At 72.1% G+C, this 54,969-nt stretch carries 55 protein-coding genes and 1 tRNA gene (1 of these 56 running past the window's edge); 29 read left to right on the forward strand and 27 right to left on the reverse strand.

Annotated features, from left to right (window positions below):
* The 3 genes in view from ACWDXC_RS39605 to ACWDXC_RS39615 are tightly spaced (at most 47 nt apart) and all read right to left on the reverse strand, a layout consistent with a single transcriptional unit that may run on beyond the window.
* Window positions 1-392 carry the start of an aliphatic sulfonate ABC transporter substrate-binding protein gene (locus ACWDXC_RS39605; protein ID WP_449991184.1) on the reverse strand. Its footprint begins 601 nt before the window's first position, so only the first 392 of its 993 coding nucleotides appear in the window; its start codon is at window positions 390-392; the stop codon falls past the left edge of the window.
* Window positions 393-439: 47 nt separating this feature from the next.
* Window positions 440-1,924, reverse strand: a complete 1,485-nt coding sequence (locus ACWDXC_RS39610; RefSeq protein WP_449991186.1) for a sulfatase-like hydrolase/transferase — start codon at window positions 1,922-1,924, stop codon at window positions 440-442.
* Window positions 1,921-3,090, reverse strand: coding sequence for an ROK family transcriptional regulator (locus tag ACWDXC_RS39615; RefSeq protein WP_449991189.1), 1,170 nt, complete (start codon window positions 3,088-3,090; stop codon window positions 1,921-1,923). The genes ACWDXC_RS39610 and ACWDXC_RS39615 overlap by 4 nt, the downstream gene beginning before the upstream one ends.
* A gap of 168 nt (window positions 3,091-3,258) precedes the next feature.
* Here ACWDXC_RS39615 and ACWDXC_RS39620 point away from each other — a divergent pair, with 168 nt between their 5' ends.
* The 4 genes from ACWDXC_RS39620 (at window position 3,259) to ACWDXC_RS39635 (ending at window position 8,221) form a co-directional block, all read left to right on the forward strand.
* Window positions 3,259-5,637: a family 20 glycosylhydrolase gene (locus ACWDXC_RS39620; RefSeq protein ID WP_449991192.1), complete on the forward strand. Its 2,379-nt coding sequence runs from the start codon at window positions 3,259-3,261 to the stop codon at window positions 5,635-5,637.
* 98 nt (window positions 5,638-5,735) lie between these two features.
* Window positions 5,736-7,196 carry an aldehyde dehydrogenase family protein gene (locus tag ACWDXC_RS39625; protein ID WP_219514487.1) on the forward strand — a complete coding sequence of 487 codons (1,461 nt, stop codon included), beginning with the start codon at window positions 5,736-5,738 and terminating at the stop codon, window positions 7,194-7,196.
* Complete coding sequence (locus ACWDXC_RS39630; RefSeq protein WP_219514479.1) at window positions 7,186-7,383, forward strand: hypothetical protein; 198 nt, start codon at window positions 7,186-7,188, stop codon at window positions 7,381-7,383. The genes ACWDXC_RS39625 and ACWDXC_RS39630 overlap by 11 nt, the downstream gene beginning before the upstream one ends.
* Window positions 7,376-8,221, forward strand: coding sequence for an aldehyde dehydrogenase family protein (locus ACWDXC_RS39635; RefSeq protein WP_449991195.1), 846 nt, complete (start codon window positions 7,376-7,378; stop codon window positions 8,219-8,221). The genes ACWDXC_RS39630 and ACWDXC_RS39635 overlap by 8 nt, the downstream gene beginning before the upstream one ends.
* 36 nt (window positions 8,222-8,257) lie before the next feature.
* Here ACWDXC_RS39635 and ACWDXC_RS39640 read toward each other — a convergent pair whose 3' ends face one another.
* From ACWDXC_RS39640 to ACWDXC_RS39650, 3 genes are read right to left on the reverse strand one after another with little or no spacing between them, the layout of a single operon-like run.
* On the reverse strand, window positions 8,258-9,712 hold the full coding sequence (locus tag ACWDXC_RS39640) for an amidase (RefSeq protein WP_375072493.1): 1,455 nt from the start codon (window positions 9,710-9,712) through the stop codon (window positions 8,258-8,260).
* 20 nt (window positions 9,713-9,732) lie between these two features.
* A complete protein-coding gene (locus tag ACWDXC_RS39645) occupies window positions 9,733-9,900 on the reverse strand; it encodes a hypothetical protein (protein WP_197093811.1) in 168 nt (55 codons plus the stop codon).
* A complete protein-coding gene (locus ACWDXC_RS39650) occupies window positions 9,893-10,744 on the reverse strand; it encodes an SPFH domain-containing protein (protein WP_219511755.1) in 852 nt (283 codons plus the stop codon). The genes ACWDXC_RS39645 and ACWDXC_RS39650 overlap by 8 nt, the downstream gene beginning before the upstream one ends.
* A 56-nt stretch (window positions 10,745-10,800) precedes the next feature.
* Here ACWDXC_RS39650 and ACWDXC_RS39655 point away from each other — a divergent pair, with 56 nt between their 5' ends.
* Window positions 10,801-11,949: a threonine synthase gene (locus ACWDXC_RS39655; protein ID WP_449991199.1), complete on the forward strand. Its 1,149-nt coding sequence runs from the start codon at window positions 10,801-10,803 to the stop codon at window positions 11,947-11,949.
* On the opposite strand, the gene ACWDXC_RS39660 is transcribed toward ACWDXC_RS39655, so the two are convergent.
* The 3 genes from ACWDXC_RS39660 to ACWDXC_RS39670 are packed head-to-tail and all read right to left on the reverse strand — an operon-like array spanning window position 11,926 to window position 15,723.
* A complete protein-coding gene (locus ACWDXC_RS39660) occupies window positions 11,926-12,573 on the reverse strand; it encodes a hypothetical protein (protein WP_449991201.1) in 648 nt (215 codons plus the stop codon). The genes ACWDXC_RS39655 and ACWDXC_RS39660 overlap by 24 nt on opposite strands.
* Entirely contained in the window at window positions 12,570-15,407 is a 2,838-nt protein-coding gene (locus ACWDXC_RS39665; RefSeq protein WP_449991204.1) for an ATP-dependent helicase C-terminal domain-containing protein, read from the reverse strand. Before ACWDXC_RS39665 ends, ACWDXC_RS39660 begins: the two co-directional genes overlap by 4 nt.
* Window positions 15,400-15,723: an ArsR/SmtB family transcription factor gene (locus ACWDXC_RS39670; RefSeq protein WP_449991207.1), complete on the reverse strand. Its 324-nt coding sequence runs from the start codon at window positions 15,721-15,723 to the stop codon at window positions 15,400-15,402. The genes ACWDXC_RS39665 and ACWDXC_RS39670 overlap by 8 nt, the downstream gene beginning before the upstream one ends.
* A 63-nt stretch (window positions 15,724-15,786) precedes the next feature.
* On the opposite strand from ACWDXC_RS39670, the gene ACWDXC_RS39675 reads away from it, so the two are divergent.
* The 4 genes from ACWDXC_RS39675 (at window position 15,787) to ACWDXC_RS39690 (ending at window position 18,949) form a co-directional block, all read left to right on the forward strand.
* Entirely contained in the window at window positions 15,787-16,935 is a 1,149-nt protein-coding gene (locus ACWDXC_RS39675; RefSeq protein WP_449991210.1) for an MFS transporter, read from the forward strand.
* A 17-nt stretch (window positions 16,936-16,952) separates the two neighbouring features.
* Window positions 16,953-17,360: a hypothetical protein gene (locus tag ACWDXC_RS39680; protein WP_449991213.1), complete on the forward strand. Its 408-nt coding sequence runs from the start codon at window positions 16,953-16,955 to the stop codon at window positions 17,358-17,360.
* A gap of 223 nt (window positions 17,361-17,583) precedes the next feature.
* A complete protein-coding gene (locus tag ACWDXC_RS39685; protein ID WP_449991215.1) occupies window positions 17,584-18,207 on the forward strand; it encodes an RNA polymerase sigma factor in 624 nt (207 codons plus the stop codon).
* On the forward strand, window positions 18,191-18,949 hold the full coding sequence (locus ACWDXC_RS39690) for a hypothetical protein (protein ID WP_449991217.1): 759 nt from the start codon (window positions 18,191-18,193) through the stop codon (window positions 18,947-18,949). The genes ACWDXC_RS39685 and ACWDXC_RS39690 overlap by 17 nt, the downstream gene beginning before the upstream one ends.
* Here ACWDXC_RS39690 and ACWDXC_RS39695 read toward each other — a convergent pair.
* On the reverse strand, window positions 18,918-19,748 hold the full coding sequence (locus ACWDXC_RS39695; protein WP_449991220.1) for an undecaprenyl-diphosphate phosphatase: 831 nt from the start codon (window positions 19,746-19,748) through the stop codon (window positions 18,918-18,920). The genes ACWDXC_RS39690 and ACWDXC_RS39695 overlap by 32 nt on opposite strands.
* Window positions 19,749-19,929: 181 nt before the next feature.
* Here ACWDXC_RS39695 and ACWDXC_RS39700 point away from each other — a divergent pair, with 181 nt between their 5' ends.
* Both ACWDXC_RS39700 and ACWDXC_RS39705 read left to right on the forward strand, forming a co-directional pair.
* Window positions 19,930-20,418 (forward strand): SigE family RNA polymerase sigma factor, encoded by a 489-nt coding sequence (locus ACWDXC_RS39700; protein WP_449991223.1) that lies wholly within the window; start codon window positions 19,930-19,932, stop codon window positions 20,416-20,418.
* Window positions 20,415-21,158, forward strand: coding sequence for a hypothetical protein (locus tag ACWDXC_RS39705; RefSeq protein ID WP_449991225.1), 744 nt, complete (start codon window positions 20,415-20,417; stop codon window positions 21,156-21,158). The genes ACWDXC_RS39700 and ACWDXC_RS39705 overlap by 4 nt, the downstream gene beginning before the upstream one ends.
* Here the strand turns inward: ACWDXC_RS39705 and ACWDXC_RS39710 are convergent.
* Window positions 21,143-21,949: an NAD(P)H-binding protein gene (locus ACWDXC_RS39710; protein WP_219511779.1), complete on the reverse strand. Its 807-nt coding sequence runs from the start codon at window positions 21,947-21,949 to the stop codon at window positions 21,143-21,145. The genes ACWDXC_RS39705 and ACWDXC_RS39710 overlap by 16 nt on opposite strands.
* Before the next feature lie 74 nt (window positions 21,950-22,023).
* Between ACWDXC_RS39710 and ACWDXC_RS39715 the strand changes: the two genes are divergently transcribed.
* From ACWDXC_RS39715 to lipB, 4 genes are all read left to right on the forward strand, one after another.
* Window positions 22,024-22,944, forward strand: a complete 921-nt coding sequence (locus ACWDXC_RS39715; protein WP_449991228.1) for an AraC family transcriptional regulator — start codon at window positions 22,024-22,026, stop codon at window positions 22,942-22,944.
* A complete protein-coding gene (locus ACWDXC_RS39720; protein WP_308126084.1) occupies window positions 22,941-23,447 on the forward strand; it encodes an HAD domain-containing protein in 507 nt (168 codons plus the stop codon). Before ACWDXC_RS39715 ends, ACWDXC_RS39720 begins: the two co-directional genes overlap by 4 nt.
* Window positions 23,448-23,509: 62 nt before the next feature.
* Window positions 23,510-23,692 (forward strand): PspC domain-containing protein, encoded by a 183-nt coding sequence (locus ACWDXC_RS39725; protein ID WP_049565582.1) that lies wholly within the window; start codon window positions 23,510-23,512, stop codon window positions 23,690-23,692.
* A gap of 19 nt (window positions 23,693-23,711) precedes the next feature.
* The gene (gene lipB, locus ACWDXC_RS39730; protein ID WP_219511782.1) at window positions 23,712-24,344 is read left to right on the forward strand and encodes a lipoyl(octanoyl) transferase LipB; all 633 of its coding nucleotides are present in this window, start codon (window positions 23,712-23,714) and stop codon (window positions 24,342-24,344) included.
* A 16-nt stretch (window positions 24,345-24,360) separates the two neighbouring features.
* Here lipB and ACWDXC_RS39735 read toward each other — a convergent pair whose 3' ends face one another.
* The 3 genes from ACWDXC_RS39735 to ACWDXC_RS39745 all read right to left on the reverse strand — a co-directional run bounded on the left by ACWDXC_RS39735 (window position 24,361) and on the right by ACWDXC_RS39745 (window position 26,887).
* Window positions 24,361-25,890 (reverse strand): amino acid permease, encoded by a 1,530-nt coding sequence (locus tag ACWDXC_RS39735; RefSeq protein ID WP_364167540.1) that lies wholly within the window; start codon window positions 25,888-25,890, stop codon window positions 24,361-24,363.
* A 97-nt stretch (window positions 25,891-25,987) separates the two neighbouring features.
* On the reverse strand, window positions 25,988-26,524 hold the full coding sequence (locus ACWDXC_RS39740; protein WP_449991234.1) for a type 1 glutamine amidotransferase domain-containing protein: 537 nt from the start codon (window positions 26,522-26,524) through the stop codon (window positions 25,988-25,990).
* A gap of 9 nt (window positions 26,525-26,533) precedes the next feature.
* Window positions 26,534-26,887 (reverse strand): ribosomal maturation YjgA family protein, encoded by a 354-nt coding sequence (locus ACWDXC_RS39745; RefSeq protein ID WP_364167534.1) that lies wholly within the window; start codon window positions 26,885-26,887, stop codon window positions 26,534-26,536.
* Between the two features lie 28 nt (window positions 26,888-26,915).
* Between ACWDXC_RS39745 and ACWDXC_RS39750 the strand changes: the two genes are divergently transcribed.
* From ACWDXC_RS39750 to ACWDXC_RS39775, 6 genes are all read left to right on the forward strand, one after another.
* The gene (locus ACWDXC_RS39750; protein ID WP_449991236.1) at window positions 26,916-28,544 is read left to right on the forward strand and encodes an ABC-F family ATP-binding cassette domain-containing protein; all 1,629 of its coding nucleotides are present in this window, start codon (window positions 26,916-26,918) and stop codon (window positions 28,542-28,544) included.
* 120 nt (window positions 28,545-28,664) lie between these two features.
* Complete coding sequence (locus tag ACWDXC_RS39755) at window positions 28,665-30,470, forward strand: ABC transporter substrate-binding protein (protein WP_219511791.1); 1,806 nt, start codon at window positions 28,665-28,667, stop codon at window positions 30,468-30,470.
* The gene (locus tag ACWDXC_RS39760) at window positions 30,467-31,513 is read left to right on the forward strand and encodes an ABC transporter permease (protein ID WP_364167525.1); all 1,047 of its coding nucleotides are present in this window, start codon (window positions 30,467-30,469) and stop codon (window positions 31,511-31,513) included. The genes ACWDXC_RS39755 and ACWDXC_RS39760 overlap by 4 nt, the downstream gene beginning before the upstream one ends.
* Entirely contained in the window at window positions 31,510-32,391 is an 882-nt protein-coding gene (locus ACWDXC_RS39765) for an ABC transporter permease (protein ID WP_364167523.1), read from the forward strand. Before ACWDXC_RS39760 ends, ACWDXC_RS39765 begins: the two co-directional genes overlap by 4 nt.
* The gene (locus ACWDXC_RS39770; protein ID WP_449991241.1) at window positions 32,388-33,362 is read left to right on the forward strand and encodes an ABC transporter ATP-binding protein; all 975 of its coding nucleotides are present in this window, start codon (window positions 32,388-32,390) and stop codon (window positions 33,360-33,362) included. Before ACWDXC_RS39765 ends, ACWDXC_RS39770 begins: the two co-directional genes overlap by 4 nt.
* The gene (locus tag ACWDXC_RS39775) at window positions 33,359-34,363 is read left to right on the forward strand and encodes an ABC transporter ATP-binding protein (protein WP_364167518.1); all 1,005 of its coding nucleotides are present in this window, start codon (window positions 33,359-33,361) and stop codon (window positions 34,361-34,363) included. Before ACWDXC_RS39770 ends, ACWDXC_RS39775 begins: the two co-directional genes overlap by 4 nt.
* Here the strand turns inward: ACWDXC_RS39775 and ACWDXC_RS39780 are convergent.
* The 3 genes from ACWDXC_RS39780 to ACWDXC_RS39790 form a co-directional block, all read right to left on the reverse strand.
* Window positions 34,342-35,178, reverse strand: a complete 837-nt coding sequence (locus tag ACWDXC_RS39780) for an NAD(P)H-binding protein (protein ID WP_375072488.1) — start codon at window positions 35,176-35,178, stop codon at window positions 34,342-34,344. The genes ACWDXC_RS39775 and ACWDXC_RS39780 overlap by 22 nt on opposite strands.
* 72 nt (window positions 35,179-35,250) lie before the next feature.
* Entirely contained in the window at window positions 35,251-35,880 is a 630-nt protein-coding gene (locus ACWDXC_RS39785; protein ID WP_449991246.1) for a maleylpyruvate isomerase N-terminal domain-containing protein, read from the reverse strand.
* A gap of 27 nt (window positions 35,881-35,907) precedes the next feature.
* Window positions 35,908-36,660, reverse strand: a complete 753-nt coding sequence (locus ACWDXC_RS39790) for a nucleotidyltransferase domain-containing protein (RefSeq protein ID WP_449991248.1) — start codon at window positions 36,658-36,660, stop codon at window positions 35,908-35,910.
* Window positions 36,661-36,753: 93 nt separating this feature from the next.
* Here ACWDXC_RS39790 and ACWDXC_RS39795 point away from each other — a divergent pair, with 93 nt between their 5' ends.
* The gene (locus ACWDXC_RS39795; RefSeq protein WP_449991250.1) at window positions 36,754-37,509 is read left to right on the forward strand and encodes an SDR family oxidoreductase; all 756 of its coding nucleotides are present in this window, start codon (window positions 36,754-36,756) and stop codon (window positions 37,507-37,509) included.
* Between the two features lie 14 nt (window positions 37,510-37,523).
* On the opposite strand, the gene ACWDXC_RS39800 is transcribed toward ACWDXC_RS39795, so the two are convergent.
* Window positions 37,524-38,945 carry an MFS transporter gene (locus tag ACWDXC_RS39800; protein WP_449991253.1) on the reverse strand — a complete coding sequence of 474 codons (1,422 nt, stop codon included), beginning with the start codon at window positions 38,943-38,945 and terminating at the stop codon, window positions 37,524-37,526.
* A 100-nt stretch (window positions 38,946-39,045) separates the two neighbouring features.
* On the opposite strand from ACWDXC_RS39800, the gene ACWDXC_RS39805 reads away from it, so the two are divergent.
* On the forward strand, window positions 39,046-39,540 hold the full coding sequence (locus ACWDXC_RS39805) for a winged helix-turn-helix transcriptional regulator (protein ID WP_449991255.1): 495 nt from the start codon (window positions 39,046-39,048) through the stop codon (window positions 39,538-39,540).
* A 10-nt stretch (window positions 39,541-39,550) separates the two neighbouring features.
* Here the strand turns inward: ACWDXC_RS39805 and ACWDXC_RS39810 are convergent, their stop codons facing one another.
* Window positions 39,551-40,489, reverse strand: a complete 939-nt coding sequence (locus ACWDXC_RS39810) for a ribose-phosphate diphosphokinase (protein WP_219511812.1) — start codon at window positions 40,487-40,489, stop codon at window positions 39,551-39,553.
* An 18-nt stretch (window positions 40,490-40,507) separates the two neighbouring features.
* A complete protein-coding gene (locus tag ACWDXC_RS39815) occupies window positions 40,508-41,134 on the reverse strand; it encodes an HAD family hydrolase (protein ID WP_449991259.1) in 627 nt (208 codons plus the stop codon).
* Window positions 41,135-41,230: 96 nt separating this feature from the next.
* Between ACWDXC_RS39815 and ACWDXC_RS39820 the strand changes: the two genes are divergently transcribed.
* Entirely contained in the window at window positions 41,231-43,030 is a 1,800-nt protein-coding gene (locus ACWDXC_RS39820) for an alkyl/aryl-sulfatase (RefSeq protein ID WP_449991261.1), read from the forward strand.
* On the opposite strand, the gene ACWDXC_RS39825 is transcribed toward ACWDXC_RS39820, so the two are convergent.
* Both ACWDXC_RS39825 and ACWDXC_RS39830 read right to left on the reverse strand, forming a co-directional pair.
* The gene (locus tag ACWDXC_RS39825) at window positions 42,969-43,451 is read right to left on the reverse strand and encodes a hypothetical protein (RefSeq protein WP_449991264.1); all 483 of its coding nucleotides are present in this window, start codon (window positions 43,449-43,451) and stop codon (window positions 42,969-42,971) included. The genes ACWDXC_RS39820 and ACWDXC_RS39825 overlap by 62 nt on opposite strands.
* Before the next feature lie 24 nt (window positions 43,452-43,475).
* On the reverse strand, window positions 43,476-44,882 hold the full coding sequence (locus ACWDXC_RS39830) for a purine-cytosine permease family protein (protein WP_449991266.1): 1,407 nt from the start codon (window positions 44,880-44,882) through the stop codon (window positions 43,476-43,478).
* Between the two features lie 51 nt (window positions 44,883-44,933).
* Here ACWDXC_RS39830 and ACWDXC_RS39835 point away from each other — a divergent pair, with 51 nt between their 5' ends.
* Entirely contained in the window at window positions 44,934-46,319 is a 1,386-nt protein-coding gene (locus ACWDXC_RS39835) for an MFS transporter (protein WP_449991268.1), read from the forward strand.
* A gap of 13 nt (window positions 46,320-46,332) precedes the next feature.
* Here ACWDXC_RS39835 and ACWDXC_RS39840 read toward each other — a convergent pair whose 3' ends face one another.
* Window positions 46,333-47,301 (reverse strand): NAD-dependent epimerase/dehydratase family protein, encoded by a 969-nt coding sequence (locus ACWDXC_RS39840; RefSeq protein ID WP_449991270.1) that lies wholly within the window; start codon window positions 47,299-47,301, stop codon window positions 46,333-46,335.
* A 179-nt stretch (window positions 47,302-47,480) separates the two neighbouring features.
* Between ACWDXC_RS39840 and ACWDXC_RS39845 the strand changes: the two genes are divergently transcribed.
* On the forward strand, window positions 47,481-48,848 hold the full coding sequence (locus ACWDXC_RS39845) for a sensor histidine kinase (protein WP_449991273.1): 1,368 nt from the start codon (window positions 47,481-47,483) through the stop codon (window positions 48,846-48,848).
* Here ACWDXC_RS39845 and ACWDXC_RS39850 read toward each other — a convergent pair.
* Window positions 48,832-50,613, reverse strand: a complete 1,782-nt coding sequence (locus ACWDXC_RS39850) for a bifunctional metallophosphatase/5'-nucleotidase (protein WP_449991276.1) — start codon at window positions 50,611-50,613, stop codon at window positions 48,832-48,834. The two genes, ACWDXC_RS39845 and ACWDXC_RS39850, sit on opposite strands and share 17 nt — an antisense overlap.
* Before the next feature lie 108 nt (window positions 50,614-50,721).
* Here ACWDXC_RS39850 and mshD point away from each other — a divergent pair, with 108 nt between their 5' ends.
* Window positions 50,722-51,696 (forward strand): mycothiol synthase, encoded by a 975-nt coding sequence (gene mshD, locus ACWDXC_RS39855; protein ID WP_449991279.1) that lies wholly within the window; start codon window positions 50,722-50,724, stop codon window positions 51,694-51,696.
* Here the strand turns inward: mshD and ACWDXC_RS39860 are convergent.
* The 3 genes from ACWDXC_RS39860 to dcd form a co-directional block, all read right to left on the reverse strand.
* Entirely contained in the window at window positions 51,629-52,633 is a 1,005-nt protein-coding gene (locus tag ACWDXC_RS39860; RefSeq protein WP_219516887.1) for an inorganic phosphate transporter, read from the reverse strand. The genes mshD and ACWDXC_RS39860 overlap by 68 nt on opposite strands.
* Window positions 52,634-52,637: 4 nt before the next feature.
* Window positions 52,638-53,255 (reverse strand): DUF47 domain-containing protein, encoded by a 618-nt coding sequence (locus ACWDXC_RS39865; protein WP_219516885.1) that lies wholly within the window; start codon window positions 53,253-53,255, stop codon window positions 52,638-52,640.
* Window positions 53,256-53,414: 159 nt separating this feature from the next.
* Window positions 53,415-53,990, reverse strand: coding sequence for a dCTP deaminase (dcd, locus tag ACWDXC_RS39870; protein ID WP_219516870.1), 576 nt, complete (start codon window positions 53,988-53,990; stop codon window positions 53,415-53,417).
* A gap of 112 nt (window positions 53,991-54,102) precedes the next feature.
* On the opposite strand from dcd, the gene ACWDXC_RS39875 reads away from it, so the two are divergent.
* Window positions 54,103-54,173: transfer RNA gene (locus tag ACWDXC_RS39875), tRNA-Gly, on the forward strand.
* A 358-nt stretch (window positions 54,174-54,531) separates the two neighbouring features.
* Window positions 54,532-54,873: a DUF5713 family protein gene (locus ACWDXC_RS39880; RefSeq protein WP_449991283.1), complete on the forward strand. Its 342-nt coding sequence runs from the start codon at window positions 54,532-54,534 to the stop codon at window positions 54,871-54,873.
* Window positions 54,874-54,969: the final 96 nt, after the last annotated feature.

Here is a 54,969-nt window from a genome sequence, read left to right on the forward strand (position 1 = left end):
TTCAGCCCGGCGACCGAGGTGACGCCGGAGTCCGCGTGGGTGATCAGCCGGTCGGCCTGGCCCAGCATGTTCGGCGCGATGATCTTGGCTTTGCCGCTGGCCGGGAGCCAGGTGGCGCCCGAGCCGATGTAGCCGAAGTCGATGTCGCCCGAGCCGAGCGCCTGGATCTGCAGCGGCCCGTTGGTGAACACCTTCAGCTCGGGCTCCAGGCCGTGCTTGGCCCACAGCCCCTGCTTGTCGGCGGCGGCGAGCACGGCGGCGCCCGCGAAGTCGGCGATGTAGCCGAATCTGACGGTCTGCGCGCCGTCCTCGGAGGAGGAGCCGCACGCGGCCACGGGAAGGACGAGGGCGAGCGCTGCCGTGAAGGCCGCCAGCCTGCGAGGAAGCCTCATCGGAGGTCCTTTCTCAGGAATGGGTTACGGGGGGTGGACGGCGGCACTCAGGCCACCTCGTCGGCGACGCCGTCGACGTCGGGGGCGCGGCCCCCGCCGATGTCGGCCATGTAGCTCATCCAGCTGGAGGCGGGGTCGCCGCGGCGCAGCAGTTCGCGGTAGAGCCGCACGGTCAGGTCACGCCGGACCGCCGCGTAGGCGGGCGCGGTGTAGACGTTGCGCAACTCGTGCGGATCGCTGTCCAGGTCGTACAGCTCGTGCACGCTCTCCGGGTTGAACACCAGCTTGTGGCGGCGGTCCCGGATCATGCGCTGGGAGTAGGGGAAGTGGTGGCCGTGGAACTCGGCGACCACCTGCGGCCGGGGATCGGGCTCGCCCTCGACGAGCGGGAGCAGGCTGCTGCCGTCGCAGGGCTCCTGCGGCGGCAGCCCGGCCAGGGCGAGGATCGTCGGGTTGAGGTCGATCAGCGTGGCGAACTCGTCCACCACCCGCGCCCCGGCGCCCGGCACCCGGACGATGCCGGGGACGCGGTAGATGTCCTCGTACATCGCCGGGCCCTTGTCGTTGAGCCGGTGCGCGCCGGTGAACTCGCCGTGGTCGGCGGTGAACATCACCGCGGTGTCGTCCCAGAGCCCGTGCTCGCGCAGCGCGGCGGTCAGGCGCCCGATCTGGTCGTCGATCATCGTGACGTAGCCCCAGTAGACCGCGATCAGCTTGCGCCAGGCGTCGGCGTCGAAGTGGTCGGCCGACCAGTATTCGGAGTAGCGGCGTTGCACGTCGGGCTTGCCGTCGAAGGTCTCGGCCATCGACTCAGGCAGCGGCACCAGCGCGGGGTCGTACAGGTCGTAGTACTCGTCCGGGATCAGGTACGGCAGGTGCGGGCCGAACCAGTGGCAGGAGAGCACGAACGGCCTGCCGTCGCGGTGGAAGTCGCGCGCGTAGCCCGCCAGCAGCTCCAGCGTCCGGTCGGTGAGGTACGCCTCGATCGTCGCCTCGGGCGGCTGCCGCAGGCGGCCGGCGATGAGGTGGCCGCGGCCGGAGCCGTTCTCGGCGCGGCCGAAGACCGCCTGCTCCACGGCGAACGGCGGGTGGCCGCGCTTCTTGAGCCACCGCTCGTAGGAGGGGTGGTGGAACGGGTTGAGCGCGCCCGGCAGGTGCTCGCCGTCCATGCCGTAGAACTCCGGGCCTCGCTCGCGGCCGATGTGCCACTTGCCGACGTGCCCCAGGTTGTAGCCGGCGGCCCGCAGCGGCGCGGCCATGACGGGGTGCTCGTCGGCCACCTCGTCGCGGGCGCCGCCGTTGCGCTCCGGGTTGACCAGCAGGCCGTGCCGGAACGGGTGCAGCCCGGTGAACAGCGACGCCCGCGCGGGGGTGCAGATCGCGGTGGGGGTGTAGAAGCGGTCGAACCGGGTGCCTTCCGCGGCCAGGCCGTCCAGCGCCGGGGTGCGGACCAGCGGGTTGCCGTAGCAGCCGAGGGTGTCCACCCGGTGCTGGTCGGTCATCAGGAACAGGACGTTGCGTGGGGTGGTCACTCGTTCTCCGTTCGGAAGGGGGTGGGCGGCTCGTCGTGGAGGAGGAGGGCGATGGCGCCCATCGCGGACGCCCTGGCGCCCAGGTCGGCGGGGACGACCTCGACGGTGCTCGGGGTGCGGGGCAGGGCCAGGCGGGAGATCGACTCGCGGATCGGGCCGAGCACGAGGCTGCCCAGCGCGGCGAGCTCGCCGCCGACGACGACCCGCTCGGGGTCGAGCTGGACCACCGCGTCGGCCAGCACCCGTCCGAGGTCGGCGGCGGCGGCGGAGATCACCTCGCACACGGCGGGCACCCGGTCGCGGGCGGCGGCCACCAGCGCGTCGAGGCCGTCGAGCCGGACGCCGCCGGCGGCGCAGGCGTCGAGCAGCGCCTGCGCGCCGATGCGCGGCTCCAGACAGCCCCGCGAGCCGCAGTGGCAGGGCGGTCCGGCGGGGTCGAGCGAGATGTGGCCGAGCTCGCCGGCGGCGCCGGTCGCGCCCCGCACGAGCCGGCCGCCGACGAGGAAGCCGCCGCCCACCCCGACCGACCAGCGCGCGTACACGATGTCGCGGGCCGGCCTGGCCGCGCCCCACGTGCTCTCGGCCAGCGCGGCCAGTCTGGCGTTGTTGTCGACGGCGACGCGCACGCCGAACTCGCGCGACAGCCGGTCCTTGACGGGCGCGTAGCGGGCGGGCGGCAGCGCGGGGTCGCCGGCGCCGCCGATCAGGCCGACGCCGATGGCCTCCAGGGCGTCCAGGCGCACGCCGCGCTCGCCGCTGACCTGCTTGACCAGCCGCACCGCCGCCTCGGCCTGCTCCAGCACGTCGGCGCCCTCGGGGACGTCGGCCATGCCGGTGGCGACGATCTGGTGCGACAGATTGGCGACGGCCAGGTGGATGCGCCTTCTGGCCAGGTCGAGGCCGATGAGCTGGCCCGCTCCGGGGTTGAGCGTGACGAGCGTGGCGGGCCGGCCGCGCCCGCGCCGGGCCGTCGCGGGGGCCTCGGTCTCGACGACCGAGGCCCGCTCGATCATCTCCGAAATGATCGTGAACAGCGTGGTGCGGGACAGGCCGGTGATCCGGATCAGGTCGGTACGGCTCAGCGCACCCGACGAGCGCAGCGCGTCGAGGACGGCGTCCTCGTGGGCACGGCGGAGCCGTTGCAGCGCGTCGGTCGGCTTGGGCATGCGGCCATGATGGGGTCCCGACCGCATTAAGTGCAAATCTTCGGACTAAATATGTGCCCATATGCCCGGACCAAGGGTGCCGGTATGGGGGAGATCGCTTATTAATGTTGAGAGTCTTGACGTAATTGGGTGAGGCGGCTCACACTCTGGGCTACCGAAAGGAGCCTCATGCCCCCCACCCGTCCCCGCCGTCGCCTCGCGGCGGCGCTGACAGCCGCGCTCGCGGCCACGCTGCTCGCGGCCCCCGCCCAAGCCGCCACCCAGGCCGCCCCAGCCAACCTGGCCCTCGCGGGCGCCGCCTCCGCCTCCAGCGTCGAGCTCGACCGCGCCGACTTCGCCGCCGCGCACGTCAACGACGGCGACACCGCCACCCGCTGGTCGTCGAAGTACCAGGACGACAACTGGGTCCAGGTCAAGCTCGCCCAGCCGGCCACCGTCGACCACGTCAAGCTGACCTGGCCCAACGCCTGCGCCCGCGACTTCGTGCTGCAGACCTCCGCGGACGGCGCGTCGTGGACCGACGTGGCCTCGGTGCGGCGCGACACCTGCCCGCGGACTGACGTGATCGAGGTGCGCTCCGCCGAGCCGGTCGCGTACGTGCGCATGCAGGGACGCCAGCGCTGGTCGAGCTACGGGTACTCGATCTCCGAGTTCGAGATCTGGGACGCGCCGCCGGCTCCGCCCGCGCCCACGCTCGGCCTGCTGCCCAAGCCGGTGTCCGTCGAGGAGACCGGCGGCGAGCCGTTCGCGCTGCACCGGAACACCCGCGTGCTCGCCTCCGGCGCCGCCGCCCAGGCCCCCGCCGAGTATCTGGCCCGCGCGCTGCGCCCGGCCACCGGTTACCGGCTGCCCGTCGTCCGCAACGGCCGGGGCCCCGCGCCCATCCTCGTCGAGGTCGGCGACGGCAAGGGCCCGCAGGGCCACGAGGCCGAGGGCTACACGCTCACCGTCACGCCCCGGCAGGTCACGCTGCGCGCCTCGACGGCCGCCGGCGCGCTCAACGGCGTCCAGACCCTGCGCCAGCTCCTGCCGCAGTGGATCGAATCGGACACCCCCGTCGCCGCCGCCTGGACGATCCCCGCGGTGACGATCACCGACCACCCGCGCTTCGCGCACCGCGGCATGATGCTCGACGTCGCCCGCAGCTTCTACCCGGTCAGCGAGGTCAAGACCTATATCGACGCCGCCGCCCAGTTCAAGGTCAACCGGCTGCACCTGCACCTGACCGACGACCAGGGCTGGCGCATCGCCGTGGACCAGCCGGCGGACAACCCGTCCGGCATCGACTACGGCCTGCTCACCGAGGTCAGCGGCGCCACCGCGATGACCGACCGGGGCACCGAGCCGGGCATCACCGGCTTCTACACCAAGGCCGACTACACCGAGATCATCCGCTACGCGGCCGAGAACGGCATGACGGTCATCCCCGAGATCGACATGCCCGGTCACACGAACGCCGCCCTGCACTCCATCCCGCAGCTCAACACCCCGGGCGCGCGGCCCCAGCTCCAGCCCGGCCAGACCACCGTCCCGCACAACGGCACGGGCGCGGTCGGCTACTCCTCCTTCGACGCGGACAGCCCGGTCACGTACGAGTTCGTCAAGCACGTGCTCACCGAGATCGCCGCGCTGACCCCCGGCCCCTACCTGCACATCGGCGGCGACGAGGCGCACGTCACCAGCCACGCCGACTACACCAGGATGGTCGACGCGTTCACCAAGGAGGTCGCGGCGCTCGGCAAGACCGTCGCCGGCTGGAACGAGTACGCCGGCACCGCGCTGCCGCAGGACAACGCCGTCGTCCAGTTCTGGAACGGCAACCGCCAGGCCGTGGCGAACGCCGTCAACGGCCGGGGCGCCAAGGTCGTCCTGTCACCGGCGCCGCACACGTACGTGCCGCAGAAGCAGGACCTTCGCCAGCCGCAGGGCGGCACCTGGGCGTGCGGCGGCGCGTGCGGCCTGGACCGGCACTACAACTGGGACCCGGGCGCCTACATCCCCGGCATCCAGGAGAGCAGCGTGCTGGGCGTGGAGACGGCGCTGTGGGGCGAGTTCATCCGCCGCGTCGGCCAGGCGCAGTACTACAGCTTCCCCCGGCTGATCGCCACGGCCGAGGCCGGCTGGACGCCGCAGGCGCAGCGCGACTACACCGACTTCCGCACCCGCCTGTTTAAGGCCGGCGGCAGGCTCACCGTCCAGGGGACGAACTTCTTCCCCACGGCCGACGTGGCCTGGCGGACGGAGGCGCTGGCCGAGCCGGTGACCGTCGCCGCCGGGCAGCCGTCCGGCGCGACCTGGACCGTCACCGCCCCCGGCCGCGCCGCCGCCGACCTGAAGGCGGGCGTCGTGTGGAGCGACGGGCGGCAGGAGGACGTCACGCTGACGACCACCCGCGAGGCCAGCATCCCCGACATGCGGATCAACGCCGCGTTCACCGCGACCTCGGCCCGCGCCTTCGACGAGCCGGGGACCTACACGGGCACGCTCTCGGTCCGCGTGCCAGGTGAGGCGCCGGTCGAGGCACGGGTGACGGTGACCGTCCGCTGAGCACCTCCGAGGGGCCCCGCGCCGGGCCCCTCGGAGCAGTGCATATGACCGTCTACGCTGGCAGTTGTGATGCTCCGATACTTCACTCTGGATCGATGATGGCAACGCCGAAACGGACGGTGCCCGAGAGGCCGGTGTTCGACTACGCCCCGGCGCCCGAGTCGCGCGACATCGTCGATCTCAAGTCCTCCTACGGGCTGTTCATCGACGGCGAGTTCGTGGACGGTTCAGGGCCGTCCTTCAAGACGGTCAACCCGGCCACGGAGGAGAAGCTGGCGGAGGTCGCCACGGCCTCCGCCGACGACGTCGACCGCGCGGTGCGGGCCGCGCGCAAGGCGTTCGACGGCTGGAGCGCGCTGCCCGGCTCCGAGCGCGCCAAATACCTGTTCCGCATCGCCCGCATCGTCCAGGAGCGCGCCAGAGAGCTGGCCGTGCTGGAATCCCTCGACAACGGCAAGCCGATCCGCGAGTCACGCGACGTGGACCTGCCGCTGGTGGCGGCGCACTTCTTCTACTACGCGGGCTGGGCCGACAAGCTCGGCTACGCCGGGTTCGGCCCCGACCCCCGGCCGCTGGGCGTGGCCGGGCAGGTCATCCCGTGGAACTTCCCGCTGCTCATGCTCGCCTGGAAGATCGCGCCCGCGCTGGCGTGCGGCAACACGGTCGTGCTCAAGCCGGCCGAGACGACGCCGCTGACCGCGCTGCTGTTCGCGGAGATCTGCCGGCAGGCCGAGCTGCCGCCCGGCGTCGTCAACATCGTCACCGGCGCGGGCGAGACCGGCTCCGCCGTCGTCTCCCACCCCGACGTGGCCAAGGTCGCCTTCACCGGCTCCACCGAGGTCGGCCGGCTCATCGCCAGGTCCGTCGCCGGCACCGGCAAGAAGCTCACGCTGGAGCTGGGCGGCAAGGCCGCCAACATCGTCTTCGACGACGCCGCGCTCGACCAGGCCGTCGAGGGCATCGTCAACGGCATCTTCTTCAACCAGGGCCACGTGTGCTGCGCGGGCTCGCGGCTGCTCGTCCAGGAGTCGATCCAGGAGGAGTTGCTGGCCGCGCTCAAGCGCAGGCTCGGCACGCTGCGGCTGGGCGACCCGCTCGACAAGAACACCGACATCGGCGCGATCAACTCCGCCGACCAGCTCGCCAAGATCCGCCGCCTGTCCGACCTGGGCGAGTCCGAGGGCGCCGAGCGCTGGTCGCCCGCGTGCGAGCTGCCCGACAAGGGCTTCTGGTTCCCGCCGACGCTGTTCACCGGCGTCGCGCAGTCCCACCGGATCGCGCGCGAGGAGATCTTCGGCCCGGTCCTGTCCGTGCTCACCTTCCGGACTCCGGCCGAGGCCGTCGAGAAGGCCAACAACACCCCGTACGGCCTGTCCGCCGGCATCTGGACGGAGAAGGGGTCGCGCATCCTGTGGATGGCCGACCGGCTCCGCGCGGGAGTGGTGTGGGCCAACACCTTCAACCGGTTCGACCCGACCTCGCCGTTCGGCGGCTACAAGGAGTCGGGCTACGGGCGCGAGGGCGGCCTGCTCGGGCTGGAGGCCTACCTTGACGTGTGAGCACCGGAGCCGCCGCCGCAGGGCCCGCCGTGCCCTGGCGACCCGCGGCCATGCCTTCGCCCGCGCCGGGCGTCCCGTGCGCACCGGCTGGTACGCCCACCGCTGCGGCGTGAGCCGGTGCGGCCAGGTGTTCGTGCCGGTCGAGATGTCCCAGGAGATCATGTGGAGGGGGCGCGGCGATGAGTAGGTTGGCCGTCCGCAAGACCTACAAGCTGTTCATCGGCGGGGCGTTCCCGCGCTCGGAGAGTGGGAGGTCCTATCCCGTGACCTCGCCCAAGGGCGACTTCCTCGCCAACGCCTCGCGCGCGTCCCGCAAGGACGCCAGGGACGCGGTGTCGGCCGCCCGCAAGGCGTTCCCCGGCTGGTCGGGAGCCACCGCCTACAACCGGGGCCAGATCCTCTACCGGATCGCCGAGATGCTGGAGGGCCGCCGCGCCCAGTTCGCCGACGAGCTCGGCGGCGGGCGGAAGGCCGCGCTGGAGACCGTCGACGCGGCCGTGGACCGGCTCGTCTGGTACGCCGGGTGGTCGGACAAGATCAGCTCGGTGCACGGCACCGCCAACCCGGTCGCGGGCCCGTACTTCAACCTGTCGTCGCCGGAGCCCACCGGGGTGGTCGCGGTCGTCGCGCCCGCCGACCCGCTGCTCGGGCTGGTGTCGGTGGTGGCGCCGGTCATCGTGACCGGCAACACGTGCGTGGTCGTCGCCTCCGAGCCGGCCCCGCTGCCGGCGATCACGCTGGCCGAGGTGCTGGCCACGTCCGACCTGCCGGGCGGGGTGGTCAACATCCTCACCGGGCGCCAGGCGGAGATCGCGCCCTGGCTGGCCGCGCACATGGACGTCAACGGCCTGGACCTGACCGGCGTGGCCGAGCCGGAGCTGGCGCTGCGCTGCGAGCAGGAGGCGGCGGCGAACCTCAAGCGCGTCCTGCGCCCCCGGGCCGAGGACTGGCGCGGTGACCCGGGGCTGGGGCGGATGACCCGTTTCCTGGAGACGAAGACCGTCTGGCACCCGCTGGGCGTCTGACGCTCGTCGTCCGCTCGCCGGGCCGGCCTGGCGTCATCAGGACAGGCCGGGCGGGCGGATCGGCGGATGGGCCGCCTGGAGCTGGGCGGCCAGGCCGAGCAGGTGCGGCTCGCCGCCCGGCGGGGCGACGAGCTGGACCCCGATCGGCAGGCCGCTGGAGTGGGTGGCGACGGGCACGGTCATGGCGGGCCAGCCGCACATGTTCCACGGGCCGGTCGCGGGCGCGTACCCGACGTTGGCCAGCACGTTGCGGACCAGGCCGCGCCTGCCCCAGCGGTCGGCGCGCGGCGGGATCGCGGCGAGGGCCGGCATGACCAGCACGTCGGCGTCGCCGAACCAGCGGTCGGCGCCGTAGCCGGCCCAGCGGTCCCGGCCGCGGCGGCCGTCCAGGCCGAGCCTGGCCAGCACCCGGCCGGCGCGGGCCAGCGCCCGGGTGCGGCGCTCCAGCCGCCGCCGGTCGGCCGCCGTGGCGGCGACGGCCCGCACGGTGTCGGCGGCGCGGCAGAGCCAGGTGGCGACCGTGGCCGGGCCCAGCCAGGCGGGCAGGCGGCGGTCGCGTTCGACGATCGTGTGCCCGGCCACCCGCAGCGTCTCGGCGGCCCCGCGCACCGCCGCCCGGAACTCGCGGTCCACCGGCAGCCCGGCGGGCAGCGGCTGCGGCGCGTACGCCACCCGCAGGTCGAACGGCTCCGGGCTGTCGTGCGGCGGTGGCGGCTCCCACACGCCGTCGTCGCCCGCCCACACCGAGCGCAGCATCGGCCGGCGCGGCTCGGCCCGGCGGCCGCTGCGCCACGACTCGGCCAGCGACGGGTCCCCGGCCAGCACCGACAACGTCAGCGCCAGGTCGGCGGCGTGCACGGCGATGGGGCCGTTCGCCGACAGGCCGCGCCAGTCGTCCGTGGGCCCCGGGACCAGCCCGGCGCCCGGCTTGAGCGCCAGCACGCCGCAGCACGCCCCCGGGATGCGCAGCGAGCCCATGCCGTCGTTGCCGAGCGCGATCGGCGCCATCCCCGCCGCGACCGCCGCCGCGCTCCCCGACGACGACCCGCCCGCCGTGCGCGAGCGGTCCCAGGGATTGCGGACCGTGCCGTACGCGCTGTCGCCGAAGGCCACCAGGGCCAGCTCGGGCAGGTTCGTCAGGCCGATCACCACCGCGCCGGCCGCGCGCAGCCGGGCCACGGCCTCGTGGTCCGCGGCGGCGGGGGAGTCGGCGGTCACCGCCGAGCCCAGGCGGGTCGCCTCGCCCGCCACCTCCACGTTGTCCTTGACCGCCACCGGCACCCCGGCCAGCGGCAGCTCCGACAGGTCGCGCCGCTCCTGGACGGCCCGCGCCTCCGCCACCGCCTGCTCGCGCACCCGCCGGAACGCACCCACCCGCGGATCCCGCTCCGCGATCACCGCGAGGTGCTCCTCGACGACCGCGGTGGCCGCGACCTCGCCCTGTCGTACGGCCGCCGCGATCTCGATGGCGGATCTGCCTGCCCACAACATGTTCTAGAGTGTGGCGGTTTCTACTCTTCGTTGCGAGACTTCGGCTCCCTGCTCGCCTGTTTGAGAGCGAGCCGCAACGCGTACTCGATCTGCGCGTTGACGCTGCGGAGATCGTCGGCCGCCCACTTGGCTATCGCGTCGTAGACGGCCGGATCCAGGCGCAGCAGGAGCTTCTTGCGCTCAGGCATACAGGCTGCCGGCGTTCACCACCGGCTGCGTCGCCCGGTCGCCGCACAGCACGACCAGGAGGTTGGACACCATCTGCGCCTTGCGCTCCTCGTCGAGGTCGACGACCCCCTCGGCGGCGAGCCGGTCGAGCGCGAGCTGGACCATGCCCACCGCGCCCTCGACGATCCGGGTGCGGGCCGCGACCACCTGGCCGGCCTGCTGGCGGACCAGCATCGCCTGGGCGATCTCGGGCGCGTAGGCGAGGTGCGTGATGCGGGCCTCCAGCACCTCGATCCCGGCCAGCTCGGTGCGGTCGCGCAGCTCGGCGGTGAGCTCGGTGGCCACCTCCGCGCCGTCGCGCAGGCTGGTGCGCTCGGGCAGGTGCGAGTCGTACGGGTGGCTGGTGGCCAGGTGACGCACGGCGGCCTCGGACTGGATGGCCACGTACTCCTCGTAGTCGTCGACGGCGAACACCGCCTTGGCCGTGTCGACGGCACGGTAGACGACCACGGCGGCGATCTCCACCGGGTTGCCGTCGGCGTCGTTGACCTTGAGCTTGGTCGTCTCGAAGTTACGCACCCGCAGCGTGACCATGCGCTTGGTGGTGAACGGCAGCACCCACTGGAACCCGGCCTCCGACACCGACCCGACATAGCGCCCGAGGAACTGCACGACCTTGGACTCGTTCGGGTTGACCACCGTGAAGCCGGTGGAGAGCAGCGCCGCCAGCACGAGCCAGCCGATGCCCGGCGCGAGCAGCGACTCCGGGCCGCCCGGCAGCCAGACGGCCGCCACGATGCCGCCGAGCAGCAGCAGAGCGAGCAGCACCACGAAACCGTTGATGCGGAAAGCACGTCGTTCCATCGCGACCCCTTGCTATCGAAGTGATATCACCACGATAGCTCATCTAGTCTCGTGACGTGAACGTGCGATCCCTGGCGACCGGCCAGCGCTCCCTCGGCGACCCGACCATCGGCTATCCGCTCCGCCCGCCGCTCACCCGCGGCTGCCCCCGCACCAGCACCGCCGAGCTGGCCTACCCCGTCGAGGTCGACTACGACTACGCCCGCGTGCCCGGCGACCTGTTCGACCAGCCCGCCCTGCCCGACATCGCCCGCTGGCAGCCGCTGCTCCCGCCGCTGCTCGCGCCCACCCTCGGCGAAGGCGGCACCCCGCTCCTGGAGCTCTGCGGCGTCCACGTCAAGGACGAGTCCCGCAACCCCACCTGGTCGCACAAGGACCGCCTCAACCGCGTCGCCGTCAGCGCCGCACTCGCCGAGAACGCGCCCGGCGTCGTCGTCGCCTCCTCCGGCAACCACGGCGCCGCCGCGGCCGCCTACGCCGCCCGCGCCGGACTCCCCGCGATCGTCCTCGCCTCCGCCGACTCGCCGCCCGCCGTCCAGTCCTTCGTCCGCGCGTACGGGGCCACCGTGCACACCGTGCCCGTCGAACAGCGCTGGCCCATGCTGCGCGACATCGTCGACCGGCTCGGCTACCACCCCGTCAGCAACCAGACCGTCACCCACACCGGGCACCCCTACGGCGCCGAGGGCTACAAGACGATCGCCTACGAGCTCCACGCCCAGCTCGGGCGCGCACCGGCCGCCGTGTTCACCCCCACCGGCTACGGCGAGCTGCTGTACGGGGTGTGGAAAGGGTTCGCCGAGCTCGTACGGCTCGGCGTCGTCCCCGCCGCGCCCCGCATGTTCTCCTGCGAACCGGCCGCCGGCGGGCCCAACGCCCGCGCCCTCGCCACCGGCGCGCCCGCCGCCGTCGTCGACATCACCCCCACCGACGCGTACGGGATCGCCTGCACCGTCGGCGGGCACCGGGGCGTCCGCGCCGTCACCGACAGCGGCGGCGGCGCGCTGGCCGTCACCGACGCCGAACTCCGCGCCGCCCAGCGCGACCTGGCCCGCCAAGGGCTCTGGCAGGAACTGTCAGGCGCCGCCGGGCTGGCCGGCTACCGCAAGCTGCGCCAGGAGTTCGACGGGCCCGTGGTCTGCGTCGCCACGTCCAGCGGCTTCAAGGACATCGGCGTCGGATCAGCGCTTCAGCCAGACGCGTAGCGGCCCGGCCGGGACGAAGCCGTGCGCCACCGCCGGAGCCGGGTCCGGCTCGTACCCGACCAGCGGCAGGCGCGGGAACAGCGCCGCCGCCATCGCGACCACCCCCGGCCAGGCGGCCTCGCCCCACACGTTCGACACCCCCACCACCGAGGCCCGCCGCGACAGGTTGAGCACCGCCCCGCCGTCCTCGCCGCGCAGGATCGCCACGTCCTCCTCGCCGAGCAGCCCGCCCGGGAACAGCCCCGGCTGCTCGCCGTCGAAACACGCCTCGGCCCAGGCTGCCAGCTCGTCCTTCTCGCGCACCACCGCCCAGCCCCGCACGTCACCCGGACCAGGGGCCGCCCGATGGATCCAGGTCGCCTCGAACAGCACCCCGAACCCCGCCGCCGCCAGATCCAGCGTCGCGAAACTGTCCTTCACCGACGCCCCCGGCCCCGCGTCGATCCCCGCCAGCACCTCGGCCGCCGTCGCCTCCGGCGACAGCGTGACCGCGTCCGGGTAGAAGATCGGCGTCCGGACCGGGTTCGTCCACACCCTCTCGGAGAACACCCCCGGCAGCCCGTGCGCGCGGCACAGCGCGTCACACCACTCGGCATTGTTCAGGGCGGCAGCCTGGCTGATCATCTGGTCCGTTTCGTAGGAGTCGCCGTGAACGGATCCTCCGGCCACGGATGCTTGGGATAACGGCCGCGCATCTCGGCCCGCACCGAACGGTAGCCGTCCCGCCAGAACGACGCCAGATCCGCCGTCACCGCCAACGGACGCCCCGCCGGAGACAGCAGATGCACCAGCAACGGCACCCCCGCGATCCGCGGCGTCTCCACCCAGCCGAACAACTCCTGCAACTTGACCGCCAGCACCGGCTGCTCACCCGAATAGTCCAGCCGCACCAGTGACCCCGACGGCACCTCCACCCGCTCCGGCGCCGTCACCTCCAGCCGCTCACTCCACGGCACCAGCCTGCGCAACGCCGACGCCACGTCGATCCGCTCCAGATCCGCCCGCCGCCGCGCCCTCGACAACTCCGGCTCCAGCCACCGATCCGCCAGCTCCACCAGCCGATCCACCGGCGGCCACGGCTCACCCACCGCCCGATGGCAGAACGCCAGCCGGTCCCGCACCGCGCGCGCCGCCTTCGTCCACGTCAACACCTCTTCCGTACGCAGGCCGTGCAGGAGGGCGTCACGCACGTCGGCATCCGGCAGCGGGGCGCTCGACAGCTCGATCGCGCCCAGCCGCTCGACCACCCGCGCCGACACGTCCCCGCGACGGCTGCCCGGCGGGACCTTCCAGGCCACCTCCTCCTCGACCGTCACCGGATGCGCCTGACGGGCGATCTCCTCGTCGATCGCCACCGCCTGCCGGATCCGCGCCGACGCCGCCCCCGCCTGACGGTCCGCCACGGCGATGGCCAGCCACTGCGCGCTCGCCAGCCTCGACCCCTCCCCGAGCTGCGCCTCCGTGCCGGACGCCATCAAATACCCGCCGCCCCGGCGCCGCGCCACCCGCTCAGGGAACGCCAACGCCACCGCCACCCCCGCCACCGCCTCAACGGAGGAACCGGCTCCCCCGGCACCCGCCGTAGCCCGGGAGCCCACCGCAGCCCGTCCAGCCGTCCCGGGGTGCGGGAGCGCTTCGGAGGGGGTGGCCGTCCCGGACGTCGGGGTCCCCTCGGAGGGGGTGGCCGTCCCGGACGTCGGGGCCGTTTCGGAGGGCGGGGCCGCCGCAGCCCCGGAGGCCGCTCTGGAGGAACCGGTCGCGCCACCCGGCGGGCCTGCCGCCCCTGAGGCCGTTCCCCGCCGGGAGCCAGCCGCAGCCCGCCCGGCCGCCCCGGGGTGCGGGGCCGCCGCCCCCGAGGCCGCGCCACCCGGCGGGACTGCCGCCCCGGAGGCCGTTCCCGGGCGGGAGCCCGCCGCAGGCCGTCCGGGCGTCTCGGGGTGCGGGGCCGCTTCGGTGGGTGGGGTTCCCCTGGAGGGGGCGGCCGCCTGGCGGCGAGGGGGCGCAACCCCTCCGCCCTTCCTCGGGGGCGGGGGTGCTTCGGTGGGGGTGGAGGGTGGGCGGGAGGCGGTCAGGCGGCGGGTTTCTTGGCGCCAGCGGGTGGTGAAGGGGTCGTTGCCTCGGCGGGCGGAGCGCCAGACTTCGACGAGGTCGTCGGAGGCATCGCGCGGGAGGGGCTCGGACAGCAGGGCGATCACTTCGGCGGCGCCGGGGCCGAGGTCGAGGAGGGCGCGGGCGAGGCGGGGTTCGACGCCGGCGAGGGCCATGCGGCGGCCGTGGGCCGTCACGCGGCCGGCGAGGTCGACGGCGCCGAGGGTGGCGAGGGTGCGGAGGGCGGCGGCGAGGGCGGCGGGCGGCGGCGGGTCGAGGAGGGCGAGGTCGGTGCTGCCCCAGCAGGCGGCCTGGAGGGCGAAGGCCGTGAGGTCGGCGAGCGCGATCTCGGGCCGTGGGTGTTCGGCGAGGCGTTCGTGCTCGGCGGCGGACCAGCACCGGTAGACGGTCCCGGGGGCTTCCCGGCCGGCGCGTCCGGCGCGCTGGTCGGCGGACGCCCTGGACACCCGGACGGTGGTGAGGGAGCCGAGGCCGCGGGCGTGGTCGGTGCGGGGTTCGCGGGCCAGCCCGGAGTCGACGACGACGCGGACGCCGGGCACGGTGAGGCTCGATTCGGCGACGGAGGTGGCCAGCACGACGCGCCGGGACGTGCCGGGTGACAGGACGGCGTCCTGGACGCGGGCGGGGGCCTGGCCGTGGACCTGGAGCACGTTGACGCCGGGCAGCATGGCGGCCACCCGGCCGATCTCGCCGACGCCGGGCAGGAAGCACAGCACGTCGCCGTCCCGTTCGGCGAGCGCGCGGCGTACGGTCTGGGCGACGTGGGCGAGCAGGGCGGGGTCGACGCGCAGCCCGTGCGGAGGGGAGACGGGGCGGGGCGGTGGCGCCCACACGGTCTCGACGGGGTGGGTGGCGCCGGTGGCGCGGACGACGGGGGCGTCGCCGAGCAGGCGGGACCACTGGCCGGCGTCGGCGGTGGCGGAGGTGGCGATGAGGCGCAGCTCGGGCCGGAGGGTGTCGCGTACGTCGAGGAGGAACGCCAGCGCCGTGTCGGCGTCGAGGTGGCGTTCGTGGCATTCGTCCAGCATGACCGCGTCGACGCCGGGCAGTTCGGGGTCGCGTTGGAGGCGTTGCAGCAGGACGCCGGTGGTGACGACCTCGACCTTGGGGTTGGCGCCGGTGTGCCGTTCGCCGCGGATGGTGTAGCTGACGCCCATGCGCCGGGCGGCGGCGCGTACGGCGAGGCGGCGGGGTTCGGCGACGAGCACGCGCAGCCCGGTGGCGGCGAGGGCGAGCGGGACGACGGTGGTCTTGCCGGTGCCGGGCGGTGCGGTCAGGACGGCGCTGCCGTCGCGGTCGAGGGCGGCGAGCAGGTCGGGCAGGACGTCGTGGATGGGCAGGTCAGGCATGCCCGCCCACGGGTGTCGCGAGGAGGACGGAGTCGAGCAGGCCGGGGAAGCGGGCCTCCAGGTCGTCGCGCCGCAGGCTCATGTACTTGAGCCTGCCTTCCTGCTTGGTGAGGACGAGGCCGGCCTCGCGCAGGGTGCGGTAGTGGTGCGAGGCGGTGGACTTGTGCACGCCGAGCGAGTCGCCGGCGACGGTGCAGGTCATCTCGCCGTACGCGGCCAGCCGGGCGACGATCTCCAGCCGGATCGGGTCGGACAGCGCGCGCAGAACCTCCGTGAGCTGGATGTCGTCGGTGGCCGGGTGCGGAAGCAGGCGCATACCCGACACGATACCCAATTTTATTGTTTGACAACTATCCAACAATGCTTCAGCGTGTGTGGAGTGAATCGTCCCCTTTACCCGTTGGCCGCCGGCAACTTCGCCGTCGGCACCGGCATGTTCGTCACCGCCGGCCTGCTCGCGCCCATCTCCGGCGACCTGAACGTCTCCACCGCGGCGGCCGGGCAGCTGATGACCGTGTTCGCGCTGGCGTACGCGGTGCTGTCGCCCGTGCTCGCCGCCGTGACCGCGCGGCTGCCCCGCAAGAGGCTGCTGCTGATCGCGCTGGGCGTGTTCGTGCTCGGCAACGCGTTGACGGCGCTCGCGCCGACCTACCCCCTCCTCATGGCGACCCGGGTGCTGGCGGCGGCGGGGGCCGCCATGTTCACGCCGACCGCGTCGGGCGTGGCGAACGCGCTGGCCAGGCCCGAGCACCGGGGGCGGGCGCTGGCGGTGGTGCTGGGCGGGCTGAGCGTGTCGTCGGCGATCGGCGTGCCGCTCGGCACCTGGCTGGGCACGGCGTCCGGGTGGCGGACGACGATCTGGCTGGTGACGGGGCTGGGCGTGCTGGGGTTCGCCGGGGTGGCGGCGCTGGTGCCCGACGTGCGGACGGCCGTCTCGGGCCGGCTGGCCGAGCGGTTCGCGCCGCTGGCCGACCGGCGGGTGCTGGCGGTGCTGACGACGCAGTTGCTGATGTTCGGCGCCGGGTTCACCGCCTACACCTACATCGGGTCGCTGATCGACCTGCCGCTGCCGGTCGTGCTGTGGGCATGGGGCATCGGCGCGATCGTGGGCAGCCACCTCGGCGGCCGGCTCACCGACGCGTACGGGCCGCGCCGCATGGTGCTGATCGGGCTGGCCGCGTCCACGGTGTTCCTGGCGCTCATCCCGGTCGCGAACCTGGCGCTGCCGGTCGGGCTGCTGTGGGCGCTGCTCTGGGGCGCGCTCGGCTGGCTGATCGCCCCGGCGCAGCAGTATCGGATCGTCTCCGTCCTGCCGGGCAACGTGCCGGTCGGGCTCGGCCTGCTCTCCTCGGCCCAGTACGCGGGCCTCGTCGTCGCGGGCGTGGCCGGCGGCCTCGCGCTCGACGGGTGGGGCAGGGCCGGGGTGATCGCCCTGGCCACGGCGATCGGGGCCGTCTCGGTGCTGTTCACGCTGGCCACCTACAGGCCCGCCGCCGAACGTGAAAGCGTGCCGCAGACCGTGGGGTGATGGGGAAGAATGTCCCGGTGTCTGATACCCCCGCCCCTCCGCAGACCGACCCCCGCGACGAACCCGCCCCGCTCGGGCTGATGGTGCTCCTCACCGGCGGAAGCGCCGTCGTGATCATCCTCGCGGTGACGTTCCTCTCCGGCTCCGCCGGCCTGCGCCCGCTGCTCCTCGGCCCGATCATGCTGGTCGGGTACGAGGTCCTGGTCCACGAGGTGTGGTGGAAGCGCTGGTGGGGGGCCGTCCCGGGGGCGATCGCCGGGCTGGTGACCTACTTCGAGGGACGCGCCATGCTGGCCGACCTCATCGGCGACGCCTGGGCCCACCCGCTGGCCTTCGTCACCGCCTGGGTCCTGTTCGCCGTCGTCTTCTGCCTGGCCAGCCGCTACCCGCGAACGGACTTCACGGCACAGAAGTCCGCTTCCTGAACGGCACGGGTGCAGAAACCTCCGCTACCGGAGCTGATTTGTAGCAACGCGGCTGACTTCTGTCATGCCGGACGCTTCCGGCGCACTTCCCGATCATGCTCGTTCTCGCCCACCTTTCTATGTCGGAACCTCATGAACCTCATGAGACGTGGACCGAGAAAGGGCGAACGGACATGACATCGACAGCGCCAGGCCCGGCGCGTGACCGCCGGGCAGCGACGCGGTGATCGAGCCGCCACGACGTCCCCGGCCGCCGCAGGCCGTTCCAGGGGACGCCCCGGCCACGGCGATGAGCACCCGGGTGCAGGCCATGCGCGCCGACTTCGTCGACTTCGCCGCACGGGAGCACAGCCGGGTGATCCGCTTCCTGATGCGCGGCGGCGCCTCGCTCGCCGACAGCCAGGACGCCGCGCAGGAGGCGTTCACGCAGGCGTGGCGGCTGATCAACAGCGAGCCGGAGGCGTGGGCGCGGGTTCAGGAGCCGCTGGGCTGGATGTTCAAGGTCGCCGGCCGGTGCCTGAGCCGCCCGCCGGGGGAGAGCCGCCGGCGGGTGAGCACGGTCCCGGTCGCCGACGTCCCGGAGACGGCCGCGCGCGCCGACGATCCGGCGGACCTCATCGGCCCCGCCGTGGACGTGCTGGCCGCCCTGCGGGACCTGCCGCCGGACCAGCGGCTGGCCATCCGGTACCGGATGGACGACCAGCCCAACTCCGCCGTCGCCGCCGCTCTGGGGCTGACGGAGCAGCAGGCCGCGGACCTGGTCAAGAAGGCGCGCGTCGTGCTCAGGTACCGGCTCGCGGAGTATCGGACCCGGAAGGGGGCCGCGTCCCATGACCGATCACCGTGACGACCTCCCCCTCACCGACGAGGAGCTCGACGACCTGCTCGACCAGGCGGACGCCGACCTGCTGGCGTACGTGCGCGCGCACACCGATGTCGGCGGCCTGCTCAACTCCATGCTGGAGATCCGCCCGGCGGTGCAGCCGCCGCCTCCGGCCGCCGCCGAGCTCTTCCACGCGCGGCTGCGGCTGCGCGAGATCGAGAGGTCCCTGACGCGGGCGGACGCGCACGCCCGGGCCCTGGCCGCGTCGTTCCGCGACGCGCGCGCCGACGAGCTGACGCAGGCCGTCGACCGCGCTCTGGACAGCGCCAGGTCGGGCGATCTCAGCCGGACCCCTGACCTGCTCCGGGCGCTCACGGTGGCGCTGGCCCGCGCGGTGGCGGTCGCGCTCGCCTGTTATCCCCGGCGCGGGGGCGGCTCGCCCGGCGCCCTGGTGGCACGGCCGCCGCTGGACACGCTGATCGTGGCGATCGCGCGCGGCCTGTCGGACGCGGGCGACCTCGCCGCCGACCTGCCCGGCGCGGCCGAGCCCGGGGCCGCCCTGGACGTGTCGGGAGCGGATCTGTCCGACCTGCGGCTGATGTCGCCGGACCTGCTGCACGGCGTCGTCTGGGACGCCGGGACGGTGTGGCCGTCCGGCCTGGGCGAGGTCGTGGGCAGCATGTCGGAGGAGGTGTGCGAGGGGGTCTACCGGGTGGTCTTCGGCGAGGACGTCATCACCCTTGGACCGGAATCCAGCCCAGGCTGACCGCGAGGATGACGAAGACGCCGAGCAGGATGCGGTAGATCACGAAGCCGGTGAAGCGGTGGGTGCTGATGTAGCGCAGGAACCAGGCCACCGCCGCGTAGCCGACGATGAACGAGATCACCGTGGCCAGGATCGTCGGCCCCCAGTCGGGCGCGTCGCCGTTGCCGATCTCGGCCAGCTCCAGCAGCCCCGACGCCAGGACGGCCGGGATGGCCAGCAGGAAGGAGTATTTGGCCGCGGCCTCCCGCCGGTAGTCGAGCAGGAGGCCGGCCGTGATCGTGCCGCCGGAGCGGGAGACGCCGGGGATGAGGGCCAGCGACTGGGCGAAGCCGTAGACGACCGCGTGGGTCACGTTGAGGTGCTTCTCCAGCGTGAGCTTGTTGCGCGCGGTGCGGTCGGCGAACCACAGGATGATGCCGAAGACGATGAGCGTGGTGCCGACCAGGCGCAGGTCACGGAAGGCGCCCTCGATCTGGTCCTTCAGCACCAGGCCGAGCACGCCGATCGGGATGGTGCCGACGATGACGTACCAGCCCATGCGGGCGGCGAAGTGATCGCGCAGCTCGGGCTTGAACAGCGAGCGCGTCCAGGTGGAGATGATCTCCCAGAGCTCTTTCCTGAAGTAGATCAGCACGGCCGCCTCGGTGCCGAGCTGGATCACGGCGGTGAACGCCGCCCCCGGGTCGTCCCAGCCGAGAAACGCCGAGACGACGCGGATGTGCGCGCTGGAGGAGATCGGCAGGAACTCCGTGAGCCCCTGCAGCAGCCCCAGCACCACTGCTTCCATCCAGCCGATCACGTGCGCACCTTCCCCAGGAACCACCGGAGTGAACGAGGTGAGGCTAGCGGAAACGGGGACCGCCGGAGGGCCCCGCGAAACGTCCAGGCGAGGAGGACAGCCCATGTTCACCCGACGGTTCACGAAAATTCATGACGAACGGTGTCGGCCGATTGTGGCCACGGCCGAGTAATGATCGGTGATGGACTCCTTCGCCGAATACGTGACGCAGCGGTCCGTGCGGTTGCGCCGCACGGCCTACCTGCTCGCGGGCGACTGGGCCACGGCCGAGGACCTGGTGCAGACGGCTCTCGCCCGCGCCTGGACGGCCTGGCGGCGCATCGAGGGCGATCCGGACCCGTACGTGTACCGCATCCTCACCAACGCCCACGCGTCCTGGTGGCGCAGGCGGTGGCGCGGCGAGGTGCCGGTGGAACGGGTGCCGGAGGCGGCGGCGCCGGGCGACTTCACCCGCGACGTGACGGAGAAGGACGCGCTGTGGGCGGCGATCCGCGGGCTGTCGGACCGGCAGCGGGCGGTGGTCGTCCTGCACTACTTCGAGGGGCTGACGCTGCCGCAGTGCGCGGCGGTGCTCGGCTGCTCGCTCGGCACCGTCAAGACCCAGCTCGGCCGCGCCCTGACGCGGCTGCGGGTCCATCCGGCCGTGCGGCTCACGAGGGCGGGGCGATGACCTACACCGAGGACGAACTGCGCGACCTGCTCGCGGAGCTGACGGCGTACGTGCCTGGAAGGACGGCGGACGTGACGAGGATCGTACGGCGGGGCAGGCGGATGCTGCTGGTGCGCTGGGGGGTGGGCGCGGCGCTGACAGGGGCCGCCGCGGCCGCCGTGCTGTGGCTGCTGCCGGGCCCGGCGACCGCCCCGGCTCCGGCACCGGCCGCCCAGCCGTCCGTCACGGGCCGGAGCGGCGGGCCGGACGCGCCCGTCCGCGACCTGGTGATCGGGCGGGACCACCCGCCGGCCCGGCTCGGCGACCTGGTCAGCATCGGCGGCGTGGGGGCCGACAGGTCGGCCATCGGCAACGACGTGAAGGTCAAGCCCACCAGCTCCGGCACCACCGTGGTCTTCACCTGCGAGGACGAGGCGAGCTGGACGGTCTCGTCGGTGAACGGCGCCGGCCGGGTCACCAGGTGCGCCGGCGGGCAGGCCCGTCACACGTTCCGCGCGGGGGAGCTGCCGCGTGACTGGACGGACAGGAAGCAGTCCGTCCGGGTGTGGGTGTTCCCCCCGACGCCGCTGATCACGGAGGTCGCGCTGGACGGCTGCGCGCTGCCGGAGAAGGACAAGGGCATGTGCGACGGCCGGTACGTCGCCGGGGAGCTGGTCCGCTACGACGTCGCGCTCCAGCTCGCCGGCGAGCTGGGCGCCCAGCCAGGGGCGTGGATGGCCGGCGTCTACGACGTGGACTGAGCCCAGGCCGCGGCGAAGTCGGTGAAATCCCGCGCCGGCCGGCCCAGCGCCTCGCGCACCCCGTCGGCCACGTAGGCGTTGCGCCCGTCGAGCACCTCGGTGAACAGCGTGGTCAGCATGGCGACGACGTCGCCTGGGACCCCGTGCTCGGCGGCGCCGGCCGCGTACTGCTCCATCGTGATCGGGATGTAGGCGATCTCCCTTCCTGTGGCCTTGGACAGCTCGGCCGCCGCGTCGGCGAACGTGAGCAGCCTCGGCCCGGTCAGCTCGTACGTCCTGCCGGTGTGGCCGTCCTCGACGAGCGCGGCCACCGCGACGTCGGCGATGTCGTCGGCGTCGACGAACGGCTCGGCCACCTCGCGCGCCGGCAGCGCGATCGCGCCGTCCAGCACCGACTCCAGCAGGTAGCCCTCGGTGAAGTTCTGCATGAACCAGCCGCAGGTGACGACGGTCCACTCCAGGCCCGACTCGCGCACCACCCGCTCGCACGCCTGCGCCTCGGGCTCGTTGCGGCCGGACAGCAGCACCAGCCGCCGCACGCCGGACCGGACGGCCAGCTCGGTGAAGGCGCGGATGTCGTCGAGCGCGCCCGGCACGATCAGGTCGGGCTGGTAGGCGAGGTAGGCGGCGTCCGCCCCCGCGAGGGCGGGCGCCCAGGTGTCACGGTCGGTCCAGTCGAACGGCGGCGTCCCCGAGCGGGAGCCGACCCGGACGGTGTGGCCGAGAGCGGTCAGCTTGTCAGCGATCCGGCGGCCGGTCTTGCCGGTGCCGCCCGTAACCAGGATTGTCATGCCTCCATTAAGCCCGGCCGTGGTGAGACTATCCATGGTTGAGAAGCGCGTTGGCATATGCGATCGTCTAACTCATGGACCATCTGGCAGCGCTGCTCGACGGCCCGCGGGCCCGTGGCGCGTTCCTGCTCCGCTCGATCCTCGACCCGCCGTGGTCGATCCGCATCCAGGACGAGGCCCCGCTGACGCTGGTGGCGATGGTACGGGGCTCGGCCTGGATCGTGCCGTCACGGGGTGCGCTCGTGAGCCTGGCGCCCGGCGACGTGGCGATCGTCCGCGGGCCCGACCCGTACACGGTCGCCGACCAGCCCGAGACCGAGCCGCAGATCGTCATCCACCCCGGCCAGCACTGCACCACCCTGGACGGCGAGTCCCTCTACCAGGCGATGGACCTGGGCGTGCGCACCTGGGGCAACAGTCCCGACGGCGGCACCGTGATGATCACCGGCACCTACCTGATGGAGGGGGAGATCAGCAGGCGGCTGCTGGACGCGCTGCCGCCGCTGCTGGTGCAGCCGGGCGAGCCGCTGATCCCGCTGCTCGGCGCCGAGGTGGTCAGGGACGAGCCCGGCCAGGAGGCGGTGCTCGACCGGCTGCTCGACCTGCTGCTGATCTCGACGCTGCGCTCGTGGTTCGCCGAGCACGAGGCGCCGGGCTGGTATCGGGCGAGCGGTGACCCTATCGTGGGCCGGGCGATGCGCATGCTGCACAACAACCCGGCCCACCCCTGGACGGTCGCCTCGCTGGCCGCCGAGGTGGGCGTCTCGCGTGCCTCGCTGGCCCGGCGGTTCACCGAGCTGGTGGGGGAGCCGCCGATGGCCTTCCTCACCGACTGGCGGCTCGCCCTGGCCGCCGACCTGCTGCGCGAGCCCGACGCGACGGTCGGCTCGGTGGCGCGCAAGGTCGGCTACGGCAGCCCGTTCGCGCTGAGCGCCGCCTTCAAACGGGTGCGCGGCATCAGCCCTCAGGAGCACCGGGCCGGGGCCGCCACGTGAAACCGCTGCTGCTCCTGGACGTCGACGGCGTGCTCAACCCCACCGGGCACGCCACGCCCGACTTCCGGCGCTACCGGTGCACGATCGGCGACATCCTCTACACGGTGCACCTCAACCCCAGGCACGGGCCCCGGCTGATGGAGCTCGCCCTGCGCACCGGCTCCGAGCTGGCCTGGGCGACCACCTGGGAGCGGCACGCCAACGAGTGGATCGCGCCCCGGCTGGGGCTGCCGATGCTGCCGGTGGTCCCGCTGGGGCCCGACCGGGGCAGCCGGCACGGCGAGATGTTCAAGACCCGTTACGTGGCGGACTACGTGGGCAGGCGGCCCTTCGTCTGGTTCGACGACCAGGTCTTCAAGGAGGACGAGGAGTATCTCAGGGCTCATCAGGGTCTGGACGACTTCCTGCTCGTCCACGTGCCTCCCGCACGCGGCCTGACCAGCGAACATCTGGCGCTGGCCCGGGAGTGGCTGACCCTTACAGGGTTTTCTCAGGGGCCCTGACGGGATAGGCGGCGCGCGGTCGTCCGTTGGACCAGTCAGAACGTAACCACACGGAGGACACGATGTACCGCTCACGAGAGCACAGGATCCTGGCCGGCGTCTGCGGCGGTCTCGCCGACAAGATGGGCCTGCCGCCCACCCTCGTCCGCATCATCTGGCTGATCCTCTCGCTCTTCCCCGGGCCGATGTGGGTCGTCTACGCGATCATGTGGATCCTCGTCCCCGAGGAGCCGAAGAAGTACTAGTCCCGCCTATGCTCGAAGCATGGCAAGGCCGCTGACACTCATCCAGGACGAGCTCGTCGACTACGACAAGGCGATGGAGCGCATGGCCGACCTCGTCGGCGAGCGCCAACGGGACGAGCGGCCGGACACGCTCTGGCTGCTCAGCCATCCGTCCGTCTACACCGTCGGCCGCCGCACCCCGGCGGCGCACCTGCCCGACCCGTCGCGCGGCATCCCGGTCGTCGAGACCGGGCGCGGCGGGCAGCTCACCTACCACGGCCCGGGGCAGCTCGTCGGCTACCTCGTCGTCAAGCTGGGGGAGGACGAGGGCATCGTCGACTACGTGCGCGAGGTCGAGCTGCGGCTCGTCGACGCGCTGGGCGCGCTCGGCCTGCCCGCCGAGCGCCGCGACACCCCGCCGGGCTCGGAGCTGCTCACCGGCGTGTGGACGTCGCGGACCGGCCGCAAGATCGTCTCGATCGGCATGCGGCAGAGCCGCGGCGTCACCAGCCACGGCTTCGCCCTCAACGTCGACGGCGACCTCACGCCGTGGGACTGGGCGGTCGCCTGCGGCATGCCGGACGTCGACATGACCTCGCTCAAGCGCGAGCTGGGCGACACCGCGATGGACAAGGTCCGCGCGGCCGTGGCCGCCTCGTTCGAGGCGGCCTGACCACGCATTCAGTACGTCATTCCGCCGGGACCTCGTCGACGGTGCGGCGAGGCCCGGTGAACCAGTGCCTGGCCGACAGCGCCCACCACAGCGCGATGCCGACCAGCACGACCCCGACGGCGATCGGCGCGTAGTTGACCGACGTCCAGGTGAAGTCCGCGTTGCCCGGCACGCCCGCGGGCGAGAACGGCATGACGAAGTACACGCAGACGATGGCGATCTCGACGCAGGCGATCCAGCACAGCGCCTTGTAGCGGCGCCCGAGCGTCCACGGCCCGGGCTCGAAGCGGTCGCCCATGCGCAGCCGCAGCCAGATCGGGATGAGGAACGCCAGGTAGAGCCCGATGACGGCGATCGACACGACGGCGTAGAAGGCGACGGGCGTGGTGAGCCCGGCGGGCGCGTAGAGGGCGGGCAGGGTGATGAGGGCGGCCACCGCGCAGCCGGCCAGGATGGCGTTGACCGGGGTGCGGTTGCGGTCGACCTTGGACCACAGCCGCCAGCCGGGCACCGCGCCGTCGCGGGAGAAGGCGTACGTCATCCGCGACATCGAGGTCACGCAGCTCATGCCGCAGAAGAACTGGCCGATCGTGGAGATCGCGAAGATCGCGGTGGCCAGCGGTGAGGAGAGCGCGGTGGTGAAGATCGCGCCGACGAAGCCGCCCTGCGCGTTGATCTCGTCCACGTTGGTGGCCGCGAACAGGAACGCCAGCAGCAGGATCCAGCCGCCGATCGCCGAGTAGAAGATCGACTGCCAGAGCCCGCGGGCGGCGGTCTTGGCGGCGCCCTGGGTCTCCTCCGACACGTGCGCGCAGGCGTCGAAGCCGGTGATCGTGTACTGCGTGAGCAGGAAGCCGAGCGGCAGCACGTACAGCCAGAAGGGCAGGCCGCCGTCACCGTCGCCGAACCCGGAGTTGTTGATCGTCTCGGTGAAGACGAAGCCGACGGACTGGTGCTGGGCGGGGGCGAAGACGAGGATGGCGACGATGACCGCGGCGCCGGCGACGTGCCACCAGACGGAGATGTTCTGCAGCAGCGAGATCAGCCGGTGGCTGTAGATGTTGATCAGCGCGTGCAGCACCAGGATGATCACGAACAGCAGGAACGCCTGGGGCAGCGTGCCTTCCCAGGCGCCGCCGGTCAGCCGGGTGAGCGTGATGTTGAGGAACGTGGCGCAGCCGTAGTCGACGGAGGCGGTGACGGCGATGAGGCCGATGAGGTTGAGCCAGCCGGTGAACCAGCCGTGGATCGGCTTGCCCAGCTTGGCGGCCCACCAGTAGATGCCGCCCGCCGTCGGGTAGGCGGAGACCAGCTCGGCCATGCAGAAGCCGATGATCAGGATGAACAGGGAGATCAGCGGCCAGCCCCACGAGATGGCGATGGGGCCGCCGTTGTTCCAGGCCTGTCCGAAGGTCGTGAAGCAGCCGGCGAGGATCGAGATGATGGAGAAGGAGATCGCGAAGTTGGAGAAACCGCTCCAGGTCCGGGCCAGCTCCTGTTTGTAGCCGAGCTCGGCGAGTCGCCTGGAATCCTCTTCTGTGGTCACTGAGGTCTCCCTGGGGGGCGCGGAGGACGCTCTTTTGGTCTACGTCTAGACCATTTCCTCCGCGCGAGCAAGGAGTTACAGAAGAGTTTCGATCTCGTCAGCCGAACGCGTCGACCGTGGCCTGGCAGAACGCCTTCAGATCGTCCGGTTTACGGCTGGTGACCAGCTTGTTCGGGCCGCCGGTGCACACGACGACCTCCCGGTCCTCCCAGGTGGCCCCGGCGTTGCGCAGGTCCGTCTGCAGGCTCGGCCACGAGGTGAGCGTACGGCCCCGCACCACGTCGGCCTCGATGAGCGTCCACGGCGCGTGGCAGATGGCGGCCACCGGCTTGCCGGCGTCGAAGAAGCCCTTGGCGAACGCGACGGCCTGCGGCACGGTGCGCAGGAAGTCGGGGTTGGCGACGCCGCCGGGCAGCACGAGGCCGTCGAAGTCGGCGGGCGACACCTCCTCCACCGTGGCGTCCACGGCGAACGTGTCGGCCTTGTCGAGGTGGTTGAAGCCCTGGACCTGGCCCGCGCTGGTGGAGACCAGCTTGGGCGTGCCGCCGGCCTGCTTGACGGCCTTCCACGGCTCGGTGAGCTCAACCTGCTCGACGCCTTCGGGTGCCACGAGGAACGCGATGGTCTTGTCCATGCCTGCCCCCTATCCCGCAGGCCGCGATCTATACGCCCAGGTGTGACCGGCCCATGCCAGGGCCGCGCCGATCGCGTACCAGAGCAGGTCGGGCGGGTTGAAGGTGCTGCCGAGCAGCGGGCGCAGCACCGCCGGGATGCCCGCGAGCTGGGCGAACTCGATCGCCCAGCTCAGCCCGGCCGACACCAGGGCGGCGGCCCACGGGCGGACGCGGGGCAGGGCCAGCAGCACGAGCAGGTAGATCAGCACCGTGTAGAGCGCGTCGCCGGCGTACTTGGGGACCGGGCCGTCCCAAAGCATGCGCACGCCGAGGCCCAGACCTATGGTGACCAGCGCGGCGAGGGCGACGGGCAAACGGGACACCGGGCACACACTAGTAGCATCGGCCCACATGAGTGCGACCATGGTGGTGCGGGATCTGGCGGCCGGACACGGGGAGCGGGTGCTGTTCTCCGGGCTCGATCTCGTGGTGGCCCCCGGCGACGTGATCGGGCTCGTGGGGGCCAACGGCGCGGGCAAGTCCACGCTGCTGCGCATGCTGGCCGGGATCGACCGGCCGGAGCAGGGCACGATCCGGCTCAGCCCGGCCACGGCCACCGTCGGCCACCTGCCGCAGGAGCCCGACCGCAGGCCGGGCGAGACGGTCAGGGAGTTCCTGGCCCGGCGCACCGGCGTGGCCCAGGCGCAGCGCGAGCTCGACGCCGCCACGCAGGGCCTGGTCGAGCAGGCGCCCGGCGCCGACGACGCCTACAGCGTGGCCCTGGAGCGGTGGCTGTCGCTCGGCGGCGCCGACCTGGAGGAGCGCACCGAGACGATCGGGCTGACGGTCGGCCTGGACCAGCTCATGACCTCCCTGTCCGGCGGCCAGGCGGCCCGCGCCGGGCTGGCGTCGCTGCTGCTCAGCCGCTACGACCTGTTCCTGCTCGACGAGCCGACCAACGACCTGGACCTCGACGGCCTCGACCGGCTGGAGGGCTTCGTCAACGGGCTGCGCGCCGGCACCGTGCTCGTCAGCCACGACCGCGAGTTCCTGGCCAGGACCGTCACCAAGGTCCTGGAGCTCGACCTGGCCCAGCAGCAGATTCACCTCTACGGCGGCGGCTACCAGGCGTACCTGGACGAACGCGAGGTCGCCAGGCGGCACGCCAGGGAGCAGTACGAGGAGTACGCGGAGACCCGCGCCCAGCTGGAGGCGCGCGCCCGCACCCAGCGGGCCTGGATGGAGAAGGGCGTCAAGAACGCCCGCCGCAAGATGCCCGACAACGACAAGATCGGCCGCAACGCCCGCGTCGAGGCCACCGAGAAGCAGGCGGCCAAGGCCCGCCAGACCGACAAGATGATCGAGCGGCTGGAGGTCGTCGAGGAGCCGCGCAAGGAGTGGGAGCTGCGGATGGAGATCGCCGCCGCGCCCCGCTCCGGCGCGGTCGTGGCGACGCTGCGCGGCGCGGTGGTCCGGCGCGGCACGTTCACGCTCGGCCCGGTCGACCTGGAGCTCGGCTGGGCGGAGCGGGTGGCGATCACCGGACCCAACGGCGCGGGCAAGACCACGCTGCTGGCCGCCCTGCTCGGCCGGACCGAGCTGGACGAGGGGCACGCCGCGCTCGGCCCCGGCGTCGTCGTCGGCGAGGTCGACCAGGCGCGCGGGCTGTTCGAGGGCGAGGAGGCGCTGCTCGACGCGTTCGCCACGCACGTGCCCGAGCTGGTGCCCGCCGACGTGCGAACCCTGCTGGCCAAGTTCGGGCTCAAGGCCGGGCACGTGCTGCGTTCGGCGGCCACGCTGTCACCCGGCGAGCGCACCCGGGCCGCGCTGGCGTTGTTGCAGGCCAGGGGTGTTAACCTGCTCGTGCTCGACGAGCCGACCAACCATCTCGACCTGCCCGCCATCGAGCAGCTGGAGTCGGCGCTGGCGAGCTACCCGGGCACCCTGCTGCTGGTCACGCACGACCGCCGGATGCTCGACGCCGTGCACGTCGATCGCCGGCTGCGGGTGGAGTCGGGCGCGGTCACCGAAGCCCGCTGAAAATTTACACCGCGCAAGGAAACGAAGATGAAACAATTCTCCGCCACTCGTTGACATGCGACGTTCCTATGGTGTGCCGTGCTCTACACAGATAACCCCCCGCCTGAAGGTGAGGCACTCATGAGGAAATGGCTCGCGCGCCTGGCTGTGCTGGGCGTCGCGCTGTTGGTAGCCGGTCAGGGCCAGGCGGCCCTAGCGCAGGACCCTGCGGCGGGGAAGAAGATCGTACGTGTGGGCGCCACCCAGGCCGTCGACTCGATGAACCCCTTCCTCGCGGTCCGCCTGGTCTCCACCTCGATCCACCGCTGGATGTACGGGTTCCTCACGGTGCCCGACTCCAAGACGCTCAAGCCGAGCCCCGACCTGGCCGAGTCGTGGACCACGTCCGAGGACGGCCTCACCTGGACGTTCAAGATCCGCCAGACGAAGTGGTCCGACGGCCAGCCGGTCACCGCCGAGGACGCCGCCTGGACGTTCAACAAGATCATGACCGACGACGCGGCCAAGACCGCCAACGGCCCCGCCGTCGAGAACTTCGAGAGCGTCACGGCCAACGGCCAGGACCTGGTCATCAAGCTCAAGGCCCCGCAGGCCTCGATGCTGGAGAACCCGATCCCGATCATGCCCAAGCATGTGTGGGAGAAGGTCACCGACCTCGGCCAGTTCTCCGGCGACCAGTACCCGGCCGTGGTCAGCGGCCCGTACATCGCCGTCGAGCACAAGAAGGACCAGTACGTCAAGCTCAAGGCCAACCCCAACTACTGGCGGGGCGCCCCCAAGATCGACGAGCTTCAGGTCATCTTCTACGACAACCCCGCGGCCTCGATCGTCGGCCTGAAGAACGGCGAGATCGACCTGATCGGCCGGCTCAACCCGCCGGAGTTCGAGGCGCTCAAGGGCGACCCCAACATCGTCCAGTGGAACCAGCAGGGCCGCCGCGCCAACTACCTGCAGATCAACCACGGCGCCACCACCACCGACGACAAGCCCGTCGGCGACGGCCACCCGGCGCTCAAGGACCAGAAGGTCCGCCAGGCGCTGCACTACGCCATCGACAAGGACAAGCTCGTCGCCGAGGTGCAGAACGGCCTGGCCAAGCCCGCCCACGGCTCGATCGTGCCGCCCATGTACACGGACTTCTTCTGGGAGGCCAGCGGCGACACCAAGGTCACCTACGACCCGGCCAAGGCCAACCAGATCCTCGACGAGGCCGGCTACAAGAAGGGCGCCGACGGCGTCCGCACGATGCCCGACGGTGACCGCAAGCTGGAGTTCCGCTTCAGCATCCACACCGACACCCCGATCGAGGACAAGCTCGCCGAATACCTGACCGGGTTCTTCAAGGAGATCGGCATCACGCTGACCACCAAGAAGCTCGACTCCAGCAAGTTCACCGAGGAGACCGGCGTCACCGGCCTGTTCGACATCGCGATCAGCGGCTGGTCGGTCAACCCCGACCCGGAGGAGGTCCTGGCGACGCACCTGTGCAGCCGCCGGCCGACCCCGTCCGGCGAGGGCGGCGGCACCGAGTCGTTCTACTGCGACGAGACCTTCGAGAAGCTCTACCAGGAGCAGCTCAAGGAGCTCGACCGGCCCAAGCGCGCCGAGCTGATCAAGCAGATGCAGGAGCGCCTCTACACCGACGCCCCGGTCATCGCGATCTACTACACCAACGACCTCGAGGGCTACCGCAAGGACCGCATCAAGAGCGTCACCTCGGTGCCCGAGCAGGACGGCATCCTGTACGGCGCCAGCAGCTTCTGGCCGTTCTACTCGCTGGAGGCCGTCGAGCCGGCCGCCGCCGAGGCCGAGGGCGGCTCCAACACCGGCCTGATCGCCGGCGTGGTCGGGGCCGTGGTGGTCATCGGCCTCGGAGCCTTCTTCCTCACCAGGCGGCGTAAGAGTGCCGCGGACGACCGAGAATGACAGCACCTCTCGAAGCAGTGGAACCCGCCGCCTCCCAGGCGGCGGGCCCCGCTGAGGACCATCGCCCCGCCCGCCACGGCATCCTGCGCTACGCGCTGTCGAAGGCCGGCGGGGCGTTGTTCAGCATCGCCATGGTGATCATCGGAACGTTCTTCCTGTTCCGGCTGCTCCCGGGAGATCCCGTACGGGCCCTGGCCCAGGGACGCAACATGACCCCCGAGCAACTGGACATGGAACGCCGCAGGCTCGGCCTCGACGAGCCGCTGATCAACCAGTTCCTCAACTTCCTGGGCGACACGCTCCGCTTCGACCTCGGCATGTCCTACGAGTACAAGCGCCCGGTGCTCGACCTCATCGGGGACCGGATCGGCGCCACGCTGCTGCTGGCGGGCGTCGGCCTCGCGGTCGCGGTCAGCCTCGGCATCTGGCAGGGCATGCGGGCCGGGTGGCGCCACGGCAGCCGGTTCGACCGGTTCTCCACCGGCACCTCGCTGGTGCTGTGGTCGGTGCCGACGTTCTGGCTCGGGCTGCTCCTGCTGCTGGTGTTCGGCGCCTACCTCAAGATCTTCCCGTCGCGGGGCATCCAGAGCGTCGACGCGCCCGACGGGTTCGCCTACGTGCTCGACGTCGCGCACCACATGGTGCTGCCCGTCATCACCCTCGTCGGCGTGGTCTACGCCCAGTACCTGCTGGTCATGCGCTCGTCCCTGCTCGACGAGGTGGGCCAGGACTACATCACCACCGCCCGGGCCAAGGGCCTGCGCGACGACGACGTGCGGCGGCGGCACGCGGTGCCCAACGCGCTGCTCCCGACGGTCACGCTGGTGTTCATGCGCGTCGGCTTCGTCGTGGGCGGCGCGGTCACGGTGGAGACCATCTTCAGCTGGCCCGGCCTCGGGCAGCTCTTCTACGAGGCGGTCAGGGTGCCTGACTTCACGCTGATGCAGGGCACGTTCATGCTCATCACGGTCGCCGTGATCATCATGAACACGCTGGCCGACGTGATCTACCACATCCTCGACCCGAGGGTGAGGTCGGCATGAGCGTCGCGTCGGCACGCAGGCGGCAGTCGCTGACCCGGTTCTGGAAGGACTTCAGCAGGCAGCGGGCCGGTGTCGTGGGCCTGGTCATCCTGGTCGTCGCCGCGCTGCTGGCCGTGGTCGCGCCGCTGTTCATCGACCAGAGCGTCACCGGCGTCGTCAACGCCCCCGGCAAGCCGATGCAGCCGCCCAGCCTGGAGTTCCCGTTCGGCACCGACGAGTCGGGCCGCTCGATCCTGCTCATGGTGTGGTGGGGCTCGCGCACGTCGCTGCTCATCGGCTTCCTCGCGGCGCTGGTCAGCATGCTGATCGGCACCGTGCTCGGCATCGCCGCCGGGCACTTCCGCGGCTGGGTCAGCGCGGTCATCCTGCGGGTGACCGACTGGTTCCTGGTGCTGCCCTCGCTGGTCACGGCCCTGGTGCTGGCGGCCATCATGGGCGGCAGCACGTTCACGATCATCATGGCGATCGGCGTCACCACCTGGCCGACGACCGCCCGGCTGATCCGCGCCCAGACGCTGGCCGTCGAGGCCCGGCCGTACATCGAGCGCTCCAAGGCGCTCGGCGCCGGCCACTGGCACGTCACCACCCGGCACGTGCTGCCAAACGTGGCGCCGCTGCTGCTGGCCAGCACCACGCTGGAGGTCGCCAGCGCCATCGTCACCGAGTCCACGCTGGCCTTCCTCGGCGTCAGCGCGAACAAGACCTCGTGGGGCACGATGCTGCGCGGCTCCTACGACTGGGGCGCGGCCACCTCGGGCGCCTGGTGGTACATCCTGATCCCCGGCCTGTGCATCGTCGCGGTCGTCATGGCGTTCACGCTGTGCGGCCGGGCGCTGGAGGCCGTGCTCAACCCGCGACTGCGGAAGGCGGGCGCATGACCCTCCTCGAACTGGACGACGTCTCGGTGACGTACCGGATCGCCTCCGGCGAGGTCCCCGCCGTGCGCGGGGTGTCGCTGTCGCTCGACAGCGGCGCCGCGCTCGGGGTCGCCGGCGAGTCGGGGTCCGGCAAGTCGACGCTGGCCATGGCGCTGCTGCGGCTGCTGCCGCGGGACGCGCGCGTCGGCGGCCGGATCCTGCTCGGCGGCGAGGACGTGCTGACCATGAAGTGGGGCCGGCTGCGCGCGGTGCGCTGGGCGGAGGCCTCGATCGTGTTCCAGGGCGCGCAGCACGGGCTCAACCCGGTGCGCCGGATCGGCGAGCAGATCGCCGAGCCGATGCTGGTGCACGGCCTGGCCAAGCCCGACCAGGCGGACAAGCGGGTGGCCGAGCTGCTCGGCCAGGTGGGCATGCCCGCCTGGCGGGCGCAGAGCTACCCGCACGAGCTGTCCGGCGGGCAGCGCCAGCGCGTGATGATCGCGATGGCGCTCGCCTGCTCGCCCAAGCTGATCATCGCCGACGAGCCGACGACCGCGCTCGACGTGATGGTCCAGGCCCAGGTGCTGACGCTGATCAAGGACCTGGTCGCCAAGCACGACATCTCCCTCATCATGATCTCGCACGACCTGTCGGTCCTCGCCGACGTGTGCGGGCAGCTCGCGGTCATGTACGCGGGCCGCGTCGTCGAGCACGGCCCGTCGCGCGAGGTGTTCCACGACGCCAAGCACCCCTACAGCAGGGCGTTGGCGGCGGCGTTCCCCACGGTCGGCGACCCGGTCTCCCGGCTGGCGCCCAAGGGGCTCGGCGGCGACCCGCCCGACCCCATGCACCTGCCGTCCGGCTGCGCCTTCCACCCGCGCTGCCCGATCGCGCTGGAGGAGTGCTCGTCGCTCGACGTCGAGCTGTGGCCCGCCGGTGACCGCCGCAGCGCCGCCTGCGTGCACGTACGGGCGAAGGAGGAGGCCTCATGACCGAGACCGAAGCACCGGCGGAGACCGTGAGCACGGCCCGCCGCACCCTGCTCGAAGCCCGTGACCTGCGCGTGGAGTTCGCCTCGCGCGGGCGGCGGGCCCGCGCGGTCGACGGCGTGAACCTCGCGGTCGGCGAGGGCGAGATCGTGGCGCTGGTCGGCGAGTCCGGCTGCGGCAAGACGACGCTCGCCCGCACCCTGCTCGGCCTGGAGAAGCCCACGGCGGGCACCGTCCACTTCGACGGCCGGCCGCTGAAGTACGGCTCGAAGGCGCTGAAGGAATACCGCAGGCAGGTGCAGCTCGTCCTCCAGGACCCGACGGGCTCGCTCAACCCGCGGCACACCGTCTACGAGGCGGTGGCCGAGGGGCCGCGCATCCACGGCCTGCCCGACGAGGCCGACATCGTGAACTCCGCGCTGTCGCGGGCCGGGCTGCGCCCGCCGGAGCGGTTCCTGCTGCGCTACCCGCACGAGCTGTCCGGCGGTCAGCGGCAGCGCGTGGTGATCGCCGGTGCGCTGGCGCTGAACCCGAAGGTGCTGATCGCCGACGAGCCGGTGGCCTCGCTGGACGCCTCGGTGCGCGGCGAGATCCTGGCGCTGATGCTCAAGCTCCGGGACGAGCTGGGATTGTCGGCGCTGGTCGTCACCCACGACCTGGGCCTGGCGTGGAACATCGCCGACCGGGTGGCGGTGATGTACCTGGGCCGGATCGTCGAGTCGGGGCCGGTCGAGCAGGTGCTGACCGCGCCGCGCCACCCCTACACGCAGGCGCTGCTGTCGGTGCTGCCCGAGTCGCCCGAACGGGTGGTGCTGACGGGCGAGCCGCCGGACCCGACCCGCATCCCGGGCGGCTGCCGTTTCCACGCCCGCTGCCAGGTGCTCGCCTCCGGCAAGGCGGCCGAGGCCGGCGTGGACGCCCGGTGCAGGGGTGAGCTGCTCGACATCCTGCCTGCTTCGGCCGCCGCGCAGGCGGCCTGCTACTACGCGGACGCCACGGGCTGAAAGGCCGCCGCGTTCTCGGCGGCCCACTCGGCGAAGCTCCGGGCGGGCCTGCCGGTGACCTGCTCGACGGTCGGGACCACGGTCTTGCCGACGTCCGGGGTGTTGCCGAGGGCGTCGATGAGGAACGCGATCGTCTCCTCGCCCATGCCGAACGAGCGCCACTGGGCGCGGGCCTCGTCCTCGGTCAGCTCGACGAAGCGGATCTCGGCGCCGAGGGCCTCGCCCAGCAGCCGGACCTTCTCGGCGGTGGTGACGGCGGCGGGGCCGGTCAGCGTCAGGCTCTCGCCGCCGTGCCCGCCCTCGGCCAGCACGGTCGCGGCCACGGCGGCGATGTCGCGCTCGTGCACCATCGCGCTGAGCCGGTCGCCGAACGGCTCGCGGACGACCCCCTCGCTCCTGACGGAGTGCGTCCACCACTTGAGCGTGTTGGACATGAACTCGACCGGGTGCAGCAGCGTCCACTCCATGCCGGTGGCGGCCAGGGCCTGCTCCAGCGCGCCGTCGGCGCGCCCGCCGAGCACGGTCACCCGCTTCACCCCGGCCTCGGCCGCCAGCGCGGCGATGCGGTCGCCGTGCTGGAGGGGAGCGTAGTCGTCGCCGGCGAAGTTGATCAGGTGCGCGGCCTCGACGCCGTCGAACGCGGCGGCCAGCGTCTCGGGCCTGGCCAGGTCGCCCTCGACGACCTCGACGCCCTCGGGCAGATCGGCCTTGGCGGCGTCCCTGGTCAGGGCCCGGACGCTGTGGCCGGCGCGCAGGAGCTCCTCCACGACGAGGCGGCCGACGGTCCCGGTGGCTCCGGTGACGAGGAAAGTCATGGCATGCTCCTTCTAGATGTGCGGAACGGAACGTTCTGATCTCAGAATAGCAGAACAGAACGTTTCATTCCACTAGAAGGCGCTGATCGCCGCCGGAGCCCTCTCGGCCCTGCTCAGCGTGCGGATCACCGCGGTCGCGCCGTGCCGGTGCACGGCCAGCCGCGCCAGCATCTCGACGACCGGCTCCACGACCTGCGGCGGCAGCTCGGGAGTCGGCACCCCGACGCTGGCGGCCAGGTCGTCGGCGTGCACCACGAGCTCGATCAGCCGGGTCAGCAGGAAGTCGTCCAGCAGCAGCGACCAGTTCGGCAGGTCGATCACCCGGTCGGCGGGCTCCGCCGCGAGCGCGGTCCGCTGGCGGTCGAGCAGCTCCTCCGTGGCCGCCGCCAGCGCCTCGGCCCCACGGGCGGCGGCCTGCTCGCCGCCGCGCCTGATGTTCACGTTGCTCTCGTGGTCGAGGCCCTCCTGCACCCACGGGGAGCGCGTGTAGTGCTCCAGCAGCCGGATCGGCTCCCCGGCGCCCTCGCTCGCCAGCGCGCCGTCGACGCGCACGAGCTGCTGCGCCAGGTGTCCGGCCAGCCCGCCGACGCTGAACTCGGTCAGCGCGCTCGGCTTGTCCCAGGCCGCCGCGACGGCGGGGTCCCGCAGCAGCGCCGCCGCCGAAGCGGCCGCCGTCACGTACGCGTTCCTGATCTCCCCCATAGGTGGTGATATCCCCTCATTGCGGTGTCATTGCGGGTTTTCGCCAAGGTTATCCCTGGCGGTCCGCGTGATCGCGTCCCGGATGAACCGCCGGGCCAGCTTCGCCCTGCGGAACCGGCTCAGCACCGGCGGCGGCGTCCCGTACCGCCTGGCGCGGATGTCGGCCACCACCACGTCCGGCGCGCCCAGCTCGGCCAGCACGTCGAGCGCCTCCCGCTTGGTGATCAGCCGCCCGTCCCGCAGCGTCACCGTCGCCCGCGCCACCGTCACCATGCCGAGATCCACCCACACCTCGCGCAGCCAGCGCCGCCGCCCGCCGAGCTTGACCAGCCAGAAGTCACGCAGATCCGCCCGGACGAAGTCGGCCAGCTCGCCGTCGGACACCGGCGGGATCAGCGCGTCCGGCGGCTCCCCGTACAGCTCCAGCGCCCCCGTCAGCAGCTCGCGGCGGGTGACGGCGGTGACCGGCCGCTCGAACAGCTCCGCCATCGCCCACGTCACGTGCCGCTCGCCCGGATCGGCCAGCCGCGCCACCGGCAGGTAGGAGCAGTGCAGCTGCCCGGCCAGCGGCAGGTCGAGCCCCTGGTGAAGCGCCTCCAGCCGGCCGCGCTCCGCGTCGGTGAGCGGCCTCTCCACCACGGCGACCAGGTCCAGATCGCTCCGGCCCGGCTGGTAGTCGCCCCTGGCCAGCGACCCGTGCGCCCACAGCGCCACGAGCGGCACGACCGGCCCGACCTCCGCGAGGAAGCGCGTCAGCAGAAGCTCCGTGGAAGTGTGCATGCTGCCACTGTGAACGATCAGCCGCCGCCCATCCATACGGCGGCCGGTAAAACCGGTTGCCGGGTGCCGGGGGCGCCCGAAACGATCGGGTTCATGACCGCTGAACGCCCGCTCGCCCTGGTGACCGGGGTGGGGCGCACCACCGGCATCGGCGCCGGCATCGCCCTGCGCCTGGCCGACGCCGGCTGGGACCTCGCCTTCACCTACTGGCACCCGTACGACGAACGCATGGCCTGGGGCGTCGAGCCGGGCGCGACGGAGGAGATCGACCGGGAGCTGACCGGACGCGGCGCGGCCACCGTGGCGGTCGAGGCCGACCTCGCCGACCCCGAGGCCGCCGCCCGGATCTTCGACGCCGCCGAACGCCTGGGCCCGGTCACCGCGCTGGTGATGTGCCACTGCGAATCGGTCGACTCCGGCCTGCTCGACACCACCGTCGAAAGCTTCGACCGGCACTTCGCCGTCAACGCCCGCGCCACCTGGCTGCTCGTCCGCGAGTACGGCCGCCGCTTCCGCGGCGCGCACGGCACCGGCCGCATCATCAGCCTGACCAGCGACCACACCGTGCACAACCTGCCCTACGGCGCCAGCAAGGGAGCCCTCGACCGGATCACGCTGGCGGCCACCCACGAGTTCGCCCACCTCGGCATCACGGCCAACGTCGTCAATCCCGGCCCGGTCGACACCGGCTGGATGTCGGACGAGGTGCGTGACGCCTGCCTGAGCGCCACGCCGCTCGGCCGCCTGGGCACCCCGCAGGACACCGCCCACCTGGTGGAGTTCCTCTGCTCGCCGCAGGGCGGCTGGATCAACGGCCAGCTCCTGAAGAGCAACGGCGGCATGGCCTGACCGGCACGCCGGGCTCAGGCCGGCGCCGTGGCGGGCCGGACGCCGGCGCGGCGCCGGAGCCCGAAGGCCGCGATCACCACGCCCGCGACCGCCGCCCCCACCGGGACGAGCAGGGCGAGCCGGAGCGAGTCCAGCGCCGCCTCCGGCGTGGCCGCGCCGCCGAGCGCCGCCACGCTCACGGCGGTCACCGCCGACAGCCCGAGCGCGGTGCCGAACTGGAAGGCCGTGTAGAGCAGCCCGCTCGCCAGGCCGTGCTCGTGCTCGGCGACGCCGTCGGTGGCCGCCATGGTCAGCGGCCCGTACGCCAGCGAGAACGCCAGCCCGAGCAGCAGCATGGTCGGCAGCATCGCCGCGTACGTCCAGTCCATGCCGATCGGCAGGAACAGCGCGTAGCCGAGCGCGGCCACCACCAGCCCCCCGAACAGCACTCGGGCGTTGCCGAAGCGGTTGACCAGCCTCGGGGTGAGCGTCGGGGCCAGGACGGTGTCCATGCCGATCACGAGCATGGCCAGCCCCGTCTGCAGGCTGCTCCAGCCGCGCACCTCCTGGAGGTAGAGGGTGGCGACGAACTGGAACCCGGCGAACGACGCCAGGAACAGCAGCGCGCCCAGGTTGGCCCGCACCAGCGGCCCGGAGCGCAGGATGCCCAGCCGCACCAGGGGGTAGGCGGCCCGCCGCTCGATCAGCACGAAGGCCACCAGCAGCAGGAACCCGGCGCCGAACACGCCGAGCGTGCCCGCCAGGCCGTCACCCGGGTGCTCCAGCCGGACCACGCCGTAGACCAGCAGCAGCATGGCGCCGGTGATGCTGAACGCGCCGGCCAGGTCGAACACGCCCGCGGGCCGCTCGGGCGCCGGCGTCTCCTTGATCAGGATCAGCGCGGCGGCCAGGATCACCGCCGCCATGATCACCGGCGCGAAGAACACCCAGCGCCACCCGATCGAGGTCAGCAGCCCGCCCGCGACCAGGCCGAGCGAGAAGCCGCCCGCCGCCGTCCCGGCGTACACGCCGAGCGCCTTGGTGCGCTGCGGCCCCTCCGGGAAGGTGCCGGTGATCAGCGACAGCCCGGCCGGGGCCATGAACGCGGCGGCGACCCCGGTCACGAACCGGGCGACGAGCAGCATCCACCCCTCGGTCGCGAATCCGCCCAGGCCGGAGAAGGCCAGGAAGACGGCCAGCCAGAACAGGAACATCCGGCGCCGGCCCAGCAGGTCGGCCGCCCGGCCGCCCAGCAGCATGAATCCGCCGTAGCCGAGCACGTACGCGCTGACGACGCCGCTGAGCGTGCCGGTGGACAGGCCCAGGTCGGCCCGGATCGACGGCAGGGCCACGTTCAGCATGGCCACGTCGATCCCTTCCAGGAAGACGGCTCCCGCCAGGACGAGGAGCACGCCCCGGGCGCGTGCGTCCATGCGGGTGTGCACAGGTGTGGACACGGTTCCATTCCTCTCGACAGCACGGAACCGGTCACGGTTACTCAACAGCATGCCGGTTCCCTCTTGTAACCAGCAGCATCGTCGAGCACCATGAGGTGTCATGGAAGACGGCACTTCACAGTCCCTCGGTTACTGCGGGGATACCGGCGGCGACTACGACGTCCTGCAGTGGGACACCCGCGAGGACTGCGAGGTCAGGCAGATCCTCGACCGCGTGGCCGACAAGTGGTCACTGCTGGTCATCGCGCTGCTCGACCGGCGCAGCCTGCGCTTCAGCGAGCTGCGCCGGATGATCGACGGGGTCAGCCAGCGCATGCTCACGCGCACGCTGCGCCACCTGGAGCGCGACGGGCTGGTCAGCAGGACCGTGCACCCGACCGTGCCGCCGCGCGTCGACTACGAGCTGACCTCGCTGGGCGCGACCCTGCACTCCACCATCCGCGAGCTGGTCACCTGGACCGAGTCGCACCAGAACGAGATCGCCACGGCCCGCGCCGCCTACGACGCCCGCGTCCTGGCCGAGCAGGAGGCGGCCGAGGCCGACGCGGGCAGGCGGGCCGAGATCGCCCGCGGCGTGCTGACGGGCTCCCGCTGAGCCCGAGGCGTCAGGACGTGCCGAACAGGGCGCTGACCGACTCGCCGCAGTGGATCCGGCGCATGGCCTCCGCCAGCGCCGGGGCGACCGACAGCACCGTGAGCTTGTCGCTGGGCTTGGGCGGCGGGACCGTGTTGGTGCACACGATCTCCTCGACCTCGGGCAGCGCGCTGAGCCGCTCGATCGAGCCGTCGGCGAACAGCCCGTGGGTGCACGCCACGCGCACCGAGCGGACGCCGCGCTCGCGCAGCCGGTCGAGCAGCTCGATGACCGTGCTGCCCTTGGCGATCTCGTCGTCCAGGATGATCACGTCCTTGCCCGCCACGTCGCCGATGACCGAGCTGATCACCACCCGGTCGTCGGCGAAGCGCTGCTTGGCGCCCATCGCCACGCCCGCGCCGATCAGGCGGGCGAAGTGCGCGGCCTCCTTGGCGTTGCCCAGGTCGGGGGAGACCACGACGGTGTCGGACAGGTCGTAGCGCCGGAAGTGCGCGGCCAGCTCGCGCAGCGCGTGGAGGTGGTCGACGGGGACGCTGAAGAAGCCGTGCACCTGCGGGGAGTGCAGCGTCATCGTCAGCACCCGGCCCGCTCCGGCCGTCGCCATCAGGTCGGCGACGAGCCGCGCGCCGATCGAGATGCGCGGCGCGTCCTTCTTGTCGGAGCGCGCGTAGGCGTAGTGCGGCATGACCACGGTCGTCCTGGCCGCCGAGGCGCCCCGGGCGGCGTCGAGCATGAGCAGCAGCTCGACCAGATGCTCCTGGGTGGGCGGCACGAGCGGCTGGATCAGGAACACGTCACGCTCGCGGCAGTTGGCCTGGAGCTGGACCTCGATGACGTCGTTGGCGAAGCGGTCGACCTTGACCGGGTGGAGTGGGGTGCCGAGCTGGGCGCAGATCTCCTCAGCCAGCTCCGGGTGTGCACTTCCGCTGAAAACCGTGATGTCTCGCACGATTCCCACACCCTACAGTCAGGCCAGCAGGCCGGGCGTGAGCGAGCCGAGGTCGTCGACGACGCGCCAGGCCAGGGCCAGCGCGTCGGGCGCGGGCGGGTAGCGCGGGTGCGGGACGGCGATCACGCGCATGCCGGCCGCGTCGGCGGAGCGCAGGCCGTTGCTGGAGTCCTCGACGGCCACGCAGTCCGCCGGGTCGGCGCCGAGCCTGCGGGCCGCCTCCAGGTAGCCGTCGGGGGCGGGCTTGCCGCGCGCGACCTCCTCGGTCGACACGGTGGCCGTGAAGCAGCTCGTCAGGCCGCTGGCGTCGAGCACCACGTCGATCAGCGCCCGGGGCGAGGAGCTGGCCAGGCCGAGCGTCACGGATGCGGCCAGCCGCCGGACGGCCTCGGTGGCGCCGGGCATCAGCGGCACGCCGTCGCGGTAGCGGGCCGCCATCTGCTCGATCACGCGCCTGGCGATCTCGCCCGGCGGCAGGTCCACGCCGAGTTCGTGCAGGTAGGCGGCCCACTCGCCGGTGCTCATGCCCATGAGCCTGGACTGGGTGTCGTCCTGCCACACGCCGCCGTGGCCGGCGACGAAGGCCCGCCGCACCTCTTCCCACACCGGCTCGGAGTCGACGAGCACCCCGTCGAGATCGAACACGCACGCTTTCATGGGCCCAGCAAATCACATCCGCCTTTTGTCCGTATTGCCCGACCTTTGGCCCTGTCTGTGGTGATTTTGGGGCATGCACCCGGCATGGCCGACCTTCCATTCCACGATCGCCAGGACTACGAGGACGCGGATCGCGGGTTCATCGCCGGTCTGACCCCGGCCGTGGTCAAGGACGTCGACGGCCGGGTCGTCTGGGACAACGACGCCTACGCCTTCCTCCAGGCCGACTGCCCCGAGACCGTCCACCCCAGCCTGTGGAGACAGGGCCAGCTCTGCGCCAGGCAGGGCCTGTACGAGGTGGCCGACGGCATCTACCAGGTCCGCGGGCTCGACCTGTCGAACATGACCCTGGTCGAGGGCGACACCGGGGTCGTCGTGGTCGACCCGCTCATCTCCACCGAGTGCGCCGCCGCCGCGCTCCGCCTCTACCAGGACCACCGCGGCGAACGCCCGGTCACCGGCGTCGTCTACACGCACTCGCACGTCGACCACTTCGGCGGCGTACGCGGCGTCACCGGCGGCGGCGTGCCCATCCTGGCCCCCGAGGGCTTCCTCGAACACGCCGCCGCCGAGAGCGTCTACGCCGCGCCCGCCATGACCCGCCGCGCCGTCTACATGGAAGGCCCCGCCCTCGACAGGTCACCGTGGGGCCAGGTCGGCGCCGGCCTCGGCATGGCCTCCTCCACCGGGACGATCTCCCTCATCCCGCCCACCCTGTACGTCACGCGCACCGGCCAGGAGGAGACCGTCGACGGCGTGCGGTTCAGCTTCCAGCTCGCGCCCGGCGCCGACGCGCCACCCGAGATGTCGTTCCTGCTGCCCGACCGCCGGGCGCTCTTCCTGGCCGAGAACGCCACCCACAACCAGCACAACCTGCTGTCGCTGCGCGGCGCCCCGGTGCGCCATCCGCGCCGCTGGACGCACTGCCTCACCGAGGCCATCACGCTGTTCGGCGACGCCGCCGACGTGGCCTTCGCCTCCCACCACTGGCCCTCCTGGGGCGGCGAGAACATCGTCCGCTTCCTGTCGGAGCAGCGCGACCTGTACGCCTACCTGCACGACCAGACACTGCGCCTGATGAACCAGGGCATGACCGGCCCGGAGATCGCCGAGCACCTGCAGCTCCCGCCCGGCCTTGAGCAGGTCTGGCACACCCACGGCTACTACGGCTCGACCGGCCACAACGTCAAGGCCATCTACCAGCACTACCTCGGCTGGTTCGACGGCAACCCGGCCCACCTGTGGGAGCACCCGCCCCGGCAGAGCGCGATCCGCTACGTGGAGTGCCTGGGCGGCGGCGCCGCCGTGGTCGCCTTCGCCAGGGCCTACCTCGACGCCGGCGACCTGCGCTTCGCCGCCCAGCTGCTCAACCACGCGGTCTTCGCCGATGAGGGCAACAAACCGGCCCGCGACCTGCTGGCCGAGGTCTACACCCGGCTCGGGCACGGTGCCGAGAACGCCACCTGGCGGAACTCGTACCTGATGGGGGCGCTGGAGCTGGCCGACGGGATCGTGCCCGCCACGGCCGCGCAGCCCTCGCCCGACCTGATCGCGGCGCTGAGCGTGAGCCAGATCTTCGACTCGATCGCCATCCGGGTCAACGGGCCACGAGCCTGGCACGAGCGGCTGTCGATCGACTGGCACCTGACCGACCTGGGGGAGCGGCACCGTACGACGCTCTCCAACGGGGCGCTCGTCCACCAGGAGAACCCGCCGGAGGCGGAGGTCGACCTGACGCTCACGCTCACCAAGGCGCAGCTCCTCGCGCTGCTCACGGGCAAGTGCGTGGAGGGCGTGGACCGGGAGGGCGACACGGGCGTGCTCAGGCGCCTGGTGGCCGTGCTGGACGGTCCCGTGCCCGGCTTCGCGATCGTGACCCCGTGACCGGTCCTGCCCACATGAGCGTCGCCAGCACCGCCCCGGCCGCCGGACCGGCGAGCAGGGGCGCCGACACGCCGCCCGCGTGCCAGCTCGCCGCCGCCCCGGCCGCGCACGCCAGCACGGTCACGGCGAACGTCGCCGCCCACAGCGGAAGCACGTACAGGAAGGCGAAGAACAGGGGGAACACCAGCCAGGCGAACGGCGCCGACAGCGTCGCCAGGCCCGCCCACGCGCAGGTGAGCGTCACCAGCCAGACCCGCTCGCCGGTGCGGCTCAGGCCGCTGCCGAACACCGGCCCGGCCGCGTAGAGCGCTGCCAGCAGCACGCCGGCGACGGCCACGACGGGCCGCCCGTCGCCGCCCACGGCCGCCAGCAGCAGCACCGCCGACGCGCCGTGGACCGCCCACCAGAGCAGCCGCACCATGCCACCGAGCGTAATCCGCGCAGGTCAGCGCCGCCTGGGCGCCACGCTGGAGAAGGCGAGATAGAGCACGCCCGCCAGCACCAGCGCGACGACCACGCCGATGTTGGCCGAGGCGAACGTGCCCGCCTTCAGGTCGTCGCTCATCAGGAAGCCGACCAGGCCCGCGATGTTCGGGTCGGCCGAGCTGATCAGGCCGATGCCGACGAACGAGGCCGCCACCAGCGACACCACGCCCGCCCAGTTGACCGCCGGCGCGCCCGGCCGCAGCAGCCGCTCGTCGTAGGCGCGCCCGCCGTCGCGCAGCCGCCACAGGTCCACCAGGAAGACCGCGACCCAGGCCGCCATCACCACGCCGATGATCGCCAGGAACGCCTGGAACGTGGCCAGGAAGCTGGTCGAGACGAACAGCAGGTAGTAGCCGCCGAGCACCATGAGCAGGCCGTCGATCAGCACCGCGTAGTGCCGCCTGATCGGCACGCCCAGCGCCAGCATCGACAGGCCGGACGAGTAGATGTCCATGATCGCCCCGGCCAGGAACCCGCCGATGGCGGTCAGCAGGTACGGCAGCAGGAACCAGGTCGGCAGCGCCCCCGCCAGCGCCGCCACCGGGTCACCGGCCGCCGCGCCGGCCAGCTCCGGGTCGCCGCCCGCCAGCAGCACGCCGAACACCAGCAGCACCATCGGCGGCAGCGCCCCGCCCAGCGTCGTCCACAGCGCCACCCGCGAGGGCCGCGACGCCGACGGCAGGTAACGCGAGTAGTCGGCCCCGCAGTTGACCCAGCCCAGGCCGAGCAGCGTCATCGCGAAGATCACCCCGCCCACCCAGGCGCCCGGCCCCGCGTCGCCGCCCTCCAGCGCGGTGCCCAGGCGCGGCGCCATCAGCACCATGTAGATCACGGTCAGCACGATGAACGCGTAGGTCAGGTACCGCTGCACCACCATGATCATCGCGTGCCCGTACACCCCGACCGCGATCGTCACCAGCGCCGCCACCGCGAAGCACACCGCCGTCGCCGTCGTGGCGGGCACGCCCGGCGCGACCCGGCCCAGGATCGCCGCCCCGCCCTGCGCCGCGAGCGTGACCAGCACGGTCTCCCAGCCCACGTTCGAGACGTACGACAGCGCGGCGGGCAGCTTGTTGCCCTGGTAGCCGAACGGCGCCCGGCCCAGCGTCATCGTCGGCACCCCGGACCGGGACCCGGCCACGGCCACCAGCCCGACCAGGCCGAACGAGAGCGCGTAGCCGACCGCCCCGGTGATGATCGCGGGGACGACGCCCAGCCCGAGCCCGACCACGTACACGCCGAACGCGACCCCGAACAGCGACAGGTTCGAGCCCGCCCACGGCCAGAACAGATCCGACGGCCGGCCGCGGCGCTCCCCCTCGGGGATCGCGTTGATGCCGTTCCGCTCCACTGCCAACGTGTCCATGATCGGACGGTACCCGGGGTACATGTGGCGGAAAAGGGGGATGTGACCGCCGTGACGCCTGACCCGCGCAGGCCCGCGCTGGCCGTCTGCCTCGTGGCGGCGTTCATGTCCGGCCTGGACGTGAGCATCGTCAACGTCGCCCTGCCCTCGATCAGGGAGAGCCTGCACGGCTCCGCCGACGGCCTGCAGTGGATCCTGTCCGGCTACGCGCTGACGTTCGGGCTGCTGCTGGTGCCCGCCGGGCGGCTCGGCGACGCGCGCGGCCGGCGCGACCTGTTCGTCCTGGGCGTGCTGCTGTTCACCCTGGCCAGCGCCGCGTGCGGGCTCGCGCCCAGCATGCCGGTGCTGGTCGTCGCCCGGCTGCTCCAGGGCCTGGCCGCCGGGGTGATCAACCCGCAGGTGTCGGGGCTGATCCAGCAGATGTTCCAGGGCGCCGAGCGCGGGCGGGCGTTCGGCGCGCTCGGCGCCACCATCGGCGTGTCCACCGCCGCGGGGCCGCTCATCGGCGGCGCGCTCGTCACCGTGTTCGGCGCCGACCACGGCTGGCGGTGGGTGTTCCTGGTGAACGTGCCGATCGGGCTCGCGCTGCTGCCGCTGGCCCGCAAACTGCTGCCCGCCATGCCGCGCGGGCAGGGGCGGCGCGAGAGCATGGACCCCGTCGGCGTGCTGCTGCTCGGCGCGGGCGTCGCCGGGCTGCTGCTGCCCGTCATCCAGCAGCACCAGTGGCAGAGCCCCGCCACCTGGCTCCTCGTCCCGGCCGCTCTGGCCGTGCTCGTCGGCTTCGTCGCCTGGGAGCGGGCCTACGGCAAGGAACCGCTGGTGCGGCTCGCGCTGTTCGCCCGCCGCTCCTACAGCCTCGGCACCACGATCGCGCTGTTCTACTTCGCCGGGTTCACCGGGATCTTCTTCATCTTCACCCTCTACCTGCAGAGCGGGCTCCACTACAGCCCGCTCCAGGCCGGGCTGTCGATCACCCCGTTCGCGCTCGGCTCGGCGTCGGCGTCGCTGCTCGGCGGCCGGCTCGTCGGGCGGGCCGGGCGGCGGGTGGTCGCCGTCGGTCTGCTCGTCGTCATCGCCGGGCTCGCGTCGACCGTCTGGGCCACCGTGCTCGTGCCCGGTCCCGGCGTCGGGCTCGCCACCGCGCTGCCGCTGCTCGTCGCCGGCATCGGCAGCGGGCTCGTCATCGCGCCCAACCAGGCGATCAGCCTCTCCGAGGTGCCGCCGGCGGGCGGCGGCAGCGCCGCCGGGGTGCTGCAGACCGGGCAGCGGCTCGGCTCGTCGATCGGCATCGCCGCCGCCGGATCGGTCTTCTTCGGGTCGCTGCGCGACGGCTGGCCCGCCGCCTTCAGGCACGGGCTCCTCGTCGTGCTGGCCTTCGTCGGCGTCGCCCTGGCCGCCGCCCTCTACGACCTCGCCAAGGGCCGGGCCGAACGCTGACCCTCCTCGCGCCTCACAGGCCGAGCAGCCTGGCCTCCACAGCCGGATCCAGCCCCACCGAGGGACGATCCGGGCGCATCGGGGCCCGGCCCCCGATGCTCCGCAGCCACTCCCACGTGTCGGCCACCGTCTCCGCCACCGGCTGCACCCGCAGCCCCGCCGCCACGGCCTTGGACACGTCGCCCCCGTGCATGAACGCGTGGTCCTCGCCCACCAGCCAGATCGGCAGCTCGGTCCACGGCTGGACCCCGGCCGCCAGGATCGTCTCCGCGTCCACCCAGCGCAGCTCCGCGTCCGACCCGGTTACCCGCACGGCCGTCTCCAGCAGCTCCGCCATCGTGGTGAACCCGGGCGGGCTCACCACGTCGAACGCGCCGCCGATCCCGCGCCCCGCCGCGTCGAGGCACCAGCGCGCCAGGTCACGCGCGTCGACGTACTGGACGCCCAGGTCACGCGGGCCCGGCGCGAGCACCGGGCCGCCCCTGGCGATCCTCGTCAGCCACCACGGCAGCCTGCCGATGTTCTCGTGCGGGCCCAGGATCAGGCCCGCCCGCGCCAGCAGCGCCCGGTCGCCGAACGCCGCCGTCGCGCCCTCCTCGCCGCCCGCCTTCATCGCGGCGTAGCCCTCGTCGCCGGCCTCCACCAGCGGCGCGCTCTCGTCGGCCCCGTAGGGCACCGGCGGCGCGTAGACCGAACGGCTCGACACGTACACATAATGGCCCGCCCGGCCGGCCAGCAGCGCCGCGGACTCGCGCACCGCCGACGGGGCCCACGACCACGTGTCGACCACCACGTCCCACTCGCCGCGCGCCAGCGCCTCCAGCCCGCCCTCCCGCGTGCGGTCGCCGCGCAGCGCCGTCACCCCCGGGGGCGGCTGGTGAGTGCCCCGGTTGAACATCGTCACCCGCCAGCCGAGCGCCTGGGCCTCCTCGACGAACGCCCGGCCCACGAACTCGGTCCCGCCCAGCAGCAATACGTCCATGGGACCCCACTGTGCCCGTCCGCCCCCGCCTCGCCCAGGGGCCCACGCCCGCAGCGGAATCGCGGGAAGCGAAACCCATGCCCCACCCCGTCCGCCGTCCTCCTGCTTCCCGCTCACTGGATTTGTGGCGGGAACGCCGTCGAACGTCATGAATGTCCGGTTCGGGGTAGGGGTTGGACGTGCTCATACCTCGCTCGATCCGCGGGCGTCTGACGACGATCGCGGTGCTGGTCGGGGCGCTGATCTTCGGCACGTCGTCCGCGGTCGCCGTGGTCACCGTGCCCGACAATCTGCGCGACCAGGTGGACGCCAGGGTCGAGCTGGCCGTGCGCCGCACCGCCAGCGACGCGCGCCTGGGCACGCTCAAGCCGAAGATCGAGGTCCCGGCCCGGATCCAGTTCGTGCAGGTGGTCGGGGCCGACGGCCGGGTGCTGTCGGCGGGCAGGCTGGGGCAGCGGCGCCTGGTGACCGGGTTCGACCCGCCCGAGCCGGAGCACGTCTACGCCGTCGACCGCAACATCACGGGCCTGCCGCCGCACGTCGACCCCGGCGGCGACTACCGCGTCATGGCGATGACCGTGCGCAGCCCGTCAGGCCCGGTCACGGTGTACGGGGCGGCGTCGCTCGGCGACGTGAACCGGGCGCTGAAGTGGATCTACGGCATCGTCTTCGTCGGCACCCCGCTGGTGCTGCTCATCATCGGGCTCATCACCTGGTTCACGGTCGGGCTCGCGCTGCGTCCCGTGGAGCACATCCGGGCCCGGCTCGCCGCCATCACCGGCCGGGATCTCAGCCGCCGCGTCCCCGTGCCCGACACGGGCGACGAGATCACCAGGCTGGCCGTCACCACCAACAGCACGCTCGACCGGCTCGAACGCTCGGCCGAGACCCAGCGCCGCTTCGTCGCCGACGCCTCGCACGAGCTGCGCAGCCCGATCGCCGCCCTGCGCACGCAGCTCGACTACGCGACCGCGTACCCGGAGGAGACCGACTGGTACGACACGGGCATGCGCGCGCTGGCGGCGACCGACCGGCTCGCGGCCATCATCGACGAGCTGCTCATGCTGGCCCGCCTGGACGCCGGGGCCGTGGCGCCCAGCTCCACCGTCGACCTCTGCGACCTGGCGCGGGACCAGGCGGAGCGCCGCCGCGCCGGCCGCGTGCCCGTCCACATGCGGCCGTGCGCGCCCGCGCCCGTCCTCGGCTCCCAGACGCAGCTCGACCGCGTGCTGACGAACCTGCTGGACAACGCCGTACGGCACGCCGACACCCGCGTCGACCTCGATGTCTCGCTGGACGGCGAGCACGTCGTCGTCACCGTCACCAACGACGGCGACAGCATCGCGCCCGAGGACCGCGAGCGCGTCTTCGAGCGGTTCACCCGGCTGGAGGCGGGCCGTACCAGGGACCGGGGCGGCAGCGGCCTCGGGCTGGCGCTCACCCGCGAGATCGTCACCCGGCACGGCGGCGCCATCACGGTCGCGGACCACGAGCCGGGCACCCGGTTCGTGGTCCGCCTTCCGCTGCGTCCTAACCCGTCACCGTGATCCGGTTGGTTGCGGGGGGCGCGATCGGGTTGTTCTGCCCCAGGTAGGCGACGAACGCGTCGATGTCGAGCGGCCCGCTCCACAGGTCGGCGCCCTCGGTGAACGCCTGGAACGCGTCACCGCCGCCGACCAGGAAGTTGTTGGCCGCCACCCGGATCGCCTGCGTGTCGGTCACCGGCACCCCGTCGATCCTGATGTCGGACACCTTGGCGCCCCAGGCGGCGCCGGTGCTGTAGGTGTAGGTCAGGTTCGCCGAGGGCTGCAGGATCTTGGTGAACGCCTGGTTGTTCGGCCCGCCGGTGAACTGCTGCTCCAGCACGGCCTTGAGCTGGGCGCCGGTCAGCGTGACGACCTGCATGAGATTGTTGAACGGCTGCACGGTGAACGCCTCGCCGTACGTGACCGTCCCGTCGCCCTCGCCCGCCGGGGAGCTCGCGTACGACAGGGAGGCGCGCACGCCGCCCGGGTTCATCAGCGCGATCTGCGCGTTGCCGCCCTCCCGGGTGGCGGCGAGCTGGGCGTCGGCGATGAGGTTGCCGAGCGCGGACTCGCCGGACGGGGCGGCGGTGTTGGTGATGTCGGCGGTGATCGTGCCGACGGGCCGGTTGGCGACCGGGGCGACCCGGTTCTTCCACGTCTGCACGAACGCCGAAATTTCGGCATCCGGGGCGACCGTCCGGGTCACCACGTGGTTGTCCGCCACGACCGAGGAGCGGTCGACGTCCCGCGACCGCACGTCCACCTTCAGGTCCACCTGCGTGATCACCCGCCCGAACGAGCCGCCCTGCGAGTAGAGCCGGTCACGCCCCGCCGGGTCCTTGACCACGCACTTGTACGCCTGGTGCGAGTGGCCGCTGAGCACCAGGTCGATCTCGGGGTCCACCTGCGTGGCGATGCGGTTGCCGGCGCCCGGGATCGCGGCGCAGGCGTCGGGCGACTGGCCCGCCGTCACCTGGTCGCCCTCGTGCACGAGCACGACCTGGGCCTTCACGCCCACCAGCCGGAGCAGCCTGGAAGCCACGTTCGCGGCCTTGACCTCGTCGACGAACTTGAGATCCTTGATGCCCTCGGCGGTGACGATGTTCGGCGTCGTCTGCGTGACCAGGCCGATGAAGCCGATCGGCACGCCGTTCATCCACTTCACGCTGACCGGCGGCAGCGCGGGCACGCCCCAGTCCTTCAGCAGCTCGCCGAACCTGCCGCTGTCGCCGAGGGCGGCGAGCGCGTCGGTCCGCTCGTCCCGGTTCTTGAACAGCACGTTGGCGCCCACGTAGTCGAACGTCGCGCCCTTCCACGGCCCGGCGGGGGAGCAGCCGTCCACCGGATGGCAGCCGCCCTTCATGATGCGCCGCAGCTCGGCGTAGCCCTCGTCGAACTCGTGGTTGCCGACCGCCGCCACGTCCAGCCCGAGCTTGCCCAGGAACTCCACCGACGGCTCGTCGTGGTAGGCGGCCGAGAGCAGCGGCGTGGCCCCGATCAGGTCCCCCTGGGCGACCGCGATCGTGTTGCGGTCGGCCAGGGCCTTCATGTGCGTCGCCACGTACGCCGCGCCGCCGGCCTCGACCGTGGCGCCGTGCTCGTCGACCATCCGCCCGGAGGACCCGGTCGGCGGTTCGAGGTGGCCGTGGAAGTCGTTGAGTGCGAGCAACCGGACCGGAACGGTCCTCGGTGCCTTGCTCGCGTCCGCCGGGAGGCCGGCGAGCAGGACGCCGCCTGCGGCGACGGCTCCGGCCATCGTGAGCCGGAGGAGGGAACGGGACGTCATGGCCCAAGAACATACGTCCGCAAGCCATGCAGCCAATGGCGCAAAGGTAACGATTCATCGCGCCCGGACATGGCGTCATTTGCCAGTCGTACGCCTAGAGTTCGATCTGTGAGCGAGAGTGTGAAAGTCCGGGAACGGCTTGATGACCAGGAAATCGCCGGGGTGCTGTCCGTCGTCGAGGCGGCGACCGAGACCGACGGCGTCCGCCCGCTGAACGAGCACGTGATGCTCCACCTGCGCTACGGCGGCGATCCGAGGGCCCGCTCCCTCCTGCTCTACGACGGCGCCGCCCTGGCCGGCTACGCCCACGTCGACCCCACCGACGAGGTCGAGGGGCCCAGCGGCGAGCTCGTCATCCACCCCGCCCACCGCCGCCGCGGCCACGGCGCCCGGCTGCTGCGCGCCGTGCTCGACCTGACGGGCGGCAGGCTGCGGCTGTGGGCGCACGGCGACCACCCGGGCGCGGAGGCGCTGGCGGCCTCCTCCGGCCTCGAACGGGCGCGCTCGCTCTGGCAGATGCGCCGCTCCCTGTTCGCGCCGCTGGCCCCGTACGAGGTGCCGGAGGGCATCAGCGTACGGACGTTCGTCCCGGGGCAGGACGAGGAGGCCTGGCTGAAGGTGAACTCCGCGGCCTTCGCCCACCACCCCGAACAGGGCGCGTGGACGATGGACGACCTGCTGCTGCGCGAGCGGGAGCCGTGGTTCGACCCCGAAGGGTTCTTCCTGGCCTTCCGCGGCGACCGGCTCGCCGGATTCCACTGGACCAAGATCCACGGCTCCGACGAGCACCAGGAGCACGGCCACGAGCCGCTGGGCGAGGTCTACGTCGTCGGCGTCGACCCCTCCCAGCAGGGCACCGGCCTGGGCAAGGCGCTCACCCTGGCCGGCCTGGCCCACCTGCGCTCGCGCGGCCTCGCCCAGGCCATGCTCTACGTGGACGAGGCCAACACGGCCGCGATCAGGCTGTACGAGTCCCTTGGCTTCAGCCGCTGGGACGTCGACGTGATGTACGCCGCTACTCCACCAGGAAGTGCAGCGCGTAGTACGACAGAGCAGCCACCAGAGCCGCTGCCGGAATCGTGAGGACCCAGGCGGTCACGATGTTGCCCGCCACGCCCCACCGCACCGCCGACAGCCGCTTGGTCGAACCCACGCCCATGATCGCCGAGGTGATCGTGTGCGTGGTGGAGATCGGCGCCCCGAACCCGATCGCCGCGCCGTACAGCACCGTCGACGCGGCGGCTTCCGCGGCGAAGCCCTGCGGCGGGTCGAGGGCGATGATGCGGCGGCCCAGCGTCCGCATGATCCGCCAGCCGCCCGCGTACGTGCCGAGCGAGATCGCGCCCGCGGCGGCCAGGATGACCCACTGCGGGATGGGGTCGGCAGGAGCGGCGTAACCGCCGACGACCAGCGCCAGGAAGATGACGCCCATCGTCTTCTGCGCGTCCTGGAGGCCGTGGCCGAGCGCCATCGCCGCGGCCGAGACCGTCTGCGCGTAGCGGAAGCCCCGGTTGGCCTTGCCCGGTTGCGCGTTCCTGAAGATCCAGTAGATTGCGATCATGATCCCGGCCGCCAGCGAGAAGCCGACGAGCGGCGAGATGATCATGGGGATGACGACTTTGGCCACGACGCCCTCCCAGTGCACGACGCTGGCCGAAGCCAGGGCCGAGCCGATGAGACCGCCGATCAGCGCGTGGCTGGAGGAAGAGGGCAGGCCGAAGTACCAGGTGATGAGGTTCCAGACGATCGCGCCGATCAGGCCGGCCGCCACGATCACCAGTCCATGTGTGCCGTCAGGCGCGTCGATGATTCCTTTGCCGACGGTCTGCGCGACCTGGGTGCCGAGGTGAGCACCGATGAAGTTCATCGCCGCCGCCATGAACAGCGCCGCCCTGGGCGTGAGGGCCCGGGTGGAGACTGAGGTCGCGATGGCGTTGGCCGCGTCGTGGAAGCCGTTGGTGTAGTCGAACACCAGGGCGACGACGACCACGCCGATGACGAGGGCGAGCGTGAGGTCCACTGAGTTAGCTTTCCTTGACCGCGATCGACTCGATCGTGTTGGCCACGTGCTCGAAGGCATCGGCCGCCTCTTCCAGGGCGTCGATGACCTCCTTCATCTTCATCACCGTCAGCGCGTCGTACTCGCCGCTGAAAAGCTTGGCCAGCAGCCGGCGGTAGACCTGGTCGCCCTGGTTCTCCAGGCGGTTGACCTCGATCCAGTATTCGTTGAGGTTCTTCATCGAGCGCAGCCTCGGCATGGCCTCGGCGGTCAGCTCGGCGGCCCGCTCCAGGACCTCCACCTGCCGGACGACATCTTTGGGGAGATGATCGATCTGGTAGAGGACGATGAGGTCCGACGCCGCCTCCATGGCGTCCATCACGTCGTCGAGGTTGGAGGCCAGCCGGTAGATGTCCTCGCGGTCGAAGGGAGTGATGAAACTCTCGTTGAGCCGGTTCATGATCGCGTGGGTGCGTTCGTCCCCGGCGTGCTCGCAGGCGCGCATCTTCTCGGCCAGGGCCTCCCGGTCCGAGCCGTCGCTGATGATCTCTACGAGCAGGCGTGATGCTGTGACCAGGTTGTTCGCCGAGTCGGCGAACAGGTCATAGTAGCTGTCCTCACGTGGCGTGAGACGCAGGCGCACGTCGTTCTCCAGATGTGCGGGGATGGTCCGTGGAAGAGGGTACGGCTTACCAGGCAAAATGCGAACTTCATGTCCCCTTCTCCTAGTCGCTACCCTCCGTATGCTGTACGACACCGCGGCCCAGAGTACTTTGAGTGCCTTTTTGTCACACAGGCGGGGCTAGATCCGGGTGCGATGAAAGTTGCGGAACGACCGCGACGGAGTCGGCCCACGCTGCCCCTGATAACGGGACCCGTACTTCTCCGACCCGTACGGGAACTCCGACGGAGAGCTGAGCCTGAACACGCAGAGCTGCCCGATCTTCATCCCCGGCCACAGCTTGATCGGCAACGTGGCCACGTTGGACAGCTCCAGCGTGACGTGCCCGCTGAACCCCGGATCGATGAAGCCGGCCGTCGAATGCGTGAGCAGACCCAGACGGCCCAGCGAACTCTTGCCCTCCAGCCTGGACGCCAGGTCGTCGGGCAGCGTGATCACTTCGTAGGTGGAGGCGAGCACGAACTCGCCCGGATGCAGGATGAACGGCTCGTCCCCCGACGGCTCGACCACCCGCGTCAAGTCAGGCTGCTCGACACTGGGATCGATGTGCGGATACCTGTGGTTCTCGAACACCCGGAAAAAGCGGTCAAGCCGGACGTCGATGCTGGACGGTTGGATCATGTCACGGTCGAACGGGTCCAGCGCGAGCCGCCCGGAGTCGATCTCGGCCAGGATGTCGCGGTCAGATAGCAGCACGGTCAGCAAACTTACCTGGTGATCCAAAGTGGGGCTCGAAACTGGGGCTCGGTTGGCTTGGTGAAGTGGGTGCGGTTTCCGGTACAGTGGTGGCCGCGGCTTCGGGCCGTACGCGGGTGTAGTTCAATGGCAGAACATCAGCTTCCCAAGCTGACAGCGCGGGTTCGATTCCCGTCACCCGCTCTCAACTGCTTCGTCTTCGCTCGTCAGGCGCTTCGCGCCTCTTGCTGCTCAGGCTGTGTCCATCGGGGTCAACTGCTTGGGCTTCGCCTGCCGGCGCTTCGCGCCTTGGTGCTCAGGCTGTGTTTCATGGGGCTGCGCCCCTGCTCGAGGGGCTGCCGCCCCTCGAGCTCCCCGCCCCGTTGGCCGGTCGCCTGGGGTCATTTCGTATGGGCCGTTGGATAGGGGTCCGGCAACCGCATGGCCATTCGGCCTGCGCACTCCACGTCGCCATCGTGCCTCGGGTGGATGAGCAAGCCCTCGTTGTCGGTGCTGTGGTGCAGTATCAGCACACCGAATGACGGCGAGACAGGAGATCAGGGTGCCGCCCACCAACCAGCAGATAGCCGGCCACGCCTTTCTCAAGGGCATGTACCAGGACGGCTACTACCCCGACCACGTCGTTGACAAGGGCAGAGGGATCCTGCTGCGGTTGTGCGAGCGCATCGAGGCCGATGGGCCATCGGATCTCGCGGCGCTGTACGCACTTACTCATGCGGCGACAGAGGAGTTCAACGAACTGGAGGCGGAATTCGAGGCGGCCGACAGCGAGATCGAGACCGTGGCTCGCGAGGTGATCGCCGAGGACTTCTGGTTTGTGGCGACGGCCTACGGCTTCTCGGATGCGGATGTAGAAGAGTTGATCGCGACCCGCGATTGGTGACGCACCAGCTCCGGCCAAGGCGGATTCAGGAGTGGGCACCGAGGCCCCACAGTAGAGGTCGAGTGCGTCGGAGCAGTGCCGGCCGCGAAGGCCGCG

It is taken from the genome of Nonomuraea sp. NPDC003214, assembly GCF_053590035.1.

Excerpts from the sequence above, each read along its gene's own strand:
- ACWDXC_RS39615 (WP_449991189.1), bottom strand. The coding sequence starts at position 3,090 with ATGCCCAAGCCGACCGACGCGCTGCAACGGCTCCGCCGTGCCCACGAG.
- ACWDXC_RS39620 (WP_449991192.1), top strand. The coding sequence starts at position 3,259 with ATGCCCCCCACCCGTCCCCGCCGTCGCCTCGCGGCGGCGCTGACAGCC.
- ACWDXC_RS39625 (WP_219514487.1), top strand. The coding sequence starts at position 5,736 with ATGGCAACGCCGAAACGGACGGTGCCCGAGAGGCCGGTGTTCGACTAC.
- ACWDXC_RS39635 (WP_449991195.1), top strand. The coding sequence starts at position 7,376 with ATGAGTAGGTTGGCCGTCCGCAAGACCTACAAGCTGTTCATCGGCGGG.
- ACWDXC_RS39640 (WP_375072493.1), bottom strand. The coding sequence starts at position 9,712 with ATGTTGTGGGCAGGCAGATCCGCCATCGAGATCGCGGCGGCCGTACGA.
- ACWDXC_RS39645 (WP_197093811.1), bottom strand. The coding sequence starts at position 9,900 with ATGCCTGAGCGCAAGAAGCTCCTGCTGCGCCTGGATCCGGCCGTCTAC.
- ACWDXC_RS39650 (WP_219511755.1), bottom strand. The coding sequence starts at position 10,744 with ATGGAACGACGTGCTTTCCGCATCAACGGTTTCGTGGTGCTGCTCGCT.
- ACWDXC_RS39660 (WP_449991201.1), bottom strand. The coding sequence starts at position 12,573 with ATGATCAGCCAGGCTGCCGCCCTGAACAATGCCGAGTGGTGTGACGCG.
- ACWDXC_RS39665 (WP_449991204.1), bottom strand. The coding sequence starts at position 15,407 with ATGCCTGACCTGCCCATCCACGACGTCCTGCCCGACCTGCTCGCCGCC.
- ACWDXC_RS39670 (WP_449991207.1), bottom strand. The coding sequence starts at position 15,723 with ATGCGCCTGCTTCCGCACCCGGCCACCGACGACATCCAGCTCACGGAG.
- ACWDXC_RS39690 (WP_449991217.1), top strand. The coding sequence starts at position 18,191 with ATGACCGATCACCGTGACGACCTCCCCCTCACCGACGAGGAGCTCGAC.
- ACWDXC_RS39700 (WP_449991223.1), top strand. The coding sequence starts at position 19,930 with ATGGACTCCTTCGCCGAATACGTGACGCAGCGGTCCGTGCGGTTGCGC.
- ACWDXC_RS39705 (WP_449991225.1), top strand. The coding sequence starts at position 20,415 with ATGACCTACACCGAGGACGAACTGCGCGACCTGCTCGCGGAGCTGACG.
- ACWDXC_RS39710 (WP_219511779.1), bottom strand. The coding sequence starts at position 21,949 with ATGACAATCCTGGTTACGGGCGGCACCGGCAAGACCGGCCGCCGGATC.
- ACWDXC_RS39715 (WP_449991228.1), top strand. The coding sequence starts at position 22,024 with ATGGACCATCTGGCAGCGCTGCTCGACGGCCCGCGGGCCCGTGGCGCG.
- ACWDXC_RS39725 (WP_049565582.1), top strand. The coding sequence starts at position 23,510 with ATGTACCGCTCACGAGAGCACAGGATCCTGGCCGGCGTCTGCGGCGGT.
- lipB (WP_219511782.1), top strand. The coding sequence starts at position 23,712 with ATGGCAAGGCCGCTGACACTCATCCAGGACGAGCTCGTCGACTACGAC.
- ACWDXC_RS39740 (WP_449991234.1), bottom strand. The coding sequence starts at position 26,524 with ATGGACAAGACCATCGCGTTCCTCGTGGCACCCGAAGGCGTCGAGCAG.
- ACWDXC_RS39750 (WP_449991236.1), top strand. The coding sequence starts at position 26,916 with ATGAGTGCGACCATGGTGGTGCGGGATCTGGCGGCCGGACACGGGGAG.
- ACWDXC_RS39755 (WP_219511791.1), top strand. The coding sequence starts at position 28,665 with ATGAGGAAATGGCTCGCGCGCCTGGCTGTGCTGGGCGTCGCGCTGTTG.
- ACWDXC_RS39760 (WP_364167525.1), top strand. The coding sequence starts at position 30,467 with ATGACAGCACCTCTCGAAGCAGTGGAACCCGCCGCCTCCCAGGCGGCG.
- ACWDXC_RS39765 (WP_364167523.1), top strand. The coding sequence starts at position 31,510 with ATGAGCGTCGCGTCGGCACGCAGGCGGCAGTCGCTGACCCGGTTCTGG.
- ACWDXC_RS39770 (WP_449991241.1), top strand. The coding sequence starts at position 32,388 with ATGACCCTCCTCGAACTGGACGACGTCTCGGTGACGTACCGGATCGCC.
- ACWDXC_RS39775 (WP_364167518.1), top strand. The coding sequence starts at position 33,359 with ATGACCGAGACCGAAGCACCGGCGGAGACCGTGAGCACGGCCCGCCGC.
- ACWDXC_RS39780 (WP_375072488.1), bottom strand. The coding sequence starts at position 35,178 with ATGACTTTCCTCGTCACCGGAGCCACCGGGACCGTCGGCCGCCTCGTC.
- ACWDXC_RS39785 (WP_449991246.1), bottom strand. The coding sequence starts at position 35,880 with ATGGGGGAGATCAGGAACGCGTACGTGACGGCGGCCGCTTCGGCGGCG.
- ACWDXC_RS39790 (WP_449991248.1), bottom strand. The coding sequence starts at position 36,660 with ATGCACACTTCCACGGAGCTTCTGCTGACGCGCTTCCTCGCGGAGGTC.
- ACWDXC_RS39795 (WP_449991250.1), top strand. The coding sequence starts at position 36,754 with ATGACCGCTGAACGCCCGCTCGCCCTGGTGACCGGGGTGGGGCGCACC.
- ACWDXC_RS39805 (WP_449991255.1), top strand. The coding sequence starts at position 39,046 with ATGGAAGACGGCACTTCACAGTCCCTCGGTTACTGCGGGGATACCGGC.
- ACWDXC_RS39820 (WP_449991261.1), top strand. The coding sequence starts at position 41,231 with ATGGCCGACCTTCCATTCCACGATCGCCAGGACTACGAGGACGCGGAT.
- ACWDXC_RS39825 (WP_449991264.1), bottom strand. The coding sequence starts at position 43,451 with ATGGTGCGGCTGCTCTGGTGGGCGGTCCACGGCGCGTCGGCGGTGCTG.
- ACWDXC_RS39830 (WP_449991266.1), bottom strand. The coding sequence starts at position 44,882 with ATGGACACGTTGGCAGTGGAGCGGAACGGCATCAACGCGATCCCCGAG.
- ACWDXC_RS39840 (WP_449991270.1), bottom strand. The coding sequence starts at position 47,301 with ATGGACGTATTGCTGCTGGGCGGGACCGAGTTCGTGGGCCGGGCGTTC.
- ACWDXC_RS39850 (WP_449991276.1), bottom strand. The coding sequence starts at position 50,613 with ATGACGTCCCGTTCCCTCCTCCGGCTCACGATGGCCGGAGCCGTCGCC.